At 34.3% G+C, this 55536-nt stretch carries 65 protein-coding genes, 1 tRNA gene, 1 other RNA gene and 1 pseudogene (1 of these 68 only partly in view); 26 read left to right on the top strand and 42 right to left on the bottom strand.

Annotated elements, in window-relative coordinates; genetic code table 11:
- The 4 genes in view from HYY69_06225 to HYY69_06210 are tightly spaced (at most 2 nt apart) and all read right to left on the bottom strand, a layout consistent with a single transcriptional unit that may run on beyond the window.
- A protein-coding gene (locus HYY69_06225; protein MBI3033044.1) for an NUDIX domain-containing protein crosses the window boundary here: on the bottom strand, nt 1-289 show its 5' portion. 137 nt of this gene lie to the left of the window's left edge; only the first 289 of its 426 coding nucleotides appear in the window; its start codon is at nt 287-289; the stop codon falls past the left edge of the window.
- Nucleotides 282-887 (bottom strand): class I SAM-dependent methyltransferase, encoded by a 606-nt coding sequence (locus HYY69_06220; protein MBI3033043.1) that lies wholly within the window; start codon nt 885-887, stop codon nt 282-284. Before HYY69_06220 ends, HYY69_06225 begins: the two co-directional genes overlap by 8 nt.
- Before the next feature lie 2 nt (nt 888-889).
- On the bottom strand, nt 890-1654 hold the full coding sequence (locus tag HYY69_06215; protein ID MBI3033042.1) for a hypothetical protein: 765 nt from the start codon (nt 1652-1654) through the stop codon (nt 890-892).
- Nucleotides 1654-2268, bottom strand: coding sequence for a hypothetical protein (locus HYY69_06210; GenBank protein ID MBI3033041.1), 615 nt, complete (start codon nt 2266-2268; stop codon nt 1654-1656). Before HYY69_06210 ends, HYY69_06215 begins: the two co-directional genes overlap by 1 nt.
- Before the next feature lie 156 nt (nt 2269-2424).
- Between HYY69_06210 and HYY69_06205 the strand changes: the two genes are divergently transcribed.
- Complete coding sequence (locus HYY69_06205; protein MBI3033040.1) at nt 2425-2607, top strand: hypothetical protein; 183 nt, start codon at nt 2425-2427, stop codon at nt 2605-2607.
- Here the strand turns inward: HYY69_06205 and HYY69_06200 are convergent.
- Both HYY69_06200 and HYY69_06195 read right to left on the bottom strand, forming a co-directional pair.
- The gene (locus HYY69_06200) at nt 2599-4077 is read right to left on the bottom strand and encodes a glycine--tRNA ligase (GenBank protein ID MBI3033039.1); all 1479 of its coding nucleotides are present in this window, start codon (nt 4075-4077) and stop codon (nt 2599-2601) included. The genes HYY69_06205 and HYY69_06200 overlap by 9 nt on opposite strands.
- A gap of 54 nt (nt 4078-4131) precedes the next feature.
- Complete coding sequence (locus HYY69_06195; GenBank protein ID MBI3033038.1) at nt 4132-5145, bottom strand: hypothetical protein; 1014 nt, start codon at nt 5143-5145, stop codon at nt 4132-4134.
- 161 nt (nt 5146-5306) lie between these two features.
- Here HYY69_06195 and gatC point away from each other — a divergent pair, with 161 nt between their 5' ends.
- Genes gatC through HYY69_06170 form a run of 5 tightly spaced genes read left to right on the top strand, consistent with a single transcriptional unit; the run spans nt 5307 to nt 10433 of the window.
- On the top strand, nt 5307-5591 hold the full coding sequence (gene gatC, locus HYY69_06190) for an Asp-tRNA(Asn)/Glu-tRNA(Gln) amidotransferase subunit GatC (GenBank protein MBI3033037.1): 285 nt from the start codon (nt 5307-5309) through the stop codon (nt 5589-5591).
- 1 nt (nt 5592) lies between these two features.
- Nucleotides 5593-6942: an Asp-tRNA(Asn)/Glu-tRNA(Gln) amidotransferase subunit GatA gene (gene gatA / locus HYY69_06185; GenBank protein MBI3033036.1), complete on the top strand. Its 1350-nt coding sequence runs from the start codon at nt 5593-5595 to the stop codon at nt 6940-6942.
- A complete protein-coding gene (gatB, locus tag HYY69_06180; protein ID MBI3033035.1) occupies nt 6935-8380 on the top strand; it encodes an Asp-tRNA(Asn)/Glu-tRNA(Gln) amidotransferase subunit GatB in 1446 nt (481 codons plus the stop codon). Before gatA ends, gatB begins: the two co-directional genes overlap by 8 nt.
- Nucleotides 8377-9162: a hypothetical protein gene (locus HYY69_06175; protein ID MBI3033034.1), complete on the top strand. Its 786-nt coding sequence runs from the start codon at nt 8377-8379 to the stop codon at nt 9160-9162. Before gatB ends, HYY69_06175 begins: the two co-directional genes overlap by 4 nt.
- A gap of 47 nt (nt 9163-9209) precedes the next feature.
- Nucleotides 9210-10433 (top strand): ribose-phosphate pyrophosphokinase, encoded by a 1224-nt coding sequence (locus HYY69_06170; GenBank protein MBI3033033.1) that lies wholly within the window; start codon nt 9210-9212, stop codon nt 10431-10433.
- A 187-nt stretch (nt 10434-10620) separates the two neighbouring features.
- On the opposite strand, the gene HYY69_06165 is transcribed toward HYY69_06170, so the two are convergent.
- The 5 genes from HYY69_06165 to HYY69_06145 all read right to left on the bottom strand — a co-directional run bounded on the left by HYY69_06165 (nt 10621) and on the right by HYY69_06145 (nt 15384).
- Complete coding sequence (locus HYY69_06165; protein MBI3033032.1) at nt 10621-11001, bottom strand: hypothetical protein; 381 nt, start codon at nt 10999-11001, stop codon at nt 10621-10623.
- Between the two features lie 72 nt (nt 11002-11073).
- The gene (locus HYY69_06160) at nt 11074-12258 is read right to left on the bottom strand and encodes an ABC transporter permease (protein ID MBI3033031.1); all 1185 of its coding nucleotides are present in this window, start codon (nt 12256-12258) and stop codon (nt 11074-11076) included.
- A gap of 2 nt (nt 12259-12260) precedes the next feature.
- A complete protein-coding gene (locus HYY69_06155) occupies nt 12261-13442 on the bottom strand; it encodes an ABC transporter permease (GenBank protein ID MBI3033030.1) in 1182 nt (393 codons plus the stop codon).
- 2 nt (nt 13443-13444) lie between these two features.
- On the bottom strand, nt 13445-14683 hold the full coding sequence (locus HYY69_06150; protein ID MBI3033029.1) for a hypothetical protein: 1239 nt from the start codon (nt 14681-14683) through the stop codon (nt 13445-13447).
- The gene (locus tag HYY69_06145; protein ID MBI3033028.1) at nt 14680-15384 is read right to left on the bottom strand and encodes an ABC transporter ATP-binding protein; all 705 of its coding nucleotides are present in this window, start codon (nt 15382-15384) and stop codon (nt 14680-14682) included. Before HYY69_06145 ends, HYY69_06150 begins: the two co-directional genes overlap by 4 nt.
- Nucleotides 15385-15468: 84 nt before the next feature.
- On the opposite strand from HYY69_06145, the gene HYY69_06140 reads away from it, so the two are divergent.
- Both HYY69_06140 and HYY69_06135 read left to right on the top strand, forming a co-directional pair.
- On the top strand, nt 15469-16266 hold the full coding sequence (locus tag HYY69_06140) for a MinD/ParA family protein (GenBank protein ID MBI3033027.1): 798 nt from the start codon (nt 15469-15471) through the stop codon (nt 16264-16266).
- A gap of 1 nt (nt 16267) precedes the next feature.
- Complete coding sequence (locus tag HYY69_06135; GenBank protein MBI3033026.1) at nt 16268-17218, top strand: hypothetical protein; 951 nt, start codon at nt 16268-16270, stop codon at nt 17216-17218.
- A 7-nt stretch (nt 17219-17225) separates the two neighbouring features.
- On the opposite strand, the gene HYY69_06130 is transcribed toward HYY69_06135, so the two are convergent.
- Both HYY69_06130 and HYY69_06125 read right to left on the bottom strand, forming a co-directional pair.
- Entirely contained in the window at nt 17226-18035 is an 810-nt protein-coding gene (locus HYY69_06130; GenBank protein ID MBI3033025.1) for an MBL fold metallo-hydrolase, read from the bottom strand.
- Nucleotides 18036-18144: 109 nt separating this feature from the next.
- A complete protein-coding gene (locus tag HYY69_06125) occupies nt 18145-19335 on the bottom strand; it encodes a hypothetical protein (protein MBI3033024.1) in 1191 nt (396 codons plus the stop codon).
- A 247-nt stretch (nt 19336-19582) separates the two neighbouring features.
- On the opposite strand from HYY69_06125, the gene ffs reads away from it, so the two are divergent.
- Nucleotides 19583-19853: signal recognition particle sRNA (gene ffs / locus HYY69_06120), an RNA gene on the top strand.
- A 141-nt stretch (nt 19854-19994) separates the two neighbouring features.
- On the opposite strand, the gene HYY69_06115 is transcribed toward ffs, so the two are convergent.
- Complete coding sequence (locus HYY69_06115) at nt 19995-21365, bottom strand: hypothetical protein (protein ID MBI3033023.1); 1371 nt, start codon at nt 21363-21365, stop codon at nt 19995-19997.
- A 36-nt stretch (nt 21366-21401) separates the two neighbouring features.
- On the bottom strand, nt 21402-21665 hold the full coding sequence (locus tag HYY69_06110) for a hypothetical protein (protein ID MBI3033022.1): 264 nt from the start codon (nt 21663-21665) through the stop codon (nt 21402-21404).
- 54 nt (nt 21666-21719) lie between these two features.
- Here HYY69_06110 and HYY69_06105 point away from each other — a divergent pair, with 54 nt between their 5' ends.
- A complete protein-coding gene (locus tag HYY69_06105; GenBank protein ID MBI3033021.1) occupies nt 21720-22376 on the top strand; it encodes a class I SAM-dependent methyltransferase in 657 nt (218 codons plus the stop codon).
- Here the strand turns inward: HYY69_06105 and thiL are convergent.
- The 3 genes from thiL to HYY69_06090 are packed head-to-tail and all read right to left on the bottom strand — an operon-like array spanning nt 22373 to nt 24356.
- Complete coding sequence (gene thiL, locus HYY69_06100) at nt 22373-23353, bottom strand: thiamine-phosphate kinase (protein ID MBI3033020.1); 981 nt, start codon at nt 23351-23353, stop codon at nt 22373-22375. The genes HYY69_06105 and thiL overlap by 4 nt on opposite strands.
- Nucleotides 23340-23768: a HEPN domain-containing protein gene (locus HYY69_06095; protein ID MBI3033019.1), complete on the bottom strand. Its 429-nt coding sequence runs from the start codon at nt 23766-23768 to the stop codon at nt 23340-23342. Before HYY69_06095 ends, thiL begins: the two co-directional genes overlap by 14 nt.
- Before the next feature lie 3 nt (nt 23769-23771).
- A complete protein-coding gene (locus HYY69_06090) occupies nt 23772-24356 on the bottom strand; it encodes a nucleotidyltransferase domain-containing protein (protein MBI3033018.1) in 585 nt (194 codons plus the stop codon).
- 88 nt (nt 24357-24444) lie between these two features.
- On the opposite strand from HYY69_06090, the gene thiO reads away from it, so the two are divergent.
- From thiO to HYY69_06070, 4 genes are all read left to right on the top strand, one after another.
- A complete protein-coding gene (thiO, locus tag HYY69_06085) occupies nt 24445-25557 on the top strand; it encodes a glycine oxidase ThiO (GenBank protein MBI3033017.1) in 1113 nt (370 codons plus the stop codon).
- Nucleotides 25558-25820: 263 nt separating this feature from the next.
- Nucleotides 25821-26015: a sulfur carrier protein ThiS gene (gene thiS / locus HYY69_06080; protein MBI3033016.1), complete on the top strand. Its 195-nt coding sequence runs from the start codon at nt 25821-25823 to the stop codon at nt 26013-26015.
- Nucleotides 26015-26788, top strand: coding sequence for a thiazole synthase (locus HYY69_06075; protein ID MBI3033015.1), 774 nt, complete (start codon nt 26015-26017; stop codon nt 26786-26788). Before thiS ends, HYY69_06075 begins: the two co-directional genes overlap by 1 nt.
- A complete protein-coding gene (locus tag HYY69_06070; protein ID MBI3033014.1) occupies nt 26785-27564 on the top strand; it encodes a hypothetical protein in 780 nt (259 codons plus the stop codon). Before HYY69_06075 ends, HYY69_06070 begins: the two co-directional genes overlap by 4 nt.
- Here the strand turns inward: HYY69_06070 and thiE are convergent.
- From thiE to HYY69_06055, 3 genes are read right to left on the bottom strand one after another with little or no spacing between them, the layout of a single operon-like run.
- Nucleotides 27556-28197, bottom strand: coding sequence for a thiamine phosphate synthase (thiE, locus tag HYY69_06065; protein MBI3033013.1), 642 nt, complete (start codon nt 28195-28197; stop codon nt 27556-27558). The genes HYY69_06070 and thiE overlap by 9 nt on opposite strands.
- An 11-nt stretch (nt 28198-28208) precedes the next feature.
- Nucleotides 28209-28832: a class I SAM-dependent methyltransferase gene (locus HYY69_06060; GenBank protein MBI3033012.1), complete on the bottom strand. Its 624-nt coding sequence runs from the start codon at nt 28830-28832 to the stop codon at nt 28209-28211.
- Complete coding sequence (locus HYY69_06055; GenBank protein ID MBI3033011.1) at nt 28819-29679, bottom strand: Bro-N domain-containing protein; 861 nt, start codon at nt 29677-29679, stop codon at nt 28819-28821. The genes HYY69_06060 and HYY69_06055 overlap by 14 nt, the downstream gene beginning before the upstream one ends.
- 376 nt (nt 29680-30055) lie before the next feature.
- On the opposite strand from HYY69_06055, the gene HYY69_06050 reads away from it, so the two are divergent.
- Entirely contained in the window at nt 30056-31033 is a 978-nt protein-coding gene (locus HYY69_06050; protein MBI3033010.1) for a hypothetical protein, read from the top strand.
- 207 nt (nt 31034-31240) lie between these two features.
- Here the strand turns inward: HYY69_06050 and HYY69_06045 are convergent, their stop codons facing one another.
- From HYY69_06045 to HYY69_06035, 3 genes are all read right to left on the bottom strand, one after another.
- Nucleotides 31241-32044 (bottom strand): NAD(+)/NADH kinase, encoded by an 804-nt coding sequence (locus tag HYY69_06045; GenBank protein MBI3033009.1) that lies wholly within the window; start codon nt 32042-32044, stop codon nt 31241-31243.
- Nucleotides 32045-32060: 16 nt separating this feature from the next.
- On the bottom strand, nt 32061-32258 hold the full coding sequence (locus HYY69_06040) for a hypothetical protein (GenBank protein ID MBI3033008.1): 198 nt from the start codon (nt 32256-32258) through the stop codon (nt 32061-32063).
- A 135-nt stretch (nt 32259-32393) separates the two neighbouring features.
- On the bottom strand, nt 32394-33518 hold the full coding sequence (locus HYY69_06035) for a helix-turn-helix domain-containing protein (protein MBI3033007.1): 1125 nt from the start codon (nt 33516-33518) through the stop codon (nt 32394-32396).
- A gap of 127 nt (nt 33519-33645) precedes the next feature.
- Here HYY69_06035 and HYY69_06030 point away from each other — a divergent pair, with 127 nt between their 5' ends.
- From HYY69_06030 to HYY69_06005, 6 genes are read left to right on the top strand one after another with little or no spacing between them, the layout of a single operon-like run.
- Nucleotides 33646-34788, top strand: coding sequence for a hypothetical protein (locus HYY69_06030; GenBank protein MBI3033006.1), 1143 nt, complete (start codon nt 33646-33648; stop codon nt 34786-34788).
- On the top strand, nt 34757-35104 hold the full coding sequence (locus tag HYY69_06025; protein ID MBI3033005.1) for a hypothetical protein: 348 nt from the start codon (nt 34757-34759) through the stop codon (nt 35102-35104). The genes HYY69_06030 and HYY69_06025 overlap by 32 nt, the downstream gene beginning before the upstream one ends.
- Nucleotides 35105-35133: 29 nt before the next feature.
- Nucleotides 35134-35442, top strand: a complete 309-nt coding sequence (locus tag HYY69_06020; protein ID MBI3033004.1) for a hypothetical protein — start codon at nt 35134-35136, stop codon at nt 35440-35442.
- On the top strand, nt 35439-36011 hold the full coding sequence (locus HYY69_06015) for a hypothetical protein (GenBank protein MBI3033003.1): 573 nt from the start codon (nt 35439-35441) through the stop codon (nt 36009-36011). Before HYY69_06020 ends, HYY69_06015 begins: the two co-directional genes overlap by 4 nt.
- The gene (locus HYY69_06010) at nt 35939-37444 is read left to right on the top strand and encodes a hypothetical protein (protein ID MBI3033002.1); all 1506 of its coding nucleotides are present in this window, start codon (nt 35939-35941) and stop codon (nt 37442-37444) included. The genes HYY69_06015 and HYY69_06010 overlap by 73 nt, the downstream gene beginning before the upstream one ends.
- A gap of 5 nt (nt 37445-37449) precedes the next feature.
- Complete coding sequence (locus HYY69_06005) at nt 37450-38100, top strand: hypothetical protein (protein ID MBI3033001.1); 651 nt, start codon at nt 37450-37452, stop codon at nt 38098-38100.
- A 4-nt stretch (nt 38101-38104) separates the two neighbouring features.
- On the opposite strand, the gene leuS is transcribed toward HYY69_06005, so the two are convergent.
- The 13 genes from leuS to HYY69_05940 all read right to left on the bottom strand — a co-directional run bounded on the left by leuS (nt 38105) and on the right by HYY69_05940 (nt 48978).
- On the bottom strand, nt 38105-40954 hold the full coding sequence (gene leuS / locus HYY69_06000) for a leucine--tRNA ligase (protein ID MBI3033000.1): 2850 nt from the start codon (nt 40952-40954) through the stop codon (nt 38105-38107).
- Between the two features lie 247 nt (nt 40955-41201).
- A complete protein-coding gene (locus HYY69_05995) occupies nt 41202-41783 on the bottom strand; it encodes a cupredoxin domain-containing protein (protein MBI3032999.1) in 582 nt (193 codons plus the stop codon).
- A 26-nt stretch (nt 41784-41809) separates the two neighbouring features.
- Entirely contained in the window at nt 41810-43255 is a 1446-nt protein-coding gene (gene guaB, locus HYY69_05990) for an IMP dehydrogenase (GenBank protein ID MBI3032998.1), read from the bottom strand.
- Between the two features lie 127 nt (nt 43256-43382).
- A complete protein-coding gene (locus HYY69_05985; protein ID MBI3032997.1) occupies nt 43383-43580 on the bottom strand; it encodes a DNA-directed RNA polymerase subunit N in 198 nt (65 codons plus the stop codon).
- A gap of 20 nt (nt 43581-43600) precedes the next feature.
- The gene (locus tag HYY69_05980; GenBank protein ID MBI3032996.1) at nt 43601-44002 is read right to left on the bottom strand and encodes a 30S ribosomal protein S9; all 402 of its coding nucleotides are present in this window, start codon (nt 44000-44002) and stop codon (nt 43601-43603) included.
- On the bottom strand, nt 43999-44421 hold the full coding sequence (locus HYY69_05975) for a 50S ribosomal protein L13 (GenBank protein MBI3032995.1): 423 nt from the start codon (nt 44419-44421) through the stop codon (nt 43999-44001). The genes HYY69_05980 and HYY69_05975 overlap by 4 nt, the downstream gene beginning before the upstream one ends.
- Nucleotides 44421-44771 (bottom strand): 50S ribosomal protein L18e, encoded by a 351-nt coding sequence (locus HYY69_05970; protein MBI3032994.1) that lies wholly within the window; start codon nt 44769-44771, stop codon nt 44421-44423. The genes HYY69_05975 and HYY69_05970 overlap by 1 nt, the downstream gene beginning before the upstream one ends.
- Nucleotides 44768-45559, bottom strand: coding sequence for a DNA-directed RNA polymerase subunit D (locus HYY69_05965; GenBank protein MBI3032993.1), 792 nt, complete (start codon nt 45557-45559; stop codon nt 44768-44770). Before HYY69_05965 ends, HYY69_05970 begins: the two co-directional genes overlap by 4 nt.
- The gene (locus HYY69_05960) at nt 45556-45957 is read right to left on the bottom strand and encodes a 30S ribosomal protein S11 (GenBank protein MBI3032992.1); all 402 of its coding nucleotides are present in this window, start codon (nt 45955-45957) and stop codon (nt 45556-45558) included. Before HYY69_05960 ends, HYY69_05965 begins: the two co-directional genes overlap by 4 nt.
- 58 nt (nt 45958-46015) lie before the next feature.
- A complete protein-coding gene (locus tag HYY69_05955) occupies nt 46016-46588 on the bottom strand; it encodes a 30S ribosomal protein S4 (GenBank protein MBI3032991.1) in 573 nt (190 codons plus the stop codon).
- Nucleotides 46589-46591: 3 nt separating this feature from the next.
- Nucleotides 46592-47089, bottom strand: a complete 498-nt coding sequence (locus tag HYY69_05950) for a 30S ribosomal protein S13 (protein ID MBI3032990.1) — start codon at nt 47087-47089, stop codon at nt 46592-46594.
- A 182-nt stretch (nt 47090-47271) separates the two neighbouring features.
- Nucleotides 47272-48597 carry a serine/threonine protein kinase gene (locus HYY69_05945; protein MBI3032989.1) on the bottom strand — a complete coding sequence of 442 codons (1326 nt, stop codon included), beginning with the start codon at nt 48595-48597 and terminating at the stop codon, nt 47272-47274.
- Nucleotides 48598-48906: 309 nt separating this feature from the next.
- Nucleotides 48907-48978, bottom strand: a tRNA-His gene (locus tag HYY69_05940).
- 73 nt (nt 48979-49051) lie between these two features.
- Here HYY69_05940 and HYY69_05935 point away from each other — a divergent pair.
- From HYY69_05935 to HYY69_05925, 3 genes are all read left to right on the top strand, one after another.
- A complete protein-coding gene (locus HYY69_05935; protein ID MBI3032988.1) occupies nt 49052-49831 on the top strand; it encodes a TatD family hydrolase in 780 nt (259 codons plus the stop codon).
- Between the two features lie 47 nt (nt 49832-49878).
- On the top strand, nt 49879-50214 hold the full coding sequence (locus HYY69_05930; GenBank protein ID MBI3032987.1) for a hypothetical protein: 336 nt from the start codon (nt 49879-49881) through the stop codon (nt 50212-50214).
- Between the two features lie 72 nt (nt 50215-50286).
- Nucleotides 50287-50592, top strand: a complete 306-nt coding sequence (locus HYY69_05925; GenBank protein ID MBI3032986.1) for a hypothetical protein — start codon at nt 50287-50289, stop codon at nt 50590-50592.
- 18 nt (nt 50593-50610) lie between these two features.
- Here the strand turns inward: HYY69_05925 and HYY69_05920 are convergent, their stop codons facing one another.
- The 3 genes from HYY69_05920 to HYY69_05910 are packed head-to-tail and all read right to left on the bottom strand — an operon-like array spanning nt 50611 to nt 51796.
- Nucleotides 50611-50892, bottom strand: coding sequence for a hypothetical protein (locus HYY69_05920; GenBank protein MBI3032985.1), 282 nt, complete (start codon nt 50890-50892; stop codon nt 50611-50613).
- A gap of 10 nt (nt 50893-50902) precedes the next feature.
- Entirely contained in the window at nt 50903-51142 is a 240-nt protein-coding gene (locus HYY69_05915) for a DUF2683 family protein (protein MBI3032984.1), read from the bottom strand.
- Between the two features lie 51 nt (nt 51143-51193).
- The gene (locus HYY69_05910) at nt 51194-51796 is read right to left on the bottom strand and encodes a metallophosphoesterase (protein MBI3032983.1); all 603 of its coding nucleotides are present in this window, start codon (nt 51794-51796) and stop codon (nt 51194-51196) included.
- A 94-nt stretch (nt 51797-51890) separates the two neighbouring features.
- Between HYY69_05910 and HYY69_05905 the strand changes: the two genes are divergently transcribed.
- A complete protein-coding gene (locus HYY69_05905) occupies nt 51891-53123 on the top strand; it encodes an amidohydrolase (GenBank protein ID MBI3032982.1) in 1233 nt (410 codons plus the stop codon).
- Nucleotides 53124-53181: 58 nt separating this feature from the next.
- Entirely contained in the window at nt 53182-53583 is a 402-nt protein-coding gene (locus tag HYY69_05900) for a response regulator (GenBank protein ID MBI3032981.1), read from the top strand.
- Nucleotides 53584-53702: 119 nt separating this feature from the next.
- Here HYY69_05900 and HYY69_05895 read toward each other — a convergent pair whose 3' ends face one another.
- Entirely contained in the window at nt 53703-54440 is a 738-nt protein-coding gene (locus HYY69_05895; protein MBI3032980.1) for a diphthine--ammonia ligase, read from the bottom strand.
- A 114-nt stretch (nt 54441-54554) separates the two neighbouring features.
- Nucleotides 54555-55351 (bottom strand): annotated as a pseudogene (locus HYY69_05890) (ZIP family metal transporter).
- Nucleotides 55352-55536: the final 185 nt, after the last annotated feature.

The raw sequence follows: 55536 nt of genomic DNA, 5'->3' as shown, positions 1-55536 counted from the left end.
TCACTTTTGCCGTGTAATCAAAGAATATAAAATGTCTTTCCTGATAGAATTCTTTGGGGAAAATGCTTTCTTGAACATCAACTAATGTTATATCAGTGATATCTAAATTTGTTTCTTCTTTCACTTCTCTTATTGCACATGCTTCTGCAGTTTCTCCCCATTCAACTCCACCGCCAGGGATAAGCCATTTGCCAGGCCATTTATGGGATTGCACTAAGAGAATTTTATTATTATTATCATTATATATAATAATCCCTGTTGCTACTTTTGGTAGTTTTGTATCACTCATTTTTCTCGCTCACATATACCCTATATCCTGATTCAATGGCAATTTCTTTGACATTGCCAAAGACTTGTTTCATGTGTTCTGAAAGATGCTTGCCGCCTTTATTATGACGGGCTACTAATTGTAATAATCCGCCTTTGTTCAAATGCAACGGCGCTTGTTCAATTAATTGAAAACAGATTTTTTTTCCTGCATGCTGCGGCGGATTAGTAAGAATAGCATCGAATATTTTTGTTTTGGACAGTTTTTCATATAAATTGCTTAGTATAATCTCTCCTTCTACTTTGTTTTGTTTAAGATTTTTTGCTGCAAATGCAAGAGCGCGTTGGTTGATATCAATTAAGGTGCAGGTAATTTTGTATTTTTTACTTAAAGCTATGCTAACGATGCCGTAGCCGCATCCCATATCAAGCACTTGATCGTTGTCTTTTATGATCGCATTTTCAATCAATATTTCTGTTCCTCTATCAATTTTTTTTCTAGAAAAAACACCGCTTCCTGTTGTTATCGAAAGCTCATTTCCTAATATATTGTAGGTTATTTTGTTTGGCTTTAACGAACTGCGTTGTTTTTCAGAATAATAATGCTGCTGTTTGGTCATGGTTAATCCATAACTAAGTACATTTTATATAATAATCTATCGACTGACCGTAATAATTCTTCATTAGTTCCTTGGATAGTTACACAATAGTTATTTTCAAGTACTTTTGTTTCAGGATCTGATTTGAAATAAAATACTGGTGTTTGTTGGGAAGCATTGGAGCAAGTAACAATGGTTGCATTATACAAATCGCAGGCAGGAGCTTCTTCAGTGCAGGCAAATTCAAGATGAGTGTTGAGTACTTTTCTGAAATTAATATTCAACTCTCCAATTGCCAAATTGACATAGGTTAGGTTTTCTTCGTTCGGATTAAAGGTAAGATATGCTTGGTTTTGGTATTTGCTGATGTTATTATCCATTATAGCATCAAAAAACGCTTTGAAGTTGCCATCAATAGACACATTTTCTAAGTCCGTCGGCCCATAATGGAGAGGAATATCGTATTTTGTTTTCTTACTTGGTGAAAAGATTTGCGTATACCAACTCCCTTTATGATGTACAAAGCTGAATCCATTGTACACATACCCTTTTTCTCCAGTAGCCAATGTTTTTCCTTTAAGATTCTCTTTATGGAGATTTGGTAAGGTAGTATCTTGTGGTTTGTAGAATTTTACAAAAGCAAGAATCACACCAAACAATATGATAATAACACCTGCTACAATGAGAAAATTTCTCGTATATTTCTTAATATCATGTTCAGTAGGCTTTTGCTCTTGAGAATTTTCAGGTAGAGCATGCTCTACTCTTTTATGTTCTTCTTTGTCCATTAGGTCATAACTCCAAGCATTTGATACATGATTTTTTCTTTAATTTCCCGTAAACTAAAGCCGTCTTGGGCTTCCCAGATAATACAATTATTTTGCTGATAGACTTTTGTTTCATTGCCTTGCTTCATCTCGACAACATTAATAAGATCAGTTGCGTTGACACAGGTAATTAAAGGAAGCATGGTATAAGGTTCTGTTTGGTTAGTAACTCCAGGAATTAAATATATTGAAAATGCATCTCGGAAAGAATTTTGCATAGAAAATCGTGTATATTCTATTTCATTGATTAAAGGATCACTTGGATTAAAGGTAAGATATTGCATATTGCTTTGTTTTATTCTTTGAAATATTTCAGGTGCAACAATAATTGATTCAACACTAGTCGGGTGAAAATCAAAGCTATATTTTTTACCATCTACTTTTACCGTGTATTTATTGGTGGTTAAGTCTTGTTTAATTTTAAATTTATTATATTTAGTGGTTAGAGTATTCCCTTGGAATACCCCAAGAATGCTAGTTATCATCAAAAGAACAATGAAACCACCTATGAAATTTCTCTTATTGAATATTTTTGATTGCTTTTGTTGAATAGTGTTTTTCCCAAATATAGCCATACTAAGCAAGATTTCAAGTAATTTTTAAATTTTCTGTTTAAGTAATATTACTTAAACAGAAAATTTATAAGTAAAGAAGACTAAAAACTATTAAAGTCCTATATTATGTAGAGATACCTCTGTCTAATTTATAGGATCTGGGATAGGAATGATAGTATGACTATGAAAATGTTATTAGGACTCGATGATGTTGATTTGGACGATACTGAAATACTCGAAACTATCAAACAAGCTCAATTGCAGAACAAAACAAAAGTAGTATTTACAAGAAGTGACGGTTCAAAAATCGAAATTTCATTGCAGCCGATTGAGTATTTTGAATGTGGAATATTAGATTAAGTTATATAATTCTTTTTTTACATCAACTATTTTAACGCGTTTTTGCTGAGTAGTATTTCTATCACGAATGGTTACTGAATCATCTTCTAAGCTTTCAAAATCAATGGTAATGCAATAAGGAATTCCTAACTCATCAGCCCGCGCATATCGCCGTCCAATACTCCCTGAACTATCGTATTGACTAGGAAAATCATCTTTCAACAATGCATGCACAGCACGAGCTTTTTCTTGCAGCTTATTTACTAAAGGAAAGACGCCGATTTTGATAGGAGCAAGAGAAGGTTTTAAAGCCAGTATAATGTTCCCACGTTCTTTATCATCATGATAGGATTCAAAAAGTATTGCTAAGAATACCCTTTCTAATCCAAATGTTGGTTCTATAACACAGGGAACAACCTTTTGTTTAGAAGCTTCATCAAATAATTCGAGCTTCTCTCTGCTAAATTTCATATGCTGACCAAGGTCGTATTGTCCTCGATTAGCGTTTCCTGCAATCTCTTTGCTTCCAAAGGGAAATGCATAATCAATATCAAATGTTGCTGAAGAATAATGTGATAACTCTGTTTTGACATGCTGGCGTATTTTTAATTTCCCCGGACTTAACCCTAAGCTCAATAACCATAGATACTGTTCAGCTAGAAAATAACCATGCCATTCTTCAAGCATGTTTTTTTTAATCATATCCTGGATGGTCATTTTTTTAAGAGTTTCTTGTCCTTTTGCTTGGGTTGAAGTATCAAGAACTTGTACTGGAAGCTGCAATTGTCGTTTACCCAATAACAAACAGTGTTTGTTATCGGGATGCAAAAAATATTCAATTTCCGCTATATGAAACTCTCGTGACCTAAATAAAAAATCACGCGGTGCAATTTCATTTCTAAAGCATCTTCCTAGTTGCGCAATGCCAAAAGGAAGCTGCATTCTGCAGGTATCGGCAATTAATTTGAAATTCATAAACATTGCTTGAGCTGTTTCTCCGCGAAGATAAGCAACATTATGTGTTTCAGTGCTTGCACCAACTTTAGTTTCAAAAAGAAGATTAAATGAATTTGCTTCTTTAAACGCGCCTTTGCATTGAGGGCAAACAAGCTTTTTTTCTTTAATGGTTTTATTAATTTCATCAGCAATCATACCATCAGCTGCTATTCCTAATTGTTCACCAACAAAATGATCTGCCCTGACTCTGTATTTGCATTTTGAACAAACAAGAAGCAGATCTCCAAAATGAGCTACATGTCCTGAAGCTTCCCATGTTTTAGGATGCGAAATAATGCTGGCATCAATGCCAACAATATCTTCTCTTGTTTGAACAAAGAATTTCCACCATGAAGCTTTTAATGCATTAAGAAGCTCAACTCCTCTCGGTCCAAAATCCCAGAATCCTGCTAGACCGCCATAAATCTCAGAGCTTCGATAGATAAAGCCTTTTTGTTTGCAAAATATTGCCATATCTTCAATAGATAAGGTCATAAACAAGGTAATAAAATGGTAATTTATAAAAGTTACTGGTCGAATCTACTGAGATTAGTTGCGTAAACCTAATTCTGCAAAGGTACCTAAAGTAAAATGATGTTTTGTAGTTTCATCAATGCGTTCAAAAGAATATGCTGTTCTTAGGCCTAATGCTAACGCTAGATATCTTGATAATTCAAAAGTCATTCTGCCGGTGAGCCCTATATCAAAACGAGGAGTTAAAGCAAAATCATTCGGCGTATCAAGATCCTGATTTCTTGATTGTTTTTTATTATTAGTAATGACAAGTTTATACGTATTGGCATCATAAATTATTCCTAATGAAACACCGGAGCTTAATCCCAATTCTGCAGAAAACCACGGTACCGGCTCTGCACGAAAAAAATCAGGTGTATACGTTAAATTAAGATTGATTAAAAGTGCAGTAAGATTTTTCTCGTCAGGTTCTGCTCCGCCCATAACATCAACCAAAGTAATACGTGCAGCACGATCCTCTCCCCCTAAATCAACATGAGAAAAATAAACACCGCCTGAAATATAGATGGTGGATGTTTTTCCTCTATAACTTATTTCAAAACCGTGATAATTAAGACCAGGAAAATCTGAAAGAAAACTATAACCAAAGAAAACATATTTTTGAGTTTGGGCAGTGAGGTCATGGACTTGTTGTTGAAGTTTTTTTTCAGCTTCGACGTGGCTTTTATTCATTGTAATAAATGCAAGACATTGATGATATTGTTCTAATCTAAGTTGATAGATCAAAAGCTGTTGTTCAATAGTATGTTTTGTTTCAGGGAGAGATTTATCTCCTTGAATGCTGGAAGAATCATCTGAGAAAACACCCGAATAACTTGGGAAAACAAGAATTAGTGCTTCAGGCTCCGCACAGACAGGAAGCCTATCTTCCAATACTTCATGTGAAGAAGACGGTTCTGTAGGTGAAGAAGTTGAAATAGGTTTAGAGTCAACTTGCACAGGAGGAGGATTTGCAAAGCTATAACCTGATGGCAAAAAACCAGCAATTAATGCTAGTAATCCAGCGACTGCATTCCTGACTCTGCCCATAGCTATCACTACTCCTTAATTTGTTGCTTCAAAAAATAAAAATACACTCTCCAAAAATAAGTTTAATCAGCTTGTTAAGTAAAACTACTATTTAAAATGTATGATTTTTGAATTAAGAAAACTATTTAAACGTCATGTACTCTCAAAATAATTGAGAGTACATGATAGTAAATAAAGAACTAATCAAAAAAGTTGCTGCAACAGCAAAATTAGAACTGACTGAACAGGAATTAGAAGAATTTATTCCTCAATTTGAAGAAATCCTCAAAACATTCAGTAAATTGGCAAAAGCTGATACAAAAAATGTTCTACCATCATTTCATCCAGTGCCATTAAAAAATAGGATGCGAGATGATACTATCCATTCTTCACTTTCTCAAGAGCAGGCATTATCATTAACTGAGCATAAAAAAGATGGTTATTTTAAAGGACCAAAAGTTGTTTAACATGAACATTAATACTACGCAACAACAACTAGAAAAAATTAATGAAGAGTATCACTATTTTAACAAGCTTTGCAATGTACAAACTAAGAAAACAGGGAAATTAAAGGATTATGTTATATCAGTAAAAGATGCTCTTTGTGTTAAAGACGTTGAAACAAAAGGAGGTAGTGCAATTCTTGAAGGTTATAAACCGTTGTTTAATGCAACAGTGATAGAAAAACTGCTCGCTGAAGGAGCAACAATTATAGGGAAAACTTCCCAAGATGCATTTGGCTTTGGAACTTTTTCTACCAATGTTGGCAACAACATGCAAATTCCTCTAAATCCCTTTGATAAAAATCATTCGACAGGTGGAAGTTCTGGAGGAGCTGCAGGTTTTACCCAGCTTGCAAAAAAAAAGGGAATAAAACATATTGCATTAGGTGAATCTACGGGTGGCAGCATCGCTGCTCCAGCATCTTTTTGCGGAGTCTACGGTTTAACACCAACTTATAGTTTAGTCTCACGTTATGGTTTATTAGACTATGCTAACAGTCTTGATAAAATCGGCCCAATAGCAGCATCAGTAAAAGAACTTGCAATGTGCCTTTCAATTATCGCTGGTCATGATGAAAAAGATGCAACCTCATCTAAAACAAGCATACCTGATTATGAAAAAGGTTTAAGTAAACCAATAAAAGGTATGAAAATTGCTGTGATTAAAGAATGCTTTGGAAAAGGCATTGATCCTGCAATTAAACAAAATATTCTCGAAACAATTGAAACATTAAAAAAACAAGGCGCAACTATCGAAGAAATTAGTTTACCAACAACAACCGAATATGCATTAGAAGCATATTACATTCTGGCGATGTGCGAAGCATCAACAAACTTGGCAAAATACTGCGGCATACGTTATGGAAGGCATGAAAAGTTAGAAGGTAATTTCAACCAATATTTTTCAAAAGTAAGAAGTCATGGATTTAACAAAGAAGAAAAACGAAGAATCTTGTTGGGAACATTTGCAAGAATGTCTGGCTACAGAGATGCTTATTACATAAAAGCTGCCAAAGTGCGAACGCTGATCATCCAAGAATACAAAAAAGCATTCGAAAAATACGATATCTTAATTTCACCAACCATGCCGATGGTTGCGCCAACATTTGACGAGATTAAAAGATTAACACCGTTGCAGCATTACATGGTTGATTTAATGACTGTTGGTCCAAGTCTTGCCGGCTTGCCCCACATCAGCTGTCCGACAGGATTTAAGGATAACATGCCAATAGGAACAATGTTCATAGCTGATCATTTTCAAGAAGAAAAATTATTGCAGATTGCAAGCAGCATAGAGGAATTAAACCATGGTTAATGGAAAATTTAACTCAGACGTTGTAATTGGCTTAGAAATACATTTCCAGCCTAATTTAAAATCAAAATTATTTTGCAGCTGTGCAACTAAAGCAGAAACAAAAAAAAATGAGAACAGCAAAGACGAACCAAACACAAGAACTTGTGTTATTTGTTTAGGTATGCCTGGATCAAAGCCAATGCTCAATAAAAAAGCGCTTGACTATGGCTTAAAGTTAGGGCTTGCTTTGAATTGCAGCATAGCACTTGAATTAATATTCTCAAGAAAATCATATTTTTATCCTGACTTGGCAAAAAATTATCAAATCAGCCAATTTGAATTGCCTTTGGGAAAGAATGGCGAAATTGTTTTAAGCAGTGGAAAAAAAATCGGAATAGAGAGAATACATTTAGAAGAAGATCCTGCATCATTAGTGCATCCGAACACTATCCATGATTCTGCTTACACATTGATTGACTACAACAGAAGCGGCATTTGCTTGATTGAATTGGTTACAAAACCGGAAATGAGATCACCTGAAGAAGCAAGAGAATTTTTGAAAAAATTAAGAACAATATTGCAATACTTGGAAATATTCGACGAGCAAACCGGCGTTATCAAAGCAGACGCTAATATATCAATAAAAGAATCAGGATATGTACGAAGCGAAGTAAAGAATATTACTGGTTTTAAGGAAATCGAACGAGCTTTGCTCTATGAAGTCGAACGTCAAAAACAAGCAATGCAAAATAATGAAAAATTAGTCATGGACACGAGAGGATGGAATGCTTTGACAGGAAAAACAACACGATTACGAACAAAAGAAACAGAAGCTGATTACGGTTACATTATTGATCCTGATCTTGTACCTATTGATATAACTCAAGAGATGATTGAAAAAACAAAAAGAGGATTGCCTGAACTGCCTGACGAAAAGATTAAGCGTTTTATAACAAAACACAAGCTTTCTCCTATTGATGCACAGGTACTAGCTATGGAACGAGTATTGGCAGAATTGTTTGAGAAAGTGGCAGAAGAGATTGATCCTATTCTGGCAGCGCAATGGTTACGACATGAATTAGTAAAAGTTGCAAACTATCATAAATTAGCATTAGATCAATTAAGAATAGAAGAATTAGAAATCGTGGAGTTGCTGTCCATGGTTGAGAAAAAAGAAATAAGCGATAGAACCGCCCAGCAAATATTAAGTTTATTAACAGAAAAAGGCTTTTCTCCAAGACAATATGTAAAAGAACATAAACTAACTATAGTTTCAGATACTAAAGAGCTTGAAGAGCTTTGCAAAAAGGCAATTGCTGAATCACAGCCAGCTATTGATGATTACAAAGCTGGCAAGGAGATAGCATTGAATAATGTTGTCGGCAAAGTAATGAAGTACACCAAAGGCACTGCCGATGCTGCCAAAGTAAAAGATATGTTGAAAAAGATGCTCAGATGAAGAAAATGAAGATTAGTTTCTTTGAAGAATATCCTACGCAAAAAAATCTTGATGTTTTGAAAAAGATTTCTTTTAAAACTGAATTGTATATCGCTGCACACTCATTAAACAAGTTCAGAACTCTAGAGAAAGTAATTCTTAAAAAATATAAAAATGTTCGAAAATGTATTTATTGGCCAATCTTGAAAAAAGAAGAAGGATATTGGTTTTCTGTTTTTTCTGATTTTAATGGAATGGAGAGAGTCATGAGGGAGCTTACAACAAATAAAAAAGCTTTAACTATACTTTGGGATGCAGAACTACCGATATTGAATAAAATACTGATCTTAAGAAACGCACTAAACTATTTTAAAAATAAACGATTAATACTTAATTTTTTGACAAACGCTAAAGAGTATAATCTCGCTATTGAAATTGCAGAGTATGAAGTAGAGAACTATTTTGTTGATACCTTGTTTCAACAATTATGTTTATCTTTTAATCCTTATCAAATCCCTCATACACGAATAGGGATGTTGTATACTTCATTTATTAAAAATAAAAGCATTGAAAATTATTTCCTTAAACAACTTGAAAAAACCAGAACCAAACATGAGCATTTCAAAGTTGGGATTGGATGTGTTGGCGTTGGCATGGGTGGTGATGAACCGCAATTATCTCCAAAACATCTTGCAAGAGATTTAAACATATTGCAAAAAGAAGGCATTAAAGATATCGTTATCTATCGTTTAGGCGGGTTAACAAAAGAGCATATTAAAATCCTAAAACAATTCAAATCATAAAATAGAGGAATGATAATCAATATAAACAGTAATTCATTCCTCTAAGTATGTCATCACAACCAAAGATGTTGTTAGTAGCTTGTTCTGGAGATGAAACTGCTGAATTAGCTGGAAATTTACAAAGAACTCTTCAAGATGATTATGGGTTGGAACATCAAGTAGAATTATTATTAAGCAAATCGCCAGAGGAAGCAAAAGGTGGTGAAAAAAATCACCGCTCCCCTTTAGTTGCAGGCTATTTCGCAGACTTAGAAGCACAAATTGATGCTGGAAGAAATCTATTAAAAGATATATTTCAAGGACGACATGTTGTTTTAGTTGAGCATATGTTAACTCCAGCAAGAAGAGTATATATGGATGATCCTCAAATAACCACCGTTAATGATCATTTGATGACAATAAGAGGTTTTCTTGACCTCATTCGAAATGTTGAAACATTACAAGCAACATTAGTAACTCCTTATGAAGCGTATGTGCGTTCTCATAGCGTAGAGAAATATAGAAAGCGAGGATTTTTTCAATTTGATTCATTAAGATTAATGCTGGATGATCTTCGGAGGGGAGGATTAAATGCAGTAGTAACTATAGATCCACACTCAGAAAAGGCTGCGCAAATTTCAGAAGAATTAGGTATTGATGTTTATATAGCTAATCCGTTCCAATCCGGAAGAGGTATAAATCCTTTCAAATTAGGCTTAGAAGATGGAAGAGCGGAAGAAATCATGAGAAAACTACGTCCATTTCAAGAAAGATTTGCCGAACTTAAAGAACAATACAAAGGTCATATGTATGTTGTTTCTGTTGATGATGGAACTGAACATCGTTGTGAAAATTTCGTAGAACGGGCATTTGCAGAATTAAGACCGCATGAATATTATGCAAGAATAGCATATTTTGAAAAAGATAGAGTCGCTTATGGTGACTCAAAAACTGCATTTAAACCATTTAGTAAAATTACACAAGAGAATATAGATCGTGAAGGAGTATATATTATCATTGATGATATGTTTGCAAGTGGGGGTACAAGCAATAAAGCCGCAAAAATATTAAAAAATTGCGGTGCTAAAAGAGTTGAAGTTTGGACAAGCCATGCTGTAACAATGCCCAAACAATATAAGAATGCAAATAATCTTACTGCAATAGATAAAATTGTATGTTTAGATACCGTTCCTCAAAGTCCTGAATTAAATGTTGAATATATGAAAGCAAGCGCAGATTTATTGGCTGCAAAACTCTATCAAGTTCATCAAAGATTAGTCAGCACAAGATAAAAATAGTAATAACTAATTCAAGCCGCCCTTCTCAAATCTTCAGCTAATTCTCCGGCAGACTGATGATGATCAGAAGGATTTGACTGCGATAAACGACTCCATATTTTCAATAGGAATCTCCCTTGTTTCATCTCTGAGAGTAAGATAGTCAACTAACATAGTAAATCACATAATCTAATTAAGAAAATTACTGTTGAGTTGGTTTAGTTTGATAAGGTTGTCCTAACTCTTCTAATCGAGTTGATAAACTACCATTCGCTGATCGATAAGAGGCTTGAGATAATTTAAGATAATGGACTGGAACTGTTTCTCTTGACCCTGAAACAATTAAGCTTCCTGCTCCTAATTCATGTCTACCAAGTTGATCTTCTAAACCATAAATCACGCCAGCAAATGGATTGCCCGATATATATCTACCATCACGCTGAGGTATTTGAGGATTTAATAAAAATAACTCTCCATTAGAAGCTCCAATGCCAAGTACACCAATAGATCTTGGATCATAACCCGGTAAAGAAATAACTTTCCGTGCTTCTCCCCAACCAATTGTTAATGTTGCTTCAACCATATATTATGCGATTAACGAAATAATATATAAATATATCTCAAATATCCGTATTATTTATAATGAAACTCGTAATCACTCATACCTCAAAGCATTAACCGGTTGTAATTTTGCTGCCCTCAACGCAGGCATCATACCTGAAATAATACCTAGAACTGAAGAAAAAACCAAGGCAAATATAATTAGCCCACTATTAATAGTGATATGTAAAAAAGGAAACCCTGCTGCAGCTGCGCCAAAACCAATGCCAAAGGCAATAACAATCCCAAGAATAACACCCAGTAATCCACCCACTAATCCAATAATCCCTGATTCCAGCACAAACAATAATAACACTAAACTATTACGAGCGCCTATTGCTTTCATAATGCCAATTTCACGGGTTCTTTCAAGAACAGAAGTATACATCGTATTCATAATGCCAACTGCCCCTACAATAAGAGAAATAAATGCAATTCCTGCCAAAACTGCTTTCACAACATCAAGTATGGAAAGAAATTGTCGGAGAATTTGATCAGGAGTAAAAACATCAAAATCTTCTGAACCTCGTTTGCGCTCAAGTTTTTGCTTGATTTTTTCAACTAATTTTTCTTTGTCAATACCAGGTTGAACTTGAACTCTGATAACATTGACAAAATCAGGTTTATTAAACAATTCTCGAGCATTTTCTAAAGGAATGTACACTTGTTTGTCTAAATCTATTCCTGTAGGTTCAATAATACCAATCACCTCAAAGGGCTTATTGTTGATGGAAATTTTATTTTTCACGCGAACGTCTTTATCAAATAATTCATACGCAACATCATAACCAATAAGAGCAACATCGTGGTCTTTCTTCTCAAAAAACCTTCCTGCAATCGGCTTTAAATCAGTATCAACTAAACCTTTTTGTCCGAGATTGGTATCATAGGCAAGCACCATAAGATATTCCTCTTCATTGCTGAATATAACCGGAGCAAAATTAAGAAGAATTCTATCAACATAATCAACACCAACAATACCTTCAACAAGCTGCGCATCAGTTTCATTAAATCCCTTATCGCCTGAAGGAGGTCCACGCAAACCTTCAGGCACAACACGTATGCTTGAAACGCCCATCTTATCAAATTGATCTTGTAATGCTTGTTGCATTCCTTCTCCTAACATCAGCAATGCAACAATCGTTGCAATGCCTATAACAATACCAATAACCGTCAGCCATGAACGTAATTTTCTCCTTCGAATATTTTTTAACGCCAATAAGGTACAGTCTTTAAACATAGTCAGTGCCTCAGTGCGTCGATTGGTTTTAATTGTGATGCTTGGCGCGAAGGCAAAATTCCTGACAACGCCCCAACAATAACTGAAAATAGTATTCCGCCAAAAACAACCGGCCATTCAATGGTTATAACTAATAACCCAAACCCTGCTTGAACTGCAACAGCACCAATGCCCAATGCAATTAAACTTCCCAGAGTTACCCCTAAAATCCCGCCAACAAGTCCAAGAATACCTGATTCAAACAAAAAAACCACCATAATAGTGGCGTTGCTTGCACCTATTGCTTTCATAATGCCAATTTCACGCGTTCTCTCAAGGACAGAAGTATACATCGTATTCATAATGCCAACTGCTCCAACAATCAGAGAAATAAATGCAATCCCAATAAGTACAACATTGATGATAGTTATAACAGTACCAAATTGTTTAAGAATTTGATCAGGAGTAACAACCTCAAAATGATCATTGCCGCGTTTTCTTCGAAGATTTTTTTTAATTTCTGAAACAGTTTTTTGAAGATCAATACCTTCTTCAACAGTTAACTCAACCATAGTTACTTGCATTGGCTTATTTAATAAGATGCGAGCATCATCCAAGGGAACAAACAAAGAATTATCATCTTCAGGATTTCCAAAAGAATCAAAAATACCTATAACACGATATTTAATGCCCTTAATTTCAAAATTATTATTCAACCGAACTTCTTTATCAAACATCGTTTTAGCAACTGCAGCACCAATCATGACGACGTTTCGCTCTCCTTCTTTAAAATAGCGGCCTTGTTTAAGCACCATATCATGAGAAACAAACCGTTTCTCGGTATCTTTATCAGGAAAACCCATAATCGTTACTGAATATTGATCATTGGCATAAGTTACAGGCACTTTTCCCATAAGATACGGCGTTACATAAACAAACCCCGGCATGTTTTCAAGCACATCAACATCTTTTTTTTCTAGCCCTGTTCGTGAGGTAGGATCACCAGCTCCTTCAGGATAAACAAAAAGTTTGTTGCTGCCAATTTTCTCAAATTGTTTGGTTATTGCATGATCCAATCCTTGTCCTATAGTCAACAAAGCAACTAATGCAGTTATTCCAATAACTATACCGACTATGGTAAGCAAAGAACGAAGTTTTCTTGCAACAAGATTCTTCAATGCTAATTTGAGATAAGGAATTGGCATAATTATCCTAGTCTACGGGTTTGCAGGGCAGAACGCTTGCGATAATAATAAATTCCAACGGCAATTACTATCAAAATTACAACAAATAATCCAATGCTGCTTTTTGATGCAACTAACCCAAGCTTTTTTGCAGTATAAGGCGAATAAATTTTAAGGGGAATAGTGAATTTCTCCGTATACGCTTGATTATAATTATCTTTATAGGTGAAAACAACTTTAAGGGGAATCTCATTTTTAACATCATCGGTGTAAATAGTAAATTCCGCTGTTTCAAAATCATCACTTTCTAAATTGCCAAGATATTCACTTGATTTTGAGATTACTTTATAATCATTGGTCTCTTCGAGACTAATAGTGGCAAAATTGATATTGCTTGATCCTGTGTTCGAAAGGCTGAAAACAACCTTGCCTTTTTGCCGTTTAGTAAAAACTGAAGTATCTTCTAAGGTAAGAATATAATCAGGGGTGCTATCAAGAACAATAGTGATCGTGTTTTGCTTTGTTGATTTCTTTCCTGACTGATCGCTATAATCAAGGACGAGAGGAATTTTATATTCTTTAGCATCTGCATGAGCTGAAACAAGAATAGTGTACATCATTTCCTGCTCCATACCAGCATCCAAACTATTAATTAATTGTTCATCAGTTGAACCTATTGTTGAAAAATGAGTATTATCTAACGTAAGACGCAAAAATAAGTCTTGCAGATTGCTTTTACCTTCATTAGCTAAGGTAAGGTATAGTTTGCCAGAGCTGCCTGGCTTTAAACGTTCAGGTTCAGTGCGGATATTTTTAATGTTTAAAAGTGAACGTTCTGTTTTAACAGAGACTTTGAAGCTTAAAGGCTTTTGCCAACCATCTGCTCCAGAAGTTTGATAACGTAATTTAACATTATAATCACCAGGAATAGCGCCTTTGTCAATGCGAAGTTTATAATAAATAACGGCAAAATCTTTTCCTTGTTCTTTGGCATTTAATGTTCCAATGTATTGTGTTTGACTTCCTGAAACCAAGCTAAAGGGATATTCAGGCTCTATCATAAATTCTAAACCAGGAACTTTACTGACGCCAATATTTTCCACCAGCCAGCGAAGTTCAACGACATCTCCAGGCTCAGCAGGATTAGGATCTTGATTTTGTAAAACAACATTAAGATTAGTAAGAGTATAAGTATCTCCTGCACCTAAAACAAGAGAAATAGTTGAAAATACAAACATTAAGATTAATAAGATTTTTTTCACAACACAACACCTCTTCTTTTCATGGGGATTTCAAGAGCGCCGTCCTTTAAAGAAGCTATTCTTTGAGCTGCTTTTGCAACATGCTGATCATGCGTTACAATAACAATAGTTTTACCTTGTTTATGAAGTTTTTGCAATAACGCTATAATTTCAGTTCCTGTTTTTGAATCAAGATTGCCTGTTGGTTCATCTGCAAGAATTAGTTCCGGATCATTGGCTAATGCCCGCGCAATTGCTACGCGCTGCTGCTGCCCGCCACTTAACTGATTAGGCTTATGATGCAACCGTTCATGCAAACCAACGGTTGCTAATAAAGAACGAGCTGTCTTTTGCCGAGTTTCTTCCTCTTTGCCTTGGAAAAGCATAGGAAGCATGACGTTTTCTTCAGCAGTTAATGTAGGAATTAAATTAAACTGCTGGAAAATAAATCCTATTTTTCTTCCTCGAATTTGGGCAAGTTCTGATTCTTCAAGATCAGCAATGTTAACACTGTTCAAGTAAATATCCCCCTTTGATGGAATATCTAAGCACCCAATCATATTTACTGCAGTTGACTTTCCGCTTCCTGAAGGACCCATAAGAGCTACAAATTCGCCTTTTTTAACTTCAAAATTTAATCCCTGCAGTGCATGAACCTCTATATCACCCATAGCATAGCTTTTCCAGACTTTATCTAATTTGATAATGCATGTTCCTGCCATAACAACTTGTTTAACAGTTGTTATTTTAAAATATATTGATTGAAATAGAAAATATTTATATACCTCTAATTTTAAATGAGTTGTATGGGCAAAATTGTAGGAATCATTTCTATCAAAGGAGGCGTTGGGAAGACAACGACGGTTGCTAATCTTGCTGCAGTGCTTGCTCATGATTTTCAGCAAAAAGTGCTGGTGATAGATGCAAATTTCAGCGCTCCAAATATTGCGTATCACCTAGGGATTGAAGATGTTCATTTTAGCATTCATGATGTTCTTACTGATAAAATTCCTGCATCTGAAGCTATTGTTACTCACCATGAAGGTTTTGATGTTCTTCCTTCAGCTATGAAAGCAAGCTCAGTCAATGTTTTTGACTTAAAGAAAAAAATAAGCCACCTTAAAGACAAGTATGATGTCATTCTCCTTGATTCTTCTCCAAGCTTGACTGATGAAATAGTAGCAACTATGGTTGCGTCAGATGAATTATATGTTGTTTCAAGCCCTGATCTGCCCACTTTGAAATGCACCGTCAATGCGGTCAAAGCTGCGCAAAAGAAAAAGGTTCCTCTGAAAGGGATTATTCTTAATAAAGTTAAACATAAAGCTTTTGAAGTGAGCTTAGAACAACTTGAACAAGCAGCAGGCATTCCGGTATTAGCTGTTCTACCTGATGATGATGCAGTACTTGAAGCTCTTTCCAAAACAACGACTGCAGCAGTCTATAAGCCACGAAATGATTTTTCTATTGAATATAAAAAGTTAGCAGGTGCTTTGATTAATCAAGAATACCAAGATCCACGAATTTTTTCTAAACTGAAAAATATGTTCAGCAAACCAGCTCCACAGGAAATTAACAGGATTGCTCAGATTAAAGGTTTATAACATGAAGCATAGTTTTTCTGTTACACTGATACTAGTGTTTATTTTTTTCTTTGCCCAACTATTAGGATTAGCTATAGTTAGTCAGTATATTAATCTTTCTGCTTCAGCTCAACAAGGTGAGCCTGTTATCCAGGAAGCAACCTATCTTCAAACAGGTGTTACACCGCCACCGATAGAACAAAAATCTTATTCGTTTCTTTATATTCTTGGCGCTGTTTTGTTAGGAACGATTCTTGTTTTGCTGGTGATTAAGTTCCACCAGACAATGATTTGGAAATTGTGGTTTTTCCTCAGTGTTGTGTTAACACTGCTTATGGCATTTTCTCCTTTTATTAATAAGTTCCTTTCAAAATTTGGTTTTGGGATGTATGCTTTTGGCGTGACTATGATTCTTGCTCTTAGTTTAGCCTATTTCAAAGTTTATAAACCAAATTTATATATCCATAATTTCACTGAATTATTTGTTTACGGAGGATTAGCTACTATTCTTGTTCCTATATTGAATGTGTTTTCTGTTGTTATTCTTCTGATAGTAATATCACTCTACGACATGTACGCAGTTTGGAAAAGCAAACATATGATAACTATGGCAACTTTTCAAAAACAAACTATGTTATTTGCAGGATTGTTAATACCTTATCGTGATACTTCTTTGTTTGCGAACAAAAAAGTAATATCAAACCCTACATCTAAACCAGTTATTGGAGAAAAAAAGATCAGGACCGCAATTCTTGGAGGAGGAGATATTGCGTTTCCTCTATTATTTAGCGCTACTATCTATGCTGCAACTAATCAGGTTATTGTTCCTTTGATTATAACTATTTTTACTTCCCTTGCATTGCTTTTATTGTATGTATTTGCAGAAAAGAATAAATATTATCCAGCAATGCCTTTTCTTTCGTTAGGATGCTTTTTAGGGTATTCAGTTACTTGGTTGTTTGGATTAGTATAAATCAATTCTAAAACATTTTTACTGGTTTCTGACGAAGATTGACCATATAAGATACAGGATTAATCACCATACCATCTTTAGCTGCAATAGTTTGAACGCCAGTAGTTCTCTGAATGTTACGAGCTTCATTGATAGGATCTGATTGTATCATTTTTATGCCAAAATGAGTAATAATAGCCAAGCGCGGATTGACTTCGTTGATGATCTTCATGGCTTCAGCAGAACATAATTGAAAATCTCTTTTCTGATCTCCTGGGTATTGCACATTAAGAATAAGAATATCAACACCTCTGAAATCTTCTCCAAGCTTTGTTGTGTAACCAGTATCGCCAGTATAACCAAGATCAAATGTTTGTGTTGTGATTCTGAATCCTAATGCATACGTTTCATTATGCTTTGTATTGGTTCCCCTTATCTCTATATTATTTATGCCAATTTTCTGTCCAGCTTCAAGGGGAATAATTTTTTCAACGCAGCTCTTATGAAAATCAGAAATGACCTTGCTGTGTTTTTCATCTCCATCAATAACAGTTTTATTAGCAACAACAACTCCATGAATGTCCATACCAGCTAAGCTCATAGCGCTTATTATTGCATTCGTATCATGAGCGTGATTTAAATGAGCATGACTTACCAAAACAGCAGTAGTGTTTCTTGCATTAATGTTGTATTCACTTGCTTTGACTAATGCTCCAGGACCTGGATCAAGATGAAGCTGGGTATCATCTACTTGAATGATAACACCCCCACTTCCAAGGAGCTGTTTAGCTACTGCAATGGCGTCTCCACCTGTGCCAAGAAATACTATTTTTTCCATACGGTTCAAGGATGGGATGCTTGAACCGTTAATAAAAATTTCGTTATGTATTGTTACTTTTAGTTACTTAATGGTTGTAGAAAATGCATTTTCTACAACCATTAAGTAACTAAAAGTAACAGTCTATTTGCTCCTGCCAAAATCCAATTTCTTCATCTTCAAACAGATTTCTGGTGCTTCCTGAGCATTCACTATAAAATTTATTTATCTTTTCAAAAAAGAAATCCCCTTTTTCTTTGTGAGGATAAAAGGTACAGAGATATTTTTCCTGGAGTTCTTGATCTGCAATTGCCTTCTGTAAAAATTCAAGGTATAGTTTTTTTCTTATGCTACCATAGCTGCTGCACTGTTGCTCTATACTTCCTTCTTCTATTGTTCTTAATATCTGTTTTTCAATTAAAGTACTTTTTAGTGGAAGAAACACATTGGGAAAAGCCATAATATCATCAGTGCTAAATAATCCTTTATTTATGCTTGGAAAGATAATCCCTCCATGTACAGCACCTTGTTTATCAGTGATAAACAAATTTTCAGTTGGTATATTTAATGCTCGGAATGTCGCCTGCAGGAATTCTCTATTTGAATGGCTTGTTGTTTTTTTTGTTTTGCCGATATGATTATAGTTTAAAGCAGTTGTTAATGTTCCTTGAGGAGCATGCTGCCAATGGTTATCTTTCATCCATTGTGTAATTACTTCGAGAGCTTGTTCAGGTGTTTGTATCTCGTCAATAGGTTGATTATAAGTTTTGAATATTTCCTTAACTAATTCCTCTGGTTCAAGGGGATTATCATTGTTCACAAATTGAAATCCGTAGCCATTTTGATTTTTTTTAAATCCTTGGCTGCAGCTATATTCTAATTGTTCGAATGCACAGAATCCAAGCAATGCTTTAAGATCTTCATCACGGTAAGTTATTATTTTCCAGTTAAAGGTGTTATGTATCTCATGGTAGAATATTAAAGCTATTCTGCTTATCCATATTTCTCTCACATTATTGTAGCTTAATGTTGTTTTTCCTTTGAATTTGTCCCAAGTTCTTGTAGTGCCTGATTCTAAGTCCATTACTTCTTCCAAAAATATATTTGTTTCATAAGGTGTAAGTTTTACCTGTTGTTTTATGTGCGGCATGTTGAGAAGATCAAGATAGGGCTGTACTATGGTTGGGTCTATTGCTGGCTCTTTTTCTATCTTTTTAATCACATTGCCTGCTAATTGATTATCTTCTGTTATTGAAATAAGCGAGAGCAATAATATTGCTAGAATAAGGAAGGGCAAGGCATTGGCGATAAATCTTCTCATAGATTATTTTCAGGAAACTATCTTTTTAAATCTTTCTAGCTTACAAGCTCTGTCCCGAATGAAGTTTTTGGTGCCATGCTGGTGATTATCTTTCCAACTAATAAGTGAGAAAAAAGGAAATTCCAATAGGAATTTTTTCCTTCTTATACACAAGTGGGATAATCACGGCACCAAAACCGAGGCTATGCCGAGATTCGGGACAGAGCCTAGCGCACAATATTTATAAAATACCTTCCTTTTTTAGTAGTTGCAGGCTAGGTTGGGTGGTTAGCTCTCACCTGTTAGGCCAAACGAGCTTTAGGGTCAACTGAAGCAAGGAAGCGGCAAGTTTATTCAAGATAAGCCTTGAGCTGTACTATGACATCTTGTCTTGGAGGATTGTTATTCTTGTGAACCATGTCAGGTCCTGACGGAAGCAGCATTAAGCAGGAGTAATGGTGCTTGCAAGGTAGCAGGGTCGAGAAAAGTTCAAGACAAACTTGTCTTGGATTGCTCTGTCCATTCCTTGCGGCCTGCACTTTTTTTCTAGAATACATTGGATTTGAACATTATAACTTCTAAAACATTTTATCAGAGGCTAGTTTGTAAATATTATTACGTAAACTCCATGTTTCAAATCAAGAGTATTTTTTATGATTTTGATTAGGGATTTTCTCCGTTTATCTTCTCAAATACGCAGATCTTATTTTATCTAATACCATTCGTATCTTATCTCCATGGCGTTCGATAGTTTGTGCTAATCTTCGCAGATGTTTTTGTTCAGCGTATTCTTCCATAATTCTTGTATCCCACCATGGTGTTGTTTTTAATGGTTGAAGTAATGCATCACGTGGTTTTCGTTGATATCGCCAATAGCTCGCTACACAAAAATCTAAGTATCTATCCACATATTGTCTTGTGTGTTTTTGCATGTAGGACAGCCATTTTTGTTCTTCTTCTGCTAATTTTGGAACTCTTTTTCTAGAATCCCCTCTTCTTGATAATTCTTCTCTTCTTTTTTGCAATCTTACTACAATTTCTCGCCTACCACTACGAGCAACATATATCTCTTCAGGATCTTTTTCTCTCTTCAATCTCGCTTGTTTTTGTTGGAATAACCTCATATATTCATTATACGCTAATATTCCTTGAACAGCTTTATCATCAAAACTATCTTCTATGCTCCTAAACACCCTTATTTCATCATGAGATTCTGGATGAACTATTGCTCCAACATGTATTCCATTAAAATTAAACCAGTCACTCTTATTGCTATCAAATAAATTGATTACTGCTGGTTGTTCATGGCTTGAGAAGACAGGATAAAGTAATTGAATAACAGAATTAGTATGAAACGGTTCATCATATACTATTGTTACATCTAATACAGGACCATGATAACCTTTAAGTTGTTGGTGTCCTTCTGTATAAAGAACTGCATAGATATCTTCTTCGTTTTCATCTTTTGCATCAACTAATAATTGCTTGCCTTCAAAAAGTTCTATTATTGACCCTGGTTTACGAAGTCTTCTGATAAATCTGTTAAGTTTTTCTTCAGATAATCTTGTAAGACCATAATGAGCGTATCTTTCTCCATCCATGATGATAGCATCTTTTTTGATTTCAAAATCATCAGTTACATCCTCTACAGGATCTGCTATCCATGTTGTTCCTTCAGCTTCAAAAGTAATAAATGCATGCGTTATTTCAGGTCTATCTGGTGAGGTTCTTCTTAGATAAAATTGCAGATTATCAACATCTAAACGTTTTGCTAATCCATATAATATCCCTGCTTTTTCACCACAATTAGCTTGATAACCATCTCCTTGTTTTGTTTCATGGGGAAGACGATATCCTACATCTAGTTCTACAGCGCCCCACACACCATGGTTCCATTTTTCAAAGCCTTTTTGCGCTTCTCTTAATATTGTGGGAGGATCTAATTCTCCCCATGTTTCAACGTCAAGAGGATATCTTTTAGTATAATCTTTTGTTAATCTATCAATTATATCATCAAGAAATGGTATTGAGTCAGGTGTTAGTAATATCATCCAAGAAGGGAATATTGTTTGTTTTAAAAGTATTATTCATCTGAATGGATTATCCATTGCTTGTTTTTCTAATCTGGTGTAATCTGCGCCTGGAGCTGCTGTTGGTTGAGGTGTTCCATTTGTTCCTATATAGAAACTTGCTTTATAAGTTCCATCATCCCTGTATCTTCCTTCAACAATATGAATCTGATCAGATTTTAATGTAGGCTTACCTGCTCTGATTGCAGCTTTTTTATAGAAATCAGCCATTGCTGTTTCTTTAGTTTTCCCTTCTCCTATAACAACGTATGTTGCTCGCATACTATCCTGCTTAGTATCTAAATATTTAAATATTTCTATTATAGAAACGTAGTTATGGATCAAAAAGTTGCGTGGGAAAAAGAGTATAAAATGAAGGGAATACCTTCTTCGTATAAAACAGAACCTTCTCGTGAAGTAGTGTATTTTACTGAATTTCTTAAAAAACAAAAGGTTGCAGGCAAGGCTCTTGATCTCGGCTCTGGCAAAGGAAGAAATTCTGTGCATTTAGCTAAGCATGGTTTTACCGTTGCGTGTATGGATTTTCTTCAAAGCAATATTGACTTTATCAAAAAACAGTATAATTTTGAAACATACTGTCAAGATGTTGCTGATAAATGGCAGTTTCCAAGCAATCATTTTGATGCAGTAATTGATGTATTCTGTTATAAACATATTACTGATTCCCTTGCCAGGCTGCGGTATAGGGATAATTTATCTAGGGTTTTAAAACCAACAGGATATTATCTACTATCATTAGCCACCCCTGATGATGGTTATTATGGCGAATTACTTAAACAAAAGCCAAACCAACAGAATATTATTGTTGATCCTAAAACAGGTATTTCTTCTGTGTTATTCACTGAAACAGATATTAAGCGTGAGTTTAATGCGTTTACTGTTGTGGAAGTTCGGCAAAAAAACAAGTTAGGTATGATGCATGGTCAGCAATATTTACGAAAGAGTTTGTTTTTTATTATTAAAAAGAATTAATCCTTAAAATGATCATATCCCCCACCAAGAATAGTTTTATTTCCTTGTTTATCAATCATATAACAACCTTGCTTTTTATCCAGAATTTTACCAATAATGGTGCAGTCTTTGAACAAATGTTTTTTATCGTTGTAATCTTTTTCTGAGATAGTAAATAATAGTTCAAAATCTTCTCCACCATATAATGCCCATTCGATTGGATTTTGTTTAAGAAATTTAGCCGTTTGTCTCGTTTTATGGTTGATCGGTATTTTATCTTCTTCGATTACTGCTCCGACCTTGCTTTCATCACAAATATGTTTTATTTCACTGCTTAAACCATCTGAAATATCAATCATAGCATTGACAAAAGGCGCTATCTTTTTGCTTATATCTAATCTTGCCTTCGGTTCAAGATACCCTTGTTTGCCTTCTTCACCTTCTCTCTTATTAAGAAATAACTGCAATCCTGCCATTGATTTTCCAAGGGTTCCTGTTGCTCCGATTAGATCTCCTTGTTTTGCAAAGCTGCGGAGGCAAAGATTTTGTTTTTTAACTTCACCCAGCATTGTTACTGAGAAATTTATTTCTGTTCCTGACGTTGTATCTCCGCCTATGATTAAAAAATCGTATTTTTTTGCAACAGCATACATGGCTTTATAAACGTCTTTGATAAACTCAACCTTAATTGTTTTTGGCAAGGAAAAAGAAATCACTGTGTATAAAGGCTTTCCACCACATGCAGCAATATCACTTACATTGCATTCCATAATCTTTCTTCCTATTTGCTCTGGGGTAAACCACGCTGTTTTGAAATGATTGTTATTAACAAACATATCTGTTGTTATGAGAAGATATGTATCGTTAGTATAATCAATAACAGCACAATCATCACCAATGCCCTTGATCAATTTTGGATGTTTGACCATCTTAGTTATTTTGTTGATAAGATTGAACTCGCCAAATTCTTTTATTGTTAATTTTTTATTTTTTCCCATGGGTAATTGTTTTAATTTTATTAATGATCTCTTTAGAAAAATCTATGCATTTTTTAGCATCTTCTATTACTATTAGTTCAGCTTTGTATACTGAATTATTTCTTAATTCTCTGAATCTATCAAATTGGTTTATTTGATATTCATTAAATTCAGTTATATAATATTTTTTCAGAAAGCTAATGGTAGCTTCATGAGAATAGGGTTTAAATCCTTGTAGTGACATTAATGATTGTGTAGCTTCTCTTGCTGCTTCATAGGCGTCTTCTAACACTAGGTTTGTTGTCTCATCGTTTAATTCTCTTAAATATTTCATTCTTTTTTCTGCTTTTGACAGCAATGCTTTAGCCTCTTCTTTATCGGGTGTTTTTCTTTTTGCTTTTCCTGATTTGATGTACCTTTCAAAGTCGTCTATCATCTTTTACATCACCTTAAGATATCCATGCAATACTATCCCATTTGCTGCAGCATTTTTGAATTCATTTGATGATTTATCTAGTGATGACAATATATGGAAATTTGTTTTTCGATAGCATAGTTTTTCGATAATCTTAACAAATTCTCTGAATTCTTGTTCATGTGTTGGTTTTGTGTGTGGTGTTATAATCAATATATCAATATCACTTTGTTCAGTATCTTCTCCTTTTGCGAAACTGCCAAATACACTAATACACTCAGGGTTATGAAATTCTACACTGAGATATTTGATTATATCATACCTCATTAACCTATATATATTAAACATTAATTTATAATCCTTGTATGCTTGTGATTCTATGTCTGCTTGTATATTTTTACTTATATTTGTTTCAATAACTTTAATTATTTTATATTTGTTTAATTCTTCAATACTTTGCGCAATAGCAGTTGTTGAGAAATTGATTAGTCTTGCTAATTCTCTTAGATGAAAAGCTCTATGGGGTTCATTGAAAATATATTCTATTATTTTAAAGGTGCATTCAGTTCCAAATATGAACTTTTGTTTAGTGTCTTTTTTATGTAACATATGTTATTATAGAATGACAAGTGTTATTTAAATGTTACGGTATCTTTTTCCTATAACTATATATAACTCTTCTTTCTTCCTTGCTTCTATGAACAAAGTTATTATTATTGGCGGCGGCGCCATAGGTATGCTTACTGCTTATCGATTGGCAAATTCCGGGCAAAAGGTTGTACTTATTGATAAAGGCAAGCTTGGTCAAGAAGCTAGTTCTGCTGCTGCTGGCATGTTGCGTCCGCAGTCAGAAGCAGAAAATGATACTTTTTTTTTCAGGCTTTGTTTACAAAGCAAAAAGCTTTTTGCTTTGTTAGAGAAAGAACTATATCAAAAAACAGGTGTTGGTATTGAATATACAACTACAGGAACATTATTAGTAAGCGACTCTTATGAAGAAAAAGCTCGCTTGCATAATCTAGTATCGTGGCAAAAGAAACTTAGTTTACCAAGCAATGAACTTGATTATTATAAAATTCAAAGATTAGAGTCCTCGCTCAATGCTCTTTTTCATTATGGAGTTCTGTTTCCCGATGACCATTTCTTATGCACTCCTTATTATGTTGAGGCGTTAGTAAAAGCAGTTAAAGATACTCATATCATTACGATTTATGAACATATCTCTGTTTCCGAACTTATACTTAACGATGGAAAAGTTCTTGGAGTTGTTATTGATGGAGAGCAGATTTTTGGTGATTATGTTGTTATTGCAGCAGGTGCATGGAGCAATTATTTTATCAATAAATATTTTATTCCTGATCAAAAAATTGTCTATCCTGTCAAAGGGCATTGCTTGGCAGTTCAGTTGCCAAAACAAGTTATTACTCATAGTATTAATTACGGACATTTATACTTAGTTCCAGGAACTGATAATTCTGTGATCATAGGATCAACCATGGAAGATGTTGGTTTTGATAGAAGTATTGATGATGGAGCACTTCAGGAGTTGTATAAAAAAGCCTGTTTTGTCCTGCCTGTTTTGAAGCAAGGAAAGATCGTGTTTTCATGGATTGGCTTTAGGCCAGGTACAAAAGATGGACTCCCTATTTTAGGAACAACGCAGCTGCCTGGTTGTTTATTTGCAACAGGGCATTTTAGAAATGGGATTTTATTGTCACCAATAACTGCAAAGATAATAACTGATCTTATTGTTGACAATAAAGAGCATCCTTTATTAAAAGAGTTTAGTTTGGGAAGGTTTATGGTTTAAGATATAAATAACTAACATATCCCTGATTTGATTCAGTATGCTCATACTACCAGAGAACTTTGCAAAATTATGGTTACTGCCTATTTTGTGAGCATTTTCGAAAGACTTATCGGGCAATTTTCGAGGTTCCAGAGAGAAAATTGCTTTGTCAAACATATAGCTCAATGCGAACCGGCAGTAACCCGAGCTTTGCGAGTATTTTGCAAAGTTCTCAGCACAGAATATTTATAATTTCATATCATATTCCATTTTGAGGTGGCTGCATGGAGATTTTATTAAATGGAAAACTGTACTCATTAACATCTGAAAAAAAACTTGTTGATCTTTTTAAAAAACTTAATTTTTCCTCAGGCGCAGTTGCAGTGAATAACGCAATTATTCATAAAGAAGATTTTGAAAAAATTGTTCTTCATAATAATGACAAAGTTGATATTGTTGAAGTCGTAGGTGGTGGATAATGTTGAAAATTGGCAAGTATACTCTTGATTCAAGGTTGATTTTAGGAACTGGAAAATATCCTAATTATCAGATGATGCATGATGCTCTTGTTGCTAGTGGTACTAAGATGGTTACGGTTGCCTTGCGGAGAATTGATCTTCATGCTCAAGGCAATCAAAATATATTTAATTTTATTCCAAAAGAAATGAAATTATTACCTAACACCGCAGGCTGCTACAATGCAGAAGACGCCTTGCTTACTTCACATCTTGCTCGTGAAGCATTGCAAACAGATTTAATTAAATTAGAAGTTATTGGGAATGAAAAAACCTTATTTCCTGATACAGAACAATTATTGGCTGCTGCGAAAATACTTGTTGATGAAGGATTTACGGTGTTGCCGTATACTAATGATGATCCTATTGTTTGCGAGAAGCTTATTAAAGTTGGCTGCAGCGCAGTTATGCCGCTAGCTGCTCCAATCGGTTCTGGTTTAGGGATAACTAATCCCATCAATCTTAAAATTATTGTTGAACAATTTTCTGGCAGTGTTCCTATTATCATTGATGCTGGTGTTGGAACAGCGTCAGATGCAGCTATTGCATTGGAATTAGGATGCGATGGTTTGTTGATGAATACTGCCATTGCATCAGCTTCTGATCCTGTTAAAATGGCAACAGCTATGAAATATGCTGTTGAAGCGGGGAGATTAGCATTTGAAGCAGGAAGAATAGCGAAGAAATTGTATGCGACAGCGAGTTCGCCTGTTGATGGAGTTGTACATATTAAATGAAGAAGCAAATAGTATTTTTAGATGCTGATGGTGTACTCCTCGACAGTGTTGATGAAACTATTTTAAGCTGTTGGAATGGTTATAACAGGTTTAATGGATCTCAAAAAGCAATTCTTGATTTAGAAGATGTTCCTAGTAATATTGTTGATGGCATGAGATTATATAGACCATTAGCGTGCACTTTTTTAGATAATCTTAGAATACTTCATGCTATTGTTACTCAACAGGATTTGAGTTCGGCGGAAATAGATAGTTTAGAGGGGGTTGTTTCTTTAGAAGGAATAAATACTCAACAATTCAAAGATAATGTAGACAATTTTAGACGGGTAGAACTAGCTGCTAATAGAGATAAATATCTTAAAGTTATGCGAGTGTACGAAGAAGCTGCAGATCATTATGCACAATTAGTTTGTTCTTCTGATTATGAAGTGTATATTGCTACAAACAAGATGGCAGAACATGTTGCTACTGCTTTAAGGGCTTATTCTTATCCTGTTTCTCAAGACAAAATCATCAATGGAAGTCATTCTGGTTCAAAAACAGATCAAATTTGTGGTATTGTTTTGGAGGCAGGACTAGATTTTTCACAAGCCCATTTTGTTGATGATCATGTCCCAGCTTTAATTCGAGTTAAAAATGATCCACGATTAGGAGGAATATCTGTTTATGTAGCTGGTTGGGGATATGTCAATGATAACTCTTTAGCAACTGCAAAACGAGAAGATATTCCTGTACTTGCACAATCTGATGTAGCATCTCGTTTTCCTTTATGCTAATACTTTTCCTTGTTGTATCAGAGTTCTGATTTCACGTATCTCTTTTCCAATATCTTGTTTTGTTAAAATTCCCTGCAATATTGCCATGCTTGTTGTTCCTGTTGAAAGTATTTCAGATACTCTTTCTTTAGTGATGCCACCAATAGCAACAATAGGTATTTTCACGTTTGCTCTTATTTGTTTTAACAATGGAATACCAACAACAGGTTCTGGATTTTGATGGGTAACTGTTGCATAAATTGGACCAATACCAATGTAATCTGCACCTTGATGTTCTGCTTCAATTGCCTGTTTTAAATTATGCGTTGATCGTCCTATGATCATATCAGGAAACTGGATCCTTGCTTGTTTTATAGTTCCATCTTCCTGACCAAGATGCACGCCATCAGCATCAACTTTTACTGCGAGATCAAGGTAGTCATTAACTATGAATAAAGCATTTGCTTGTTTTGTTAATTTTCTTATCTCTTGTGCAGTTTCAATTAGTTGGGGATAGTCTCTTTCTTTTTCACGGTATTGTATAATTTTTACTCCTGCTTTCAACGCAATTTTTACAGATTGAATAACATCATAATAAGGACGATGGGTAATGAAATAAAGATCCATGTCGTTTAGAATATGTTTTTTGTTCATGTTTTATCTTCTTATTTTTCTGCTACTGCTTCTATAAATGATGATTTATATTTATGATAGGCTGAGCTTGTTTTTCTTATCTGTATATTTTTAAATTTCTTTAGTTTTTCTTTCATGTAATCTTTGCTAAAAAAATGTCTTATTTTACCATTATAATTGAACATATCTTGATCTAATTCTTCTCCTTTTCCATACAACACATCATCAGTGGATTTACATTTAATAAATAATATGCCTTCTTTTTTGAGAAGTTTGTATAAATTATTAAATACTTTTGTTGTTGTTGCATCGTCAAAATAATGTAAACTAAGATGTGCATAAATACAATCAAAACTGTTTTCAGGAAAAGACAATTTCTTAATATCTTGACAAAGAAAAGTGATGTTATGTTTTTTGTTTGCTTTTTCTTTTAGTTTTTTAATTGCTTGTTCTGAAAAATCAACTGCAGTAACATCAAGTCCTTGCCTTGAAAAATAAAGAGCATCTTGACCTAATCCACATCCAATATCAATCAGTGTTTTGCAATTTTTTACTTTAATAAGTTTATTGCAGCGTTTAGCAAATATGTTTACTGATTTTTTCTCAGGAATTTTCCATTTTTCTTCCCATTTTTGCAAAATACTATTTCTTTTCATCAAAATCAGCTTCAGCTAGTCTTTTTCGTTTTTCTTTTTCAGGAATATTAAGATAATTTTCTTTACTTATTACTTGTTTTTTTGTTTTATTCTCTAAATCTAATCTTGCTTTTTTTGCTACGCTTCCACCTTCTTTTGAAGTTTTTTTGTGCTGTATAAATGTCTTTGGGTTTTTAACTCTCTCAAGTTCTGCAGTTGATGCTTCTCCTAACATGGTAAATATTAACTCCAAATCATTCATGTGATCTCTTAAGTTTTCTTTCGTAAGCCCTTTTAATTTTTTGTATTCTAAAGGAGTCATGCCAAATGCAGCTTTCGATATCTCTGCTGTAAGTATTGAAAAGTCTTCTTTGTTTTCTATTCCTCGCGTTCTCCATTCATCAGTTAAGTCTTGTCTTATTGCTATACCTCTTAATCTTTTATCTATCCATGACTTAGAATAACCTTTTTGCTCATAAAGCTCTTTCATACGTTCTTGCGCTAATTCTGGATTTTCTATTTCCTGTACACGCTCATAGCCTACTTTTGCCAACCATAGTTTGAATGGTTCAGCTTTAGGTGAGGGAATTGATTGAATTAATCTAAAAATATTTTTAGTGTTAGCGCAGTCAGTATCATAATACTTTCCATCAGAAGCTTGTAATTTCAGTTGGTTACAATTTGTAACCACCTCACTTCCTTCTTGATTAAGTCTATGTTTTAATACCTTCCAATAGTTTCTTGGTTCACTACTTTCAGATAAAATACCAACTACATCAACGACTGAAAACCACCATTCATTATTATGCCATGTCCTTCTTATCTTTTTATCTTGAAAAACAATGAGATTATTGGTTTTTTCATCCATATCAAGGAGATGGATTCTCTTATTTATATACCCTACGTCACCATGTCCAGTGGAAAAGTGTCCACTGGCTTTAAAGTTGAGAATTCATCATTTATAACTCAATTCGAAAATTCACACTGGACATTCGGAAAGATTACGGTTTTGAATCTCGTTTTCAAAATACGACTAATAAATTAGAATAAAAATGAATCTAATGAGGCACTAAAAACAGCAGTAATGACTCCATAGGTACATTTTAGTTAGTAATGTGTATATGGAGAGTTAAGTTCAATAATGCTCGGAACCAGTTGAAGAAAGCAACACGTAACGTACTATTTTGTAATATACAGACAAATTGCATATAAATTTATAAGTTTAGGTGTTTTTAATACAAATTATGAATTGGCTAACTAGATATCATGGACATTGGCAGGATATTGATGAAAATTCATTTATCCAAAAGATAATAAAGAATGATATTGATAATGAATCTGTTTTTCATAGATATACTAAGATTGATTTAGATAGTTATCAACTGAAGTGCAAAATTAAGATAGAGGAGAGAGGAGTTGCCAATAACGGCGCTCCTTGGGGAGAAGCAAAAATATTGTATAGCGATGCTGATATAAATGAAGAATTCAGATTAGATTTCATGCATGTTGGCGAATTAAAGTCTTGTAGATTATCTTTTCTTGGATTTCAGCAACATTTTCCTTTAGATATTGCTAAAACCGAAGGGTTTGATGTAGAATTTACTTTAAGATCTGTAAAATCAGAGAAAGGTTCTTCTTCAACATCAAAAATGATGAAACTTTCTCTAAAAGTAGATGGTTTTGTTGTATTTAAAGAAATTCCTATTTTAAAAGAATTCAATGGTCATGTAGGATTTGGTACTTGTCTTGCTGATGTAAAATTTGGTGGTATTAATTTTGGTAAAATACCTTCAAGAAAGTGTTTTGTGATTATGCCATTCAATGATAGGAGAGATTATATGTATATTAATTCTATTGAAAAAGCACTTGTAGAGATAGGTGGTTTTGAAAAACCATTCAGACTAGATAAAAGTTATAGATTGGGTAAAATTCCAATTGAATTAATAGAAAGAATAGAAGAATCCGATTTTATTATTGCAGAAATAAGTGAAGATAATCTTAATGTGTATTATGAAATTGGGTATTCCTATGCGTTAAAAAAAGCAATACTCTTTATTTTGGAAGATGGAACTAAAAAAATAGAAACAGATATTCCATTTGATATTAGGATGGATAGAATTTTTAAATATAAATTGCCAATAAGACAAATTGAACTAGATAAAAGTATGAAAGAGTTAAAGGAGAATATTATTAAATTTATAGAAACAAATATTTTAAAATGAATACTGTTGCTTGATATACTGGTTCCTGCGCTTACTCTTCGGAATTTTTGCTTCGCAAAACTGTTTTGCAGGCTATCCCTCGTTCTCGAATGTTGAGGTGTTTTTGTTCACATCTTTAGCTTCGCTTACACATTCTCGAAGAACTGAACAGGGATTATATTCAATTACGTCGTTAATAGATTTCCATTATTTGCTCTATATATTTTTCTAACATTCGTAATCAAAATCACTAAACACAATATACGGAAGCGGCGTTTTAGCAATCTCTACTTTTAATGTTGAACCTTTTTTGAAAGGGAAATCTTCACTTAATGCATCGATGCTTATAATCCCATTACCCATTTTTGCCACAATCTCAACCTTGTCTTTTTTTGTTAATATTCCTTTCAGCAAATGGTGAGTGTGCAAGGTGCCTTGATAAGGTTCACGGACAACAAATTGATAGTTTTTACTTAATAAGAGCATTTTTTTACCGCCTGCAGAAGCTGCCCACGCATGGCTGCCAATAGCTGTAGCAAAAATAATGCCTGAAGAGCGCTGGAATTCGCCCTTGTTGTTAATGATCAAAGTATATCTTGTCATTTTATACGGTTTTTTATGGCCAATGAAAATTTCATTTAATGCCGGGCGCAGTATTTTACCATTCAATACTGGCTGCAATCTCGTGAGAAATACTATTTTATGTTTATCTTGTAACAGATCCATGAATTTCTGTTTGAAATCATATTTTGCTGTCTGCATTAAAAATCCTTCTTTCATATCAGGATTTGAGTTAACACCTAACATAGGTGTGTCTTTGACAAACTGCGATGTTAATAAGAACGTACCATCTCCGCCAATAATAATGATAAGGTCGTGATCCTTGAGAATATTTTTATAATCTTTGGTGCGTTCTATTTTAGTAAATTGAATATTATGCTGTTTTAATACTCTGCAGACTAGTTCAATGGTCTCCTTTTCTATGGGAAACTTTGGTTTCATGTATATGACGATGACTTTGTTGAGGTTCATATTTATTCTCTTTTTATTAGGGTATCAATCCCCATAAGCCTTTTTGTTTTGTAATTATAGATATTTTTTTAGTTATTTCTTCTTCAAATACTTTTTCTCCACATTTTTCACATACTTCTGCAGGGAATTCACCTAAATTTTCTCCTAAGAAAAAATAATCTATATTTTTATTTACAATTTTTCCTTTACATTCTTGGCAAGTTTTTCTTTCCATTATACTCACTAGGTTATTAATCTATGTATACTGTTTTAACTTTATAAAACTTTTGACGCCAGTGATGTCATAATAGGCAGTATGCTTTTTTCGTGTTGAGGCATCTTGTATTGTGCAAGTATCTTAAGTTTATCACTACATGGGTTTTGCTGATTTCCAGAGCATTTCACCGTATTGCTTTAAGCTTTTTACAATCTCAGGGTCATTAAAGAGGATTGCTGTTACTTGCCTTGGATCTTTCTTCCAAATCACCATAAATGCGCATTTGCCATAAATATCTACTTCCATTGCTGTTCCTTGGCCAGGCTTTAAACTGCATACCTGCCACCCTGTTGCTTTGCACATCGCAATGTTTTTCTTTGCACGTTGATCAATCATAATTCGTGCTTTAATGTTCTTCTTAATTCCTATGATGTTATGCTCTCTAAAATAATCAACGTAATTGTCTGCATCTTGCGATGTTCCGTAAGTAAGAATTTCATCTCCTGCTTTCATCAGTTCCAAACTTTCATCAAATATCTTCTTTACTTCATTCCAGCCGCGAAAAATCATTGACGATTGGTCTTTTAAGAAATTGAAATATTTCTTATAGGAATCAGCTAATGCTTTGTTTTCAATCAAAATAGTTGTCAGCGGCTCCCACACTTGAATAGCAACGTAATTGCCGAAGGTCATAGAAGGATTTGGGTTAAAATAATCATCTGGTAGGAAATGATATCTAATATGAGGGTGTTTGTAGAGGAATGAGGTGCTTCTTTTAACGAAAACGTTTTCTTTAATATTATTTTCATTGCATTTTCTAAAATATTGCTCCATCATTATTTTATCCATCTGCTCATATTTTTCTTCTTCAAAACCGAAACCATACATGTCTTTTCTAACGGCAATAATTTTGTTTAAGACTGTGTTAAAACCCTGCTTTCCTTTGTAGACCTCTACTTTGATCTCATCTTTCGGCAATTTTGCAAGACTTTCAAGCTCAGGCATGATTGTTTTTAATTTGTCTTCTTTTTCTTTGAGCAGTTGTTTTAATCGTTCAGGAGGACTTGCCTTGTAATAATTTACTCCACCTTGGACTACATAACTGACTAACCCTTTTTGCATCAGTTTTTCTAAGAAATCGTAGACTGTTGTCCTATGAAGGCCGGAGTCTTCCTTGATTTTGGCGACGGTAGAAAATCCTCGCTTTAATAAACTAAGGTAGGTTTTAATTTCACCTTCTGATAAACCAAGCTCCTGCAGCACTAATTCTTTATTCATCTTTTCATAAGAAGATCAAGGATATTTAAATATTATGGTATAGTTGTCGTTTTTTCGACAACTTATATTTAAATAACAGTTGGTGTTATCACTTGCATAAGGTGTTACGTTATTATGGGGGATTAACATGGATGAAGTTACGAAAGCAAAAGTTAATGACGGTTTTATTCAACAATTACGAAGGTTAGGTTTAGCACATGAATTAGGATGGGATCGAGGTGAGTTTTATTCACCTTCTGAATTAGAAGCAATGACAAGAAAATATTCTGATCCGCGTGTTTTGTACGGTCTTTTGGATTTACTTCAACAACATGGTAATCCTTATAGTATGCATGAAGTGTTACATTGTTTTGATGTTGGAAAAAGTGCTGCTGAATTGGCAGAAAAATTACAGGAGTTTAATACACCTATAAGACAAGCAAATAACTATTTTCCTTTGGATCCAGAAGATGCATTTCTCGCTGGAGTTTTTCATGATATAGCTTTAGCGTTTAAGCCAACTGTTTTTGAAGATCAAGCTCTGAGAGTTGGATTGGCTGAGCTTGTTAAATCTGAAGCGCAAAAAACAGCATTTTTAGATGGAGTTCTTTATAATAAAGGAGCTGTTGAAGACGATGTTTTCGGCAGAGCGCTTTTAGGAAAAGTTGGATTAAGTGATAGAAGAGATTTAGGTATTGCTGTTGTTTCAGCATTACCACTTGAAGAACAACGACAATTAGCAGTTTCCGCAGTTTCAATACCAATGTTGCATAAAGTTCTTGATGGTTTATGGTATCATGATGGCAATAATCCTGTGAGAGGGTTTGCAGAAGCTTGTATGTTAGTTGGCGATAGATTACCACTTTATGATGCTGGTAAAATAAATGCTCAAGTTGTTGCACAAGGTGTTAAAAAATTATTAACGTATACTGAACCAGAAGAAGGTTGGAAGCAACGAGGAGCTAAAACTGATATTCTTTATATGGAAAAAATGGTTGAGAAAAAAGCTCCAGGTTTTATAGCTTCTGTTAAAGGAACGCCTGTGTATGATTTTATGGTTGAAGATTTAGCATGCAGGCAACGAGGAGAACGAAGTTTACAGAGTCCAAGCTTTATGATACCGTTTGTTAATTTTCCTAATGTTTTAGGATTAGTAGAACAAAGACAAGAACTAAAACAAAGATTATCTTCAAAACTTGATGAACTTTATCAAAGACATCAATCGTTGAGAGACGCGATCAATCAGGGAGATTATCATAATGAAACAAATAGGTTTAGGGTTAGGTGTTAGTAAAGGCAGGGTTCAAGGTAGAGCCTGCGTTATTCAGCAACCTTCTGATTTTTCAAAATTTGTCGAAGGGATGATTTTAGTTACGCATCTTACTGATCCAACCATGGTTCCTTTAATGAACAAAGCTGCTGGTATTGTCTGCAATATTGGCGGACTAACATCACATCCTTCAATTGTTAGTCGTGAAATGGGGATACCATGTATTGTTTCAGCAAAATGTGTTGAGACTGGCAAACAAGTAACAGAGATTATCCAACACAATGATCTTATCCAGATTTGTGGAGAAAAAGGAGAAATACATTTGTTAGAACGTTGATTATTATTTATTTTATTATGGTGGTTGCTATGAACATACTTACTGGTCTTTGTGTTTGCCCTGGTCTTGTTAAAGGCAGGATTAAATTTTATCGAGAAGGAGTAACTTATACTAAGGATGATATTGTTGTTCTAAACCAATGGTTAACTCAAGGTGTTTTTCTATTGCGCAACGCCGGTGGTTTGCTTTCTACACATGGCGGCTTAACTTGTCATGCTTCTATTTTATCACGTGAGTTTAATATTCCTTGTTTAGTTAGTGTTCATGGTTTAGATGATGTGCCTGAAAGTCAACTTGTTGAACTTGATGCAGCCAATGAAGAGGTTAGATCGTTATGAAGGCATTTTATGATGTTATTGCTATTCCTCGAAAAGAGGTTGATGAATCTATTATCACTATTACTTATACTCAAGCGCGTCCAGCTTCAAAAAGCAATGAAGTTTATCATCTTACTATTGATCATGTTAATTATATTTGCGAACGTCCAAAATATTTCTTTCCTCGATTGAATCTTGATATTTACACGCGATGTTTTAAACAAGAATCTTTATTGATTTATGGCAAAGAACTTCCTTTTTTCTTTGATCAGAAAGGAAGGTATTGGATGCATGAAGATCTTAGCAGTCAAAAATTGATGGATTTTTTCATAACACATCCTGAAAAATATCTTGTTTTGGCGTCTCATAAAGCGCAAACGATGAAAGCATTGATTTGCTTGCTTAAACAGCTTGAAGCAACAGCTTACTCTGAAGACCAAATTCAAATAGAACAAAATTTTGAAACTATTATTAATATTTTTATTGATTTTTATCAGTATCATTTTTTCACAAATCATTGGCAAATACGTATTTTTGTGAATTTTTACAAGCAGAAATTACTAAGGAAGCCATTAAGCACAATGCGTTAGGTGAAGCAGGGATTTTAGATAGGAGTATTACTTATTCTAAAATTAAACCAATTATTTTTTATCGGGAACCAAAGTTATTTTTCAGTTCTCCTCTGGATAATGAAGTTCTTGAGAAATTATATGGTTCATCGCTTTATCAGCAAAGACCTGAATTGCTTAATGAATTTCTTGGTTTGCGATTGATTGTTCCCATCAGCATCCAATTAAGCGAGGAAGCGCAATATTTTGAAAATAAAATGTGCTGCCCGTTGATGACTATTGTCTTGGATAGTGTCGGTAGCTTGTTTTTAAAACATAATTATATTGCTGATAAAAAGGTAATTGAACAGTTAACTATTGAAAGTATTCATCAGATATTTCAAAAAATTCATTTAGGGCAATTTATTCAATCACTCTATGTTTCCTTCGGTAAAAATATGGATATTGGCACGTTGCAGCCATTTGATTGGTATCAGTTTCATCCTTTATGCGCAAAGGAATGGACAGGGTTGTTATTGGAGTTGATTAGCAATCTTGAAAAAAACAATATTAGTAAGGAACAAATAGCTGACGCTGTTGATTTTCTTGGCTGCAATCGTGTTCATTTAGGTTTTGAGTTATTAGATCTAAAGTTGGCTGCTTTGTCGGATCATGATACCAGAAAAATATTGGATTTCAGATGGCATATTTGCAAACAAAAAGCAAAAGAGGATATTTTTGGGTTCAAATCCAATATAGTTAGAGCAAAAACTGAGGTTACTTCTCTATTGTCATCGTTGTCATTAACTAAGGGAATTCCTCAAGATGCAAAATTATTAGGAAAACTCTATAACGCGCTTTATAATTATGGACCAGCCATGACTATGGATTATTATTTAGATTTTGTTACAGAAAATGAAGGACTTTATGATGTTTCAGAACAGTTCGGAGATGGCCGTATTCTTGTTATTAAGAAATTCTGGAATCTGAAACCAATAGAACTATTTCCTCATACTGAAAAATATCCTTATCATAACATAACTATGTATTGTGTTTACAAAGACGTCAAATATACTAATGATTTAATTTCATGTCACAGTCATTATGAAGGTGATGTTACCAACGGATTAGCTTATTATGCTGTTGAAGCTGATGGCAAATTTCTCACAGTTGATGAAATTCAATCTGCTTGTTCTGTTTATGCTGATGCAGCTGTTGAGTCATGGCAGTATTTGAAATCACTTGATTTTGAAACGTTGAAGCAAAAAGCTCTTGAGATCAGATGCTATGGCCATAAAAAACTATTTGAACTTGCAGGGATGGATTGGAAACCTTCTGATGTCTTAAAAAATTCAGTTAAAGAAAAGGCTTTGAAAGACAATAGTTTTTGGCATATACCCATTGACGAGCAAAAGAAAAAAGAATATTTGCTGGAATTGTATAATCCGTTTAATCAGTTTAAACCTTGGATGTGATATTAATGGATGTTGTTAAAGATGAGGGTCATTATTCTGTAATTGGTTCAGTACAATTACCCTTGAAGTTACTAAATGGAACTATCGTTCATTTCATGCATTATGGTTTTCGTTTTAACGACCAACATTATGGTGTATTACTTTATGGCGATAGTAATTCTTTTAGTTCATCCGATATTCTTGTCAGAATTTCATCAAATTGCCAGTGGTCGTTTTACTTCGATAATCAATATTGTGATTGCCGTTGGCAACTTGAAATGGCTAAATTGAAAATTGTTCAAGAAGGAAAAGGCATTATTATTTTTTGTCATGACCATCATGGAAAAGGAGTAGGGATAGAAAATCATTGGAAAGTTTATACTGAAGGGCAAAAAAGAGGGTGTGAGCTTGTTGTTGACGCCTATACTTCATTAGGTTTTAAAGAAGATTATCGTGATTATACTGATGTTATTTCTATTTTGCATCATTATAACATTAAAAATATACGATTATTGAGTAATAGTCCTCAACGAAAGAAATTTTTTGAAGAACATGGTTTTATTGTTATCTTAGAAAATATAGAAGAGCCGATACATGATAACCTCAAAGAAGAATATTCAGCTAAAAAACATAAGTTAGGGCATTTGCTGTTATTTTCTGATGAAAAACTAATCTGAATTTCTATTCAATCAGTATAGCTGGCTTTTCAGGCAAGGCATTTAATGCTTTGATATGCTCTGATTTCTCTGCAAGCATGAATTCAAATGCACATCCAAATTCCTTTTCAAAGAATTCTTTATTTTTCTTCAATAGTTTTAATTCATCTTCTGGTTTTTCCATGAAAAAGCTTATTTTTCCACTCATAACGAGTTTTGGGACTAATTTTTTTATTTGATCATGATATTTTTTAAGTTCAGGCAAAGCAAGAACTTCTTTGAGAACTTCTCCTGGATTTCGTGTTTTTTTGATTATCACGTTTAGGTAATCAAATAATATATATTTCCAAGGATCAGCTACAAATAAGGTTATTTTCTTTGGTTTTTCTATTCTTGCAATTTTCATTACTGAAGCAATATCATCAATAACTTTCTCTACAGCTTCTTCATAATTATCAAGTTTTTTATCAATTTTTGTTCTATCAACTTTTGGCCATAGGGTTAAACTGATATATTCTTTTTTGCCAAGTTTTTCCCATGTTTCTTCACAAATAAAAGGGGTGAATGGAGCTAACATAAGCAACTGTGATTCTATAATCTTATTCAACAATTCTTTATTCGGATGATTATTTGTTCGTCTTAAATACCATCGTAGCTTTTTTTGCAGGTCAAAAAAACATCGTTGTGTTGCAGTTCTAAATAATGTTTCTTCCATTGCTTTTGCTGTATCATCAATAATTTCATTCAACTGCGATTCCATCCAGGTATCAGCATCATTAAATTCCTTTCGCCCTTTGTTGTAATTAGTTATGCAAAAATTATGAAATTGTTCTAGTTTTCCAATAATACTCCGTGCAAAATTACTGTCCCAATTAGGATCATCTAATGATTCACCACCAGATAAAATAGTGAATCTTGCACTGTCAACACTGAACTTTTCTGGCATGTCTCTCAAGGCAATAATATTGCCTTTTGATTTTGACATTTTTTCTCCGTCAACAGTAACCCAGCCATTGCAGCCAAAACCCTTCGGCCAGTATTGTTCTGGGAATATAGCAGTGTGATTAAACACGCAGAATGCCAGATGATTTTGAATTAAATCTTTCCCTGAATTCCTGAAGTCAAAAGGATACCAATAATTGAATTCATCCCTCATTTCATCCCATGCAAATGATTTAGATTTGCCTTCTCCAAGAAAAACATAATCAAATAACTCATCATTCACTTCTTCAATGGGCATCTTTTCTAAATGATAAACAATGGTATAATACGCCATGTAAATGGTTGAATCTGATAATGATTCAATGAGCCATTTATCATCCCAAGGCAATCTTGTTCCTAAACCATGCTCTCGTGTACATGCCCAATTTTTGAGCCAATCAATAACATAGTCAAACTGCGGACGGACTTTTTCTGGATACAATTTCATTTTCTTGAATGCCTTGTGGACTTGTCTCTTCCACTTTTCATTGCCGTAGGCGATAAACCATTGATCGTCAACTATTTTGACCACGCATTCGTGCAAAGTTCTTGAGATGACTTTGTTGCTAAGTTGGTAATACGTATGCGCCCATCCTTTTTTTATGATTTCTTCCTGTATTTCTGCTTTATGATCTTCAACTTTTAATCCAACATAGCTTTTGGAGAAATATTTTTTAGTATATTTTTTGCCGAGCTTTGCTGTGTAAAAGCTGAGTTTGTACATTTCCTTTTTTATATTTTCAAGTTTATCTCTTTGTTGCTGTGAAGTTACGTTGTATTTTTTCAAGAAATAATCTGCTGGATTTCCGCCAATTCCAGGTGTTTCGACACATTCAATGACTTTAATCTCTTTTACTTGTCCATAGTTTAATCCGTATTTTTTACAAAGTTCTTCGTTCTTTTGCAAATCATACAATGCAATTAAATCATCAGCAGAATCAGAAGGAACTGAATGCACTAAACCAGTACCAAAATCTTGATTGAGAAACGCCGCTGGTAGGATAGGAACTTTATATCCTCCAAATTCTTCTGTTTCTTTACCTATTAAATCTTTACCATTAATTTCTCCTATTTTTTTAACTTTCCAACCCTGTTGTTCTAATCTGTGCAAAGCTGCTTTTCCTAGTATCCATTGTACATCTTTTTCATTTATTGTTACTTGAATAAGCTGATAAATTACATTTGGATTAACATATAAATTAGTAATACCAAGAATAGTATCTGGCCGTAATGTTGCAGAGATAATAAACTTGTTATCTTCAAGTTTATGTTTCACTAGGAGAAATTCTTGAGGTGTTTCTCCCTCTCCTTCACATCTATCATGATCACCAACAGGACAATTATCTATGGGATCCCACACAACAGGGAATGGCTCTTTAACAACATAGCCTTTTTCCAATAGTTTCAAGAATTGCCATCTAATGAATTTATCATAATGTGGATTTAATGAGGTTGTATGAAATGTTCTTCGCCAGTCTATGGAAAATCCCATGTTTTTGAAGTCTTTAACAAATTCAGGCTCAAAAAATTCTACCCAGTATTCAGATTTTTCAAATTTTGAAAAATCTCTTTCCTGAATACCAACATCTTTTAATAATTGTAATTGCTTTGGTTCTTTTTCTCTGACACGTTGAGCAGCGCTGACAATAGGACTTCCAGTTGCATGAAATCCTTGTGGAAATAATACGTTAAATCCCTGATGACGTTTATACCGTGCAAAAGCTTCTGTCCGCATATAAGTGTAAAGATGCCCTATATGAGGATAAGAATTAACATAAGGATAGGGAGCATTAACAAAGAACTTTTTTCTTTTATCAGGGTCTGCTTCAAAGATCTTAGCTTCTTCCCATTTTTTAATCCACTTTTTTTCTAGTTCCCTGGTATTCAAAGCCATTGTTTTGTGTAGAAATATATGGTTTATAAAGTTTATTAGACAACGGGCTTCATCTTGCTTTACGCAAGTCTTATAATCCCGATCTTTAGTCGGGATTATATTTAGCTCCTTCGGAGCGTGACCGATTATGCGATTGAAATAAGCGAAGTTTCGAAGGCGCTAACCTGGCGGCAGCCATTTTTTGGATGAAGCCTAGACAACTAAGTATAGAAATATAAAAGAATCTATATATCTTGATCGTAGGTAATTATTCTACTACTATTTTACCCGATGCTTTCTTTGCATTTGTTGCCGGCCAATAGCCACTATAGCTGAATGTTTTTTCAGCGGTAAACTCTACTGTTTTTGTTTTGATCTTGTCTGATTTTTTGTATTTTAGGTTGAAATACTCGCTTTTAATATCTAAACCACCAAAATAAATATGATCATCATTAAAATTAAAATTAATTTTAACTTTGCTGCCTTTTTTTACGGTAATACTATCTGGATTGAATTGTTTTTCATCTGCACTGATGACAAACTCTTTGTTTGTTGATTCATTTACCATTGTTTTTTCGCTGTTTTGTTTTTTAATGGTAACTACCAGTGGAGTTTGTTTAGGTTTTTGTATTATTGGTTCAGATTGTTTTATTTCTGTTATTATTTCGCTGTTACTAGTATTTTCTACTGTTTTTGTTTCAATTTTTTCTATTGGCTGTTCAATAGTTGGTATTGGTGTTACAGCTTCACTTAGTGGAACTTGTTTTTGGCTGCAACTTATTAAAAAAATAAATGGAATACATACTATCACAATAATGATTATTTGTTGCAATCTTTTATTTGTTTTCATAGTATCATCCTCATATAGTGTATATTTCAATCATGCACTTGAATATCATGTGGTTTTGATTCACGCATGCCTGCTGATGTGATTTTAACAAATTCTGCTTTTTCTTGGAGTTCTTTAATTGTTTTTGCACCGACATAACTCATCCCTGAACGTAAGCCACCCATCAATTGGTTTAATATATCATCAACATCTCCTTTGAACAAAACAACTGCTTCAACACCTTCAGCGACAATCTCCTTTGCCGTTCTTTTTGCCAGATTAAACCCAGATTCCTTTGTTTGCCGAGCTAACGTAGCATCAACTGATGCCATGCCCCTGTATAATTTAATCCTTTGGCCGTTTCTTAATAAAATTTCACCAGGACTTTGCGAAGTTCCCGCTAACATGCTCCCTATCATGACTGTTTCAGCGCCAGCGCCAATTGCTTTGACCATATCACCGGATTGTTTAATCCCGCCATCTGCTATGATAGGAACGCCATATTTTTTCGCGATTTCTCCACACTCGAGAACAGCGGTTAATTGTGGTACACCACAGCCAGTAACTAGCCTTGTGGTACATGCAGCTCCTGGACCAACACCAACCTTTACACAGTCAACGCCTGCTGCTATCAAATCTTCTGCACCTTGAGCTGATGCAACATTTCCAGCAACTATTTGAATATCGCCAAAGTTTTTCCTTAATTCTTGAATAACTGAGATTACATTATCTGAATGACCATGAGCAATGTCTATGACCATCACATCGCAATTTGCTTCTAATAATGCTTCTGTTCTTTCTTTGTAATCTCCTCGTACACCAATTGCAGCTCCTACTAAAAGCCTTCCTTTATCATCTTTTGCAGATTCAGGATATTTAATTCTCTTGACCAAGTCTTTGCTAGTGACTAATCCTTTTAATTTGCCCTCACTATCAACCAACGGCAATTTTTCTATACGATGTTTATACATAATTTGCTGCGCTTCTTCTAGGCTAATGCCTTCTCTTGCTGTTACTAAATCATCTTTTCTTGTCATAACTTCATATACTTTTACCTGCGGATAATCTTGGAAAATCATATCTCGCGCTGAAACAATCCCTTGAACCTTCTGCTGTTCATCTACAACAACAACACCTTTGCCAACCTCTCCTTGGACTAAGGTATAAACTTCTTGCAATGTCTTGTCTGCGGTAATAGTGTATGGCTTTTCTATGATAAATCCCATCGAGCGTTTTACTATTTCAACTTCTTTTACTTGCTGTTCTTTGGTAAGAAAACGATGAATAATGCCAATGCCTCCTTTTCTTGCCATGGCAATAGCCATTTTAGCTTCAGTCACTTTATCCATATTTGCGCTGACAATCGGCATGTTTAATTTAATTTTTTTAGTAAGAAATGACGATGTGTCTACATCTCCGCGAGAGTATATAGTGGAGAATTTCGGCTTAATCAAAACATCGTCATAGGAAAGCGCTTCTGAAATTTGGTTCATAATAAGTTTCCTCTTTATTAATTTATCAATATAAGGAAAGAATCAGACTTTCCAGAATATAGTGCGATAGATAATATAAAAAGTTTATTATGATGGAGAATATATAAGTTTAAGAGAATATAATAAATTAAAACTTCTTAAATTGCCCCGTAGTATCGATTAAATCAATATGACCAAGGAACAATGCTCTGCAGCAATATCTTTTTAACCCTAATGAATCTAATATCTTTTTTCGGTCTTCACCTGATTCAGTGCGTTCAGTGTATTCTTCCCATAAATGTGCAACAGGTTTGCCGCAACTCAAACAACGTATAGGTATGATCATGTTTTTTCCTCTGTATTTGTTTATCGATAGCTTTTCTGTCTCTTTGCTCGAGCTTTAGAATCGTTAGGTTTGCAAGCTTCTTTTCTTCGTATATCTGCCACAAGCAAATGCCGATCATAATCCAAAAATGTTTGTTTTAAAGCACTGCTTTTTGTATATTCAACTAATGCCCGCGCAATAGCAAGACGGCTAGCTTCAGCTTGCGCCATTACGCCGCCTCCCTGCACTCTGACGTGAATATCAAGATTTTCACCTAATTTTTCTGCTAAGACTAATGGCTCGGTGATTTTCATTCTGATTAAACTTGTTCCATAATGATCAAGCTGTAAATTGTTTACTTTTATGCGGCATTTTCCTTCACATAAGGTTGCACGTGCAATAGCGCGTTTTCTTTTTCCCGATGTATGAACTGATTTACTCATAGTTTAGCACCCATTAATGAGCATACTTCTTTTATTCGCATCATTCCCATCGTTTTTAATCGATTGATATGCGCTTCTTTTATAGTTTCAATTTCCATGGTTCTAAATTCTTCAGGTATACCCATATAACACATAACACGCTTAAAAGCTTCTCTTCCTTTTGCTCTTTTCCATGGCAGCATACCCCTAATAATCCTTCGTACCATTCGTTCAGGCTGCCGCGGAAAAAAAGGACCTTTTGTATGCACTCCGCGCGCAAATTTTTTTTTGTAATGTGCAATAATATCAGCTTTTTTCCCGCTAATAACTGCTAGTTCACAGTTGACTACAATTACCTCTTCCCCGAGCAGTGCTCTTTTGGCAATCTTTGTTGCCATTCTTCCTAAAATTAAATCCTGAGCGTCTATAACCGTTTTCATTATCCTAGTATCCTCACATTACTTCCTTTCGGATTTTTTTGCAATAATTCTTCAATGGAATAGACCGTGCATTTAGTTTTTAACAGCTTTTCTTTAGCAGCTGCTGAATATTTGAATGCAGCAATGGTTACAGGATGCTGCAGCTCGCCTGCGCCAAGCACTTTTCCAGGAACTATCACTGTTTCATTATTTTTTGTGTGTTTGTCTAGATGACCAAGATTAACTTCTCGTTGTTTACTAGTTGAGCTTTCTAACTCATGAGCTATTCGCTTCCAGATATTTACTTTCTGCATGTTTGAAAGCTTTTTCAATTCTGGAATTAATTTCTGTAAATAAGGATTTGTTTTCATTTTTCCAGTCCCTTAATCGTATTGTTTAATTCATCTACCATTTGGTTATACGATTCAACAGCAGCAGTTAAGATCTCTTTGCAAGGTAACTGCCCAAATGATTCAATATGAAAGAGAAAGTTGTCTTTGTTGTATTCAATAGCAACGACATCATCACAAACCCCAACACATGCATCAACAACATTATTTTCAATTATTAATTGCTTATCTAGTTTTCCAGATTTATCAAATGCCTGAGGAGGATATTTATTTTTGAATTCATCAAAATGCTTGCTTCCATTATTGACTTTGATTAATGGTTCGAAAGTATACCATGCTATTCCTGGAGACCATTTAATATGATCTTTGCCATAACCTAAAACTGCGGTAGCTTCTAATTCTAGTTCCTGACCATCAAGCAACTTTGCTAGTACCATTTTTGGATACACAGGAACTATTTTAGGATCTTTTGATTTAAGGTCTGAAGCATACACAAGGCAAGGTCCTTTTGTTTTTAAGGTTAATTTAACATGGCATTGTGCTTTTTCTAGATCTTCAGGCGATTTTGGAACTTCATATGATCCCAAATCTGTCTTTAAAGGAACTAATCCTAAACGATGGCCTATCACTTCATCATACAACGATGAACTATTTTTTCTCAATTCAACTTCATGGATTGCCATCGTCGGAACATTATTAATAATAAGCCTTCGGATAGTATTAACATAATTCGGTGTTGTACCTTTTATGACAAAGGACACTTGAGTTTTATCTTTTGCATAATTTACGTCAGTAATTTCCATGCTCATACCCTTCTTCCTCGTTTTCCGCCTTTTTTTCTGCATCCATCATGCGGCAAAGGAGTTACATCTTCAATAATACCTATTTTCAAACCCATACGTGATAATGCTCTAATTGCAGCCTGCGCTCCAGGCCCAGGATTATTAGGGCCGTTATGACCCCCCGGTGCTTTAATTTTAACATGAATAGCATTGACGCCTTTTTCCATAGCTTTTTCTGCTACTCTTTTAGCAGCAATCATTGCAGCAGTAGGAGATGACTCCATACGATGTGATTTTACAACTTGACCGCCGCTGCTTAACGCCAATGATTCTGTGCCAGTAATATCAGTAACATGAATAATAGTATTATTATACGATGAATAAACATGTGCAATTCCCCAACATAATTGCCTTCGAGGTCTCATGTTGTCTCTATCTCCTCGCTGTTCTCTGTTGTCAGCTTGTTCAGGAGTTCTTTCTTGCCTATGTTCTGGTTTCATGGTTGTTTACCTTTACTTCTGTTTTTTCAACGGGAGCTTTGGAGATTGGTGTTCTTTCAGGATGCTCCTCGCTTTGCAATGTTGATGTTTCTGAAAATATAATTCCCTGTTCCTGGTCGAGAGGAACAAGATAACTAGGAGAAGTAATCTTCTTTCCGCTTACTTTTACATGCCTATGCGTGATAAATTGCCTGGCTTGTTTTATTGAACGCGCCATATTTTTTTTGAACACTAATGTTTGTAATCTTCTCTCGAGAATATTCTTCAAAGTGAGTCCAAGAACATCATCAATTTTAGCAGTACTCTGCAGCAATCCAAGTCGGACTAATTTTTCAATAAGCTGTTTTTCTTCTTTAGTTGCTTGTTCACCGGTCCTTGCGATAACTCTCTTGGCTTTAGCAGCAATTTGTTTAACAAGGGTTCCCATTTTCCAAAGCTCTTGTTTATTTTTTAAGCCATAAGCTATGACTAATTCCTTCTCATCAATAATTCTTTGTTTTTGCCATGGATGAGAAGGGCCTTGGTACTTTTTCCTTGGTTTTTTAGGATCTCCCATTGTTTAGTCCTTGCCTTTCTTTTTACCTTCTTCAGCTGCAGGCGCTTTTACTGCTTTCTTTATAACTCCCTGTACTTTACCTTTGTTCTTTCTGAAGTTTGATTTGGTGCGTTGACCTCGCACTGGTAAGCCGGCAGCGTGTCGCGCTCCACGGTATGATCTTATCTTTTGCAATCGTCGCTTATCATTTTCCTGAACAAACTTTAAATCGCCTGTTACTAAATGCCTATCATAGCCTTCTTCATAATCATGCCTTCGATTAACCATCCATAAAGGAATTTCAAATTGAAACGGCGTCTTAAGTACTTGCTCAAGCTTCGCAATTTGTTGATCAGAAAGATTTCCTGCTTTAGCAGCTTTGTCAATATTAGTTACTTTACAGATAGCATGAGCATACATAAATCCAATACCGCGGATTTTTTGCAGTGCCATGTAAATGGATTTCTTACCATCTAAATCTGTATTAACAATTCTTATGATGTGTTTGAAGGTATCTGCCATATATATCAGTTTATATTAGTTTTAGAGTTAGGCTTTTATCCCAAGAACGAAAGTGTAGGTTACACCCTTGCGCCTTGTACTGGACTTGTGGATCATTCTTAATAATCCTGCCATTGACTCGGGTAGTATCTTGGATTAAGTGATTGTTTATAAAGGTTTTGGGTCGAATTTATTGTAGAGAATCAGTAAGCTGGTCTTTTTGTTAGAGATGGTTTACCATCATTTGATATCATGCTCGAATTACTTAACTCAATTGCATATCCTATGTCATTTGTTACGTAATTTGGTATTTCGTGTCCTTGACGTCTTGCTTGAGCTTTTAATTCAGATTCTATCTTTTTTAGATCTATGGGCTTATCAGTACTCGCATCATAAACTACTTTCCAATCTATTTTAGTTTTTACATTATTACTTAATTCCCAACCACTTGAGAAATCATCTATAGGACCATATCTTTCTATTTCAACTCTGACATAGCGTGGCCCATCAGGAGTAGACTTAGCTATTCTTTTTGCTCTAACTATATGAGCATATTGATGCGGAGGCATACTCGGTTCGATTATATTCATTGCAAAACCAAATCCTGTTTCATAACCGACGTCATTCACTAGAGGATCTGCTGTTTCAATTCCAGGTGTAAGAAGTTGAGTAGTAATTTCTTTACATAATCCTTTTTTAATCAGTTCTTGTTTTATATCAGCAACAGAAACATATCTTTCATTATAACCTGTAATCATTCTATTAATTATTCTTCGTATTTTTCTTGATTTTCCCATCTTAAATGTTAATGGTTCAACAAACCACGTAATATCAGGTTTTGCTCCTGTTAATAGTTCTCTTCCAATAACACCTAATGCATAAATGTCTGCCCTCTCATCGGCAGGAACACCTTTTCCTAATTCTGGTGCTAAATATCCTAGTGTTCCAGCATCTCGTGAAAATTGTGTAAAGGTACTTTCTCGCATACTTGCTACGCCAAAATCAATCAAGCAAATACTTCCAGCATCTCTTATGACAATGTTTTCAGGTTTAAGATCACGATGAATAACAGGGTTCCGATCTTCATGGTATTTTTCTGGATGATGTAAATAATCTAATACCGTAGCAACATCATACATTATTTTTGCAGTTTCGGATTCAGATAATTGCACTTTTTCTGTTAGATATTCTCGTAATGTCTTTCCTTTTACTTTTGGTCGTGTGACTAAGATATATCTTTCAGAAATATCTTCTTCCAGACCATTTGCAATTCCAGGATGATTTAATCTTTTTAAAACTGCAACTTCTCTTGTTATTCTTCCATGAATTGCATCTAATCCTTGCCTTGCAGCTTCAATTTCATCTTTTAAAGTAAGTTTACCAATATATTCATTTCCTGCAGCATCTTTGAAAAGTAGACTATGGCCTTGCCCACCTTGAGAAACATAATCAACATATTCAAGGGCAGTACCGTCTTGCCTCCTAAGTTGATGGAACTCCCTGTCTACAATCTCTTTCAGATTAACCATGATATTAAGAAATTGACTTTACTTTATAAATATTCACTTTGAAGTAGTAAAATTTCTTTGTTATGTGCAAACTACCTGAGAATCTTTAATCATTGGATTACTGGCTTCTCTAACAAAGTTATGTCCTATTTCTACAGTTCTATTTCTTATGGTACAAGTAAATTTAAGCTGAATAGTAATTACTTTTTCCTCTACCTGAGTAGAAAATTCAAAATTTCTTAGCTGGTTTAAAACCATTTTGATCTCCCATAGTTCTAAATTGAAGTATATTTTCAGGTATCCCAAATTTCTTCGATAAAAGAATAAAGGAGCGATAGGGGAGAGTCGAACTCCCGCCCAGGGATCCACAGTCCCCGATCATAGCCGTTAGACCACTACCGCCATCTTAGTTTATGAAGAAAGTTCTAGTACTTTTAAAGTTAACTATAAATATTACCACCATTCTAGCCTTATCATGTTATTAGTTGATGTACATGCACATTTAGATCATCCGTTTTTTGAGAAAGATTTAGATGAAGTTATAGACCGCGCTAAAAAAATTGGTGTTAAAGCTATTATTACTAATGGTGTTAATCCTGATTCTAATAAACGTGTTCTTGAGCTTGCAAAAAAGTATGATATTGTCAAAGCTGCTTTAGGAATGTATCCTATTGATGCTCTGCAAAAAGAAGCAGAAACTGGCGAAGCTCCTTGGCTGCAAAAACCATTTACTGTTGGAGATTGTTTAGCTGAAATTAAAAAACATAAAAACGATATTGTGGCTATCGGCGAAGTTGGCATGGATTTTGCCATGGCAGAAGATCGTGAAACACAACGAGAGCATTTTCAGCAAGTTATTGATCTTAGCATCAGCATTAATAAGCCCTTAATTGTGCATTCTCGAAAAGCAGAGGCTGAAGTTATTGAAATGCTTAGTAAAAGCAAAGCAAAGGTATTAATGCATTGTTTTTCTGGGAGTAAAAAATTATTGTTAGAAGGCTTAAAGCATGGATTTTATTTTTCTATTCCTGTCAATATTGTGAGAAGTGGTCAGTTTCAGCAATGGGTGAAAGAAGCTCCTTTGTCAAAACTATTAACTGAAACAGATGCGCCCTATTTAGGCATGAATCGTGATGATAGAAATGAATCATGCAATGTTATGCATACCATTAACAAAATTGCTGAAATTAAAAAGATGGATCCAAAAGAAGTAGCGAATGTTATTTACAGCAATTATCAGAAGTTGTTTGGATAAGTTATTTGCAACAAATTTTATAAACAATATAACATCTCTTCTACAAAATGGCATCAATTGTATTTCAAGAATTTCATTTGGATTTAGATCGAATCTTAGATCAACCATTGCGCACTGAGCCTCATGCTGGAACTAGATTGTTAGATCACCTTGCAGAGAGGGGATATGCTGTATTAGAACCAGGTGACACATACCGTGGTTTGCCCGTTTCAATATTATTGGGAGGCGTATTTGGATCTAAAGATTTTAAAGGAGATTTTTATGCTGCTGTTCAAAGATTAGGAATACCTTATTATGTTTCTGGACCTTATTACATTCCTCATTTGCCAGAATCTGTTGTTCCTGTGGAAGTAGTAGCTCCAAGAAAATTACCCTCACCTTAACAAATGAGCTAAACATGTTTGAAATTTGTGTATCATATAAAAATTTATATACTAGCATACTCATGAGTAGGTATGCGTATAACCATTGACACTAAACATGATTCTCCAGAAGAAATCAGAAAAATGGTCAATTTTCTTAATACGGTACTTGCAGATCAAGGTTATGGCGAGCAAGTATCATTAAATACTGAGAATAAACAAGGCGATATTGATTTGCCAAGCCCTAATCTGTTTAATGTATTTGGAAATGCTAGTTCGCAAAACTCTTCATCTTCTGGTTCAGAATCTTCTTCAAGCAGTTCATCAAGCTCTGATAAAAAACAAGAGCCAAAAAAAGAGGAATTTACTTTTGATGATTTAGATACCTATGGTGGATGATCTTACATTGTTTACAAATTAGTCTATTTTAGGTCGCCATTTGTATATTTCATCATGATGGTCATAGTAATAAATATTTACTATCCTCTTTATATGATCAACTTTGAAGATCATAACAAAACTACTATCAATATGCACTCGATTAAACATCTGTAATGGTGCCCTTAAAAATTTATATCCAAATGGTCGTTCTCTGATTTCAAGGATTTTCTTATGAATTATTTCAAGTTGTTTTCGACTCTTCCTTGCAAGTTTCGAGAATATTTTATCTGCTTCTGGTTTTACTTCTAAATGATACATTATTTACCTCTTAACTATTTTTCAAACCATAACGTCTAGCAAAATCATCAACTTTTATACTCTTTTGCTTCTTTATTTCTTCCATTTTTTTAATAAATTCAGGCCTTAATTCTGGTTCATTTTCTATTTCAACGTATTCACTTACTACATATTTTATAGCTTGAGCTTTGTCTTTTAGTCCATGCTTTGCTTTAACCATATTTAATACCCTGTTGGTGTTATCGTCTATTTCAATTAATGCTTGTACCATACTTAGTTCACCTAAGTATTACTAAGTCAAGCTTATTTATAAATGTTTTTATCAAATATCAATGATCGTTCCTTCTCTCCCAACATTGATTACTTTTGTTTTGCCAATCTTTTCTTCAATGCCCTGAGCTTCATGGACATGGCTGCAGAATAAAATGTCTGGTTTTAATTCTTCAACTGCTTTTCTCACGCCAGAACTGCCAGGAACAAAATGCGAGAATTTCTCCATCTTGGTACCTGAAGGATGGACATGCGTAACCATAATTTTTTTAGGTGTTTCTTTAACACCCTGAAAAGCATCTTTTAGAATTTTCTGGAATTCATCTTCTTTTAATTGGTTTAAACCTACATTTGCAAAACCGCAGCCAAAAATGCCCACATCTTCGTATTTGACTGAATACCCATGGATGTTTTTAACACCATAAAACTCAGTGATAAAATCAGCAGTTGCAAAACTATCATGATTGCCAGGGACAAAAAGAACCTTTTTCTTTGCTTTTTTAAAAGGACCAATGCACCCATCAAAACTTTTATCCATATGCGTAATATCGCCCGTGATAATAACTAAGTCAACATTCTCTTTTTCTGCTTTTTGTGCAAGCCGCTGCGCTAAACTTGCATCTCCGTGAAAATCTCCCGTTGCTAATATTTTCATAATTATAAGAAAGAATACTCTTTCTTATATAGTTTTGGGTTAATAGACAAGTGGAAATCGAATTGTTTATAAATTAACTTCAGTTTTTATTGGTATGCTTATCAAAAATTGCAGCTATGTGGTGACACAAAATAATGATCGTGAGATTCTTGAAAATATTGATATTCTTATTCAAGGAACTACTATTATCAAGATTGGTAAAAATCTTAATTCTAAAAAAAATGATGTCGTTATCTCTGGTAAAAATAAAATGGTTATGCCTGGCTTAGTTAACACTCACACTCATATAGGAATGCATTCATTGCGTGGCATCTGCGATGATGAAGAACTGCCTGCTTGGTTGGATAAAGTTATTTCAGCTGAAAAAAAGTTCACAGCAAAGCAGATTCAACAAAACGCTGAATCTGCTTGCAAAGAAATGCTGCGTTTTGGAACAACAACATTTTGCGAAATGTATCACCCTATAGAACCAGTTTTAGCAGGTGTTAAAAAATATCCAATAAGGTCAGTGTTGTGTCCTGTGCTTTATGACTTCTTAGGAACTATTGATCAACAATTTGAAACTGCAAAGAGATTAATTCTAAAAAAACATAGTCCTCTTATTACTATGGGTTTGGGAATTCATTCTATATATGCATGCAATCAAAAAATGATGATTGAAGCAAAACAATTTGCAAGAAAACATAATTTACTCACACCTATTCACATTGCAGAAACAAGAAAAGAACGGTTTGAAGTTCAAGATAAATATCAACGATTACCAGTTGATTATTTGGAAAGTTTTGATTTTTTAGATGAGAACACCTTGTTAGTGCATGCTATTTGGCTGACTAAAAATGAAGTTCGTGTTATTGGAAAATGCAGAAGTAAAGTAAGCCATTGCCCAATTTCAAATATGAAATTAGCTTCAGGAGGAACCATGCCTTTGATGGAAATGTTTGAAAACAACGTTGTTGTTGGCTTAGGCACTGACAGTGTTGCATCTAATAATAATATGAATCTGTTTGAAGAAATGAAAGTTACAGGTTTATTGCATAAATACCATCGCTGGCAACCAAGCTGTATTACCAACCAGCAAATTATTGATATGGCTACTATTAATGGCGCCAAGGCACTTAGTTTAGATAAGGAAATTGGTAGTATTGAGGTTGGCAAAAAAGCAGATATTATTATGCTAGAGATAGGACTTCATTTACACCCAATTTATAAAGAAAATGTTCTTTCTCACCTTGTTTATGCAGCATCAGGATATGATATTACTGATGTTCTAGTTGATGGAAAAGCGGTTTTGCGAGATAGAGAATTTGTAGAAACGAATAGGAAGTGATGAACTTACAGAAGTAGTTGCAACTTATTTACCTAAAAAATAATTTAATATTACCCACATGGTCAGTTTACCTTTAGTATTAGTCGTTGAAGATAGTGACGGATTTATCAAAACTATTCAAAGAACTCTTGAACCAGCTTTTAGGCGATATGAATGGCGTTATGCAACAACAGTAGCATCTGCTCAAACTATTTTAGATGAAAGACTATCTGATGTAAACGCAGTTTTTCTTGATGGTAAATTAGGCAGTGAGTATACGTGGCAGCTAGCGCGTGATATTAGAGCAAAATATCGGTTTAATGGTACGATGATTTATATTGGTGGCAGTGAAATACCTAAAGGATTAGAATCACTTTTTACAGAATGCAAGCCGAAGGCTGATCCGCTCAATGATAGTTTTGTTAAAGCTATGAAATACCAACAAGAATTACTAGAAGTAGTACAGAAGTATTTAAAATAAAAAATAAATAAAAATATATTTAACACATTTTGCAAACATTTTTCTTTTTTGATTTTGTTGTTTTTTTAGCTTTTGATTTTTTTGCCGGCATATTCATTACCTCCTCTTTATGATTTTTATTATTTATGTTGTTTAAATAATGTTTGTTTTTTCTTGAGTGCTATTTTTTCAATAAGCAAAATTCCTGTATTTTCATCTTCTATTATTGGTGTTGCTTTTTTTATTACTAATTTTTTCTTAAAGATTGGAGCATCAAGAACTAATGATTCGTATTCTCCACCTTCACCTGCTGGGTGCAAACCAAACTTAGTATGCAATGTCATTAATTCATTCAAAGCATCTTTTGTTATTTGCCTTCCTAACCATTGTTTTGTTAATCCATACGCTGCAATGCTTTGGATAATAATACAAAATCCATTGTCAATCATGTCTTTCAATAAAAGTTCTTGATTTTTATGCCATAAAGGAGCAAAACACTTGAGTTGCAATTCCTCGCAGATTCTATTAACGCGTTCAGCTTGATAGTCTGAAGCTACTGCGCCTACAGCAATACCTTCAATCTTATATTGTTTTTTTGCTTTTTCAAATGCCTTTTTCAAATCCTGCAATTCTGTTTCTTTTTCACCTTTTGTTGTTTGCTCAATTAAGGGAAGTTCCATTGCTTGAGCTTGTAGTTTTGTAATGTCAATATTAGGAGTATGAAACATATACGATGCTTTATTTTTGGATTTTAAAGTAATTAAGCATTTCACATCCCATCCTTGGATCGTGTAGTAATAGACTGTAAAAGTTGAATCTTTACCTCCTGAAAATAAAATTCCTATTTTTGTAGTTGAAGAAACATTATTTTTATTCATCGTTCTGACTTCCATCACGTTTTTCTGGGGATTGTATCTTTTGTTCAATTTCTTTTAATTTACTATTTAATATTATATTTGAATAGTATGTATTTCCTATATCTTATTCTATTATTACCCTAATGCCACATCTAGAAATAGCATCAACACAAACCCAATCATTAGTCCAATCGTTGGCTCAGCTACAAACCCTTTTCTATGTGATTCAGGGATAATTTCCGCACTGATAACAAGAGCATTGCGCCAGCAGCAAAACCTAAACCCCAAGGTAATAGTGGCCTGAATATTGAGACTGCTCCTGCGCCAAGCAATCCGCCAATTGGTTCTACTAATCCAGTTAGTAATGCTATCCAAAATGCTTTTTTAACACTATAACGATGAGCGATTAAAGCCAAAGCAACCACCAATCCTTCTGGAATGTTCTGAAGTCCAATGCCAATTGCTAAAGAAATACCATTTAATAGATCTCCGCTTCCAAAGCCGACACCTACAGCCATGCCTTCAGGAAAATTATGGATTGTTATAGCAAAAATAAACATCCACAACATTGCTATTTTCTTTCTTGTAAAATCAATGCCGTGTTTAATAAAGAAATGTTCGTGTGGAATATTTCTAGAAGTAAACTGTAAAAACCATCCACCTAATAATATTCCTACAACCATCACTATTGCAGCTTTAACACCATTGCCTGCAGCTTCTAAACCAGGGATAATAAGTGAAAAACTTGTAGCTGCAAGCATGACTCCTGCGCCAAAACCCATGCAGACGTCTTGAAGTTTGATTGAAATTTTTTTTGTAAATAAAATTGGGATTCCACCTAAACCTGTAGCAAGTCCTGCTAATAAACTGAAGACTGTGCCAATGATCCAAATAGGATAATTGCTGAGAAATGTGAGGAATGCTTCGTTCATGGTTGTTTTCTAGGAAAGGAGGTATATAATAGTTGTGATAGTTTGGCGTTGTCCCGAAAGTCATAAATATGTATACTGGCATGAAAAATTGTATGATGAAACACAATAATTCAACAATCCAGTATACAGTAGAACAAGTACAACGCCTAGTTAAAAAAGTTTGTTATGAGAAACAGATTTCTCAG

This window comes from Candidatus Woesearchaeota archaeon (assembly GCA_016192995.1).
Lineage (GTDB): Archaea > Nanobdellota > Nanobdellia > Woesearchaeales > DSVV01 > JACPTB01.
Note: the sequence above shows the minus strand (reverse complement) of the source record. Positions and strands in the feature narration are given on the sequence as shown.

What these genes read in the sequence shown, in the direction of transcription:
- HYY69_06220 (MBI3033043.1), bottom strand. Translation starts at nt 887, where the DNA reads ATGACCAAACAGCAGCATTATTATTCTGAAAAACAACGCAGTTCGTTA.
- HYY69_06215 (MBI3033042.1), bottom strand. Translation starts at nt 1,654, where the DNA reads ATGGACAAAGAAGAACATAAAAGAGTAGAGCATGCTCTACCTGAAAAT.
- HYY69_06210 (MBI3033041.1), bottom strand. Translation starts at nt 2,268, where the DNA reads ATGGCTATATTTGGGAAAAACACTATTCAACAAAAGCAATCAAAAATA.
- HYY69_06205 (MBI3033040.1), top strand. Translation starts at nt 2,425, where the DNA reads ATGACTATGAAAATGTTATTAGGACTCGATGATGTTGATTTGGACGAT.
- HYY69_06200 (MBI3033039.1), bottom strand. Translation starts at nt 4,077, where the DNA reads ATGACCTTATCTATTGAAGATATGGCAATATTTTGCAAACAAAAAGGC.
- HYY69_06195 (MBI3033038.1), bottom strand. Translation starts at nt 5,145, where the DNA reads ATGGGCAGAGTCAGGAATGCAGTCGCTGGATTACTAGCATTAATTGCT.
- gatC (MBI3033037.1), top strand. Translation starts at nt 5,307, where the DNA reads ATGATAGTAAATAAAGAACTAATCAAAAAAGTTGCTGCAACAGCAAAA.
- gatA (MBI3033036.1), top strand. Translation starts at nt 5,593, where the DNA reads ATGAACATTAATACTACGCAACAACAACTAGAAAAAATTAATGAAGAG.
- gatB (MBI3033035.1), top strand. Translation starts at nt 6,935, where the DNA reads ATGGTTAATGGAAAATTTAACTCAGACGTTGTAATTGGCTTAGAAATA.
- HYY69_06175 (MBI3033034.1), top strand. Translation starts at nt 8,377, where the DNA reads ATGAAGAAAATGAAGATTAGTTTCTTTGAAGAATATCCTACGCAAAAA.
- HYY69_06170 (MBI3033033.1), top strand. Translation starts at nt 9,210, where the DNA reads ATGTCATCACAACCAAAGATGTTGTTAGTAGCTTGTTCTGGAGATGAA.
- HYY69_06165 (MBI3033032.1), bottom strand. Translation starts at nt 11,001, where the DNA reads ATGGTTGAAGCAACATTAACAATTGGTTGGGGAGAAGCACGGAAAGTT.
- HYY69_06160 (MBI3033031.1), bottom strand. Translation starts at nt 12,258, where the DNA reads ATGTTTAAAGACTGTACCTTATTGGCGTTAAAAAATATTCGAAGGAGA.
- HYY69_06155 (MBI3033030.1), bottom strand. Translation starts at nt 13,442, where the DNA reads ATGCCAATTCCTTATCTCAAATTAGCATTGAAGAATCTTGTTGCAAGA.
- HYY69_06145 (MBI3033028.1), bottom strand. Translation starts at nt 15,384, where the DNA reads ATGGCAGGAACATGCATTATCAAATTAGATAAAGTCTGGAAAAGCTAT.
- HYY69_06140 (MBI3033027.1), top strand. Translation starts at nt 15,469, where the DNA reads ATGGGCAAAATTGTAGGAATCATTTCTATCAAAGGAGGCGTTGGGAAG.
- HYY69_06135 (MBI3033026.1), top strand. Translation starts at nt 16,268, where the DNA reads ATGAAGCATAGTTTTTCTGTTACACTGATACTAGTGTTTATTTTTTTC.
- HYY69_06130 (MBI3033025.1), bottom strand. Translation starts at nt 18,035, where the DNA reads ATGGAAAAAATAGTATTTCTTGGCACAGGTGGAGACGCCATTGCAGTA.
- HYY69_06125 (MBI3033024.1), bottom strand. Translation starts at nt 19,335, where the DNA reads ATGAGAAGATTTATCGCCAATGCCTTGCCCTTCCTTATTCTAGCAATA.
- HYY69_06115 (MBI3033023.1), bottom strand. Translation starts at nt 21,365, where the DNA reads ATGATATTACTAACACCTGACTCAATACCATTTCTTGATGATATAATT.
- HYY69_06110 (MBI3033022.1), bottom strand. Translation starts at nt 21,665, where the DNA reads ATGCGAGCAACATACGTTGTTATAGGAGAAGGGAAAACTAAAGAAACA.
- HYY69_06105 (MBI3033021.1), top strand. Translation starts at nt 21,720, where the DNA reads ATGGATCAAAAAGTTGCGTGGGAAAAAGAGTATAAAATGAAGGGAATA.
- thiL (MBI3033020.1), bottom strand. Translation starts at nt 23,353, where the DNA reads ATGGGAAAAAATAAAAAATTAACAATAAAAGAATTTGGCGAGTTCAAT.
- HYY69_06095 (MBI3033019.1), bottom strand. Translation starts at nt 23,768, where the DNA reads ATGATAGACGACTTTGAAAGGTACATCAAATCAGGAAAAGCAAAAAGA.
- HYY69_06090 (MBI3033018.1), bottom strand. Translation starts at nt 24,356, where the DNA reads ATGTTACATAAAAAAGACACTAAACAAAAGTTCATATTTGGAACTGAA.
- thiO (MBI3033017.1), top strand. Translation starts at nt 24,445, where the DNA reads ATGAACAAAGTTATTATTATTGGCGGCGGCGCCATAGGTATGCTTACT.
- thiS (MBI3033016.1), top strand. Translation starts at nt 25,821, where the DNA reads ATGGAGATTTTATTAAATGGAAAACTGTACTCATTAACATCTGAAAAA.
- HYY69_06075 (MBI3033015.1), top strand. Translation starts at nt 26,015, where the DNA reads ATGTTGAAAATTGGCAAGTATACTCTTGATTCAAGGTTGATTTTAGGA.
- HYY69_06070 (MBI3033014.1), top strand. Translation starts at nt 26,785, where the DNA reads ATGAAGAAGCAAATAGTATTTTTAGATGCTGATGGTGTACTCCTCGAC.
- thiE (MBI3033013.1), bottom strand. Translation starts at nt 28,197, where the DNA reads ATGAACAAAAAACATATTCTAAACGACATGGATCTTTATTTCATTACC.
- HYY69_06060 (MBI3033012.1), bottom strand. Translation starts at nt 28,832, where the DNA reads ATGAAAAGAAATAGTATTTTGCAAAAATGGGAAGAAAAATGGAAAATT.
- HYY69_06055 (MBI3033011.1), bottom strand. Translation starts at nt 29,679, where the DNA reads ATGGATGAAAAAACCAATAATCTCATTGTTTTTCAAGATAAAAAGATA.
- HYY69_06050 (MBI3033010.1), top strand. Translation starts at nt 30,056, where the DNA reads ATGAATTGGCTAACTAGATATCATGGACATTGGCAGGATATTGATGAA.
- HYY69_06045 (MBI3033009.1), bottom strand. Translation starts at nt 32,044, where the DNA reads ATGAACCTCAACAAAGTCATCGTCATATACATGAAACCAAAGTTTCCC.
- HYY69_06040 (MBI3033008.1), bottom strand. Translation starts at nt 32,258, where the DNA reads ATGGAAAGAAAAACTTGCCAAGAATGTAAAGGAAAAATTGTAAATAAA.
- HYY69_06035 (MBI3033007.1), bottom strand. Translation starts at nt 33,518, where the DNA reads ATGAATAAAGAATTAGTGCTGCAGGAGCTTGGTTTATCAGAAGGTGAA.
- HYY69_06030 (MBI3033006.1), top strand. Translation starts at nt 33,646, where the DNA reads ATGGATGAAGTTACGAAAGCAAAAGTTAATGACGGTTTTATTCAACAA.
- HYY69_06025 (MBI3033005.1), top strand. Translation starts at nt 34,757, where the DNA reads ATGAAACAAATAGGTTTAGGGTTAGGTGTTAGTAAAGGCAGGGTTCAA.
- HYY69_06020 (MBI3033004.1), top strand. Translation starts at nt 35,134, where the DNA reads ATGAACATACTTACTGGTCTTTGTGTTTGCCCTGGTCTTGTTAAAGGC.
- HYY69_06015 (MBI3033003.1), top strand. Translation starts at nt 35,439, where the DNA reads ATGAAGGCATTTTATGATGTTATTGCTATTCCTCGAAAAGAGGTTGAT.
- HYY69_06005 (MBI3033001.1), top strand. Translation starts at nt 37,450, where the DNA reads ATGGATGTTGTTAAAGATGAGGGTCATTATTCTGTAATTGGTTCAGTA.
- leuS (MBI3033000.1), bottom strand. Translation starts at nt 40,954, where the DNA reads ATGGCTTTGAATACCAGGGAACTAGAAAAAAAGTGGATTAAAAAATGG.
- HYY69_05995 (MBI3032999.1), bottom strand. Translation starts at nt 41,783, where the DNA reads ATGAAAACAAATAAAAGATTGCAACAAATAATCATTATTGTGATAGTA.
- guaB (MBI3032998.1), bottom strand. Translation starts at nt 43,255, where the DNA reads ATGAACCAAATTTCAGAAGCGCTTTCCTATGACGATGTTTTGATTAAG.
- HYY69_05985 (MBI3032997.1), bottom strand. Translation starts at nt 43,580, where the DNA reads ATGATCATACCTATACGTTGTTTGAGTTGCGGCAAACCTGTTGCACAT.
- HYY69_05980 (MBI3032996.1), bottom strand. Translation starts at nt 44,002, where the DNA reads ATGAGTAAATCAGTTCATACATCGGGAAAAAGAAAACGCGCTATTGCA.
- HYY69_05975 (MBI3032995.1), bottom strand. Translation starts at nt 44,421, where the DNA reads ATGAAAACGGTTATAGACGCTCAGGATTTAATTTTAGGAAGAATGGCA.
- HYY69_05970 (MBI3032994.1), bottom strand. Translation starts at nt 44,771, where the DNA reads ATGAAAACAAATCCTTATTTACAGAAATTAATTCCAGAATTGAAAAAG.
- HYY69_05965 (MBI3032993.1), bottom strand. Translation starts at nt 45,559, where the DNA reads ATGAGCATGGAAATTACTGACGTAAATTATGCAAAAGATAAAACTCAA.
- HYY69_05960 (MBI3032992.1), bottom strand. Translation starts at nt 45,957, where the DNA reads ATGAGACCTCGAAGGCAATTATGTTGGGGAATTGCACATGTTTATTCA.
- HYY69_05955 (MBI3032991.1), bottom strand. Translation starts at nt 46,588, where the DNA reads ATGGGAGATCCTAAAAAACCAAGGAAAAAGTACCAAGGCCCTTCTCAT.
- HYY69_05950 (MBI3032990.1), bottom strand. Translation starts at nt 47,089, where the DNA reads ATGGCAGATACCTTCAAACACATCATAAGAATTGTTAATACAGATTTA.
- HYY69_05945 (MBI3032989.1), bottom strand. Translation starts at nt 48,597, where the DNA reads ATGGTTAATCTGAAAGAGATTGTAGACAGGGAGTTCCATCAACTTAGG.
- HYY69_05935 (MBI3032988.1), top strand. Translation starts at nt 49,052, where the DNA reads ATGTTATTAGTTGATGTACATGCACATTTAGATCATCCGTTTTTTGAG.
- HYY69_05930 (MBI3032987.1), top strand. Translation starts at nt 49,879, where the DNA reads ATGGCATCAATTGTATTTCAAGAATTTCATTTGGATTTAGATCGAATC.
- HYY69_05925 (MBI3032986.1), top strand. Translation starts at nt 50,287, where the DNA reads ATGCGTATAACCATTGACACTAAACATGATTCTCCAGAAGAAATCAGA.
- HYY69_05920 (MBI3032985.1), bottom strand. Translation starts at nt 50,892, where the DNA reads ATGTATCATTTAGAAGTAAAACCAGAAGCAGATAAAATATTCTCGAAA.
- HYY69_05915 (MBI3032984.1), bottom strand. Translation starts at nt 51,142, where the DNA reads ATGGTACAAGCATTAATTGAAATAGACGATAACACCAACAGGGTATTA.
- HYY69_05910 (MBI3032983.1), bottom strand. Translation starts at nt 51,796, where the DNA reads ATGAAAATATTAGCAACGGGAGATTTTCACGGAGATGCAAGTTTAGCG.
- HYY69_05905 (MBI3032982.1), top strand. Translation starts at nt 51,891, where the DNA reads ATGCTTATCAAAAATTGCAGCTATGTGGTGACACAAAATAATGATCGT.
- HYY69_05900 (MBI3032981.1), top strand. Translation starts at nt 53,182, where the DNA reads ATGGTCAGTTTACCTTTAGTATTAGTCGTTGAAGATAGTGACGGATTT.
- HYY69_05895 (MBI3032980.1), bottom strand. Translation starts at nt 54,440, where the DNA reads ATGAATAAAAATAATGTTTCTTCAACTACAAAAATAGGAATTTTATTT.